Here is a 57,671-nt window from a genome sequence, read left to right as displayed (position 1 = left end):
GATTGTCAGGCGTCAATCCATTCGCTGTTAAAAACGCATCTGGAAACCCTCCAAATGCAACCATTGGAACAATGAATCTAACCAAATTTAAGAGGTACCCTAATAGCAAAATTTTGATTCCGCGAATGGTTATTTTTCCCATGCTTAATTTTCCTGAAAAAACAAAAGAAAGTCCCATGATAATTAAAAACATAGGGGTTCCTCTTTCTAATATTTGTATCAATTCCCCAAGAGGTGTATCATTCCAAGTATCCATGGTAGAATATACTATCATAACATGCACCGGAATCATTAACAATACACTAAAACCTCTTACTAAATCAATAGTGTTTATTCTTTTATTCTTATTATTTGCTTCCATTTTTATTCTTTATGCCAACTAAGTTTCTTTATTACTGATTTTCTTTTTCTGTTAATTTGAGGTAGGTTTTCCTTTAAGTGCCCCATATAGAATATTCCAACACATTTTTCATCAGGTTCTAATTCAATAGCTTTATTTACATAGTCTATCGTAGCTATACCTGTATCCCAATAACTACCGATATTAAGAGCAGTGCAACTCAACCACATATTTTGTACCGCACATGAAATAGCCGCTATTTCCTCCCACTCTGGTAGTTGAACTCTTTTACTGGGTTGAAATATCAATGCCAACAGCGTTGCATTCTTTGGATAGGTTTTAGTTTCTTCAAAACGTTCCTTAGAATATTCTTCTTCAGAATAGATATCTCTATAGTAGTTTGCCATATAAGTCCCTAATTTTTCTCGGTGGCTTCCTTCCAATACAACAAAACGCCAAGGTTGTGTTAATTTATGAGTTGGCGCCCATATACCATTGGTAACTACAGTCTCAATCATTTCTTTAGAGAGCTCTTTTTCTGAAAAATCAAAAGCGTAATGTGTTCTTCTCGTTTTTATGAGTTCACTTAATTCTTCGAGTTTCATAATTACATTTTTTCTAATTGTTCTTCTTGTATAGTATCAGTAATAGCATATTTAGCTATTGGATTTTCCAGTACTCCCTGAAATTTTAAGCTTTCGATAGGGTCTGCCAAATCAAGCATTTGTTTTGTGTTCGATAACTGTAATTTATTCAAGCAACAACGGTCAAATTCTGATATAAATAGGTCATACCGTTCAAATTTTGAGGCTAACTCTGGGTGTTCGTTTTGATATTCATGAATACATGCTGCGACCAATTTCCAGAAATCATTTTCAGAAAAATCGCCGTAGGTTTCTAATATCTGTCCCATAAACCTAAATATACAGTCAAAAACATCCGTAAAAATTGATAAAACTTTCATTTTATCTGACGTTTTCGTGAACAATCGATCGGCGTGCTCAGGTAATTCCATACTTTCATTAAACACAATAACCTCTTCTGTAATATCTTTCATTAGCACATGTACAGGTGTGTTGTTTTCTAATACTAAAATTAGATTTTCACCATGTGGCATAAACACCAATTCATACTGGTAAAAGCAATGAAGTATTGGGCTTAAATATGCATTTAAGTATTTTTTAATCCAGGTTGTTGTATCATATGGCGACGCTTTAATAAATGCTACTAACAACGAACTATCATTTTTATCAATATGAAGTAACGCAGCCATGGTAGCCACCTCTTGGTTCGAGTTTATTTTACTGTATGGGCTTTCTCTCCATAGAGCAGATAACATCTTGTTATGAGGATTGGTTTTCCCTAAAACCTCATAATAATGATTATGATAACCAACGGTAGCTATTTCTCCTAACATGGTAAAACCATTTTCTAATAGGTAGCGATCGTCTTTTAACAAGTCCGTTATCCATTTGGTAATATGCGGTGTACTTTGCATATAGTACGGAGATAAACCTCTAACAAACCCCATATTTAATATCGAAAGTGCTGTTTTGGTGTATAACTTTTTAGGATGGGTTACATTAAACAATGTTCTAATAGATTGTTGGGCGGAAAACTCATCGTCACTTTCTCCTAAAAACACGATATTTTCATTCGCTATATCTGCTGCAAAAACATATACTAACCTATTTTTCCATTGCCAAGGGTGTACTGGCATAAAAATATAGTTAGCTATATCAAGGTTTTTAGCCTTTAATATTTCTTCAAATTCATTCAGCTTATTTTTGCCTAATTCACTTAAAAGGAGGCTTGTATATTCATATCCCTCCACGGCGGTATAGGTAGCATAATCTTTATGGCCTGCAATCCAATAAATAGTGAAAGGATGATCCGTTTCTGGTGCATACTTATTATAGTCATCAATATTAAACCCTATCCTTCCATTGTTGGCTACAAAACATGGATGCCCCTCAGTCATTGCATGTTCAATTTCTTGAAAGCTTGCATTGGCTAATTGCGCTGATGAGAAGTTTTCATTCTCATATTTATACGCTGCACTGATTAAAGTACTTGTAATTTCCTCCAGGTATGTTGCTAAGAACTCATTTGGAATTTGAAGTGTATTCTTAAATTCAGTAATAAATTTTATGGCATCAATATCTTCTTGATGTTCTTTATTGAATTTCTGTAAGCTATTCGATGCAATACACCAATGATCAAGATGAAATTTCTTTGCCTTAAAAGTGTAGCTTACATCTGTATTGTCTGAAATAATGGTATAGGTATTCCAGTTTTCTTGTTGCTCACCTAATAACTTCGGTTGTAGTATAAGCTCATGTGAAAACTCACTTAGAGCTTTTCTAACTAATTGCCTATTTACGTATTTCCAAGTATTAGGTTGTATATATGAGGTCATTTGTTTCATTATGCTTCCTTGAGTTTTTCTAAGGCATTTTTATAATCTTCTCTAGTACAAATAGCTAGCGAAGCAACCTTATGTGATAGGGTAATTTCTTTTTGATAAACAAAACCAGCTTTTCTGTTCAGTACATGAATCTTATCATTGCTAACATCTGGTTCCACCACAATTCTTTCTACGTACGGTAAACTAAAAAAGTAGTCTATAATCGTTGAAAATACATGCCATGTAAATTGAGGGATCCTCTTTTCAGGAGGTGAAACCAAAATATGCATTCCATAGTCATTTAAGGATCCGTTGTAATGTTTAGCTATTTCATCTTCTGAGGCTTTATAGCGCTCCATCAGAAATATTGGTGTATTGTTGAGTATTCCCATATATGTATGATGGTACGGGTTTTTTTCAATTTCATCATACGCTTCATATACTTCCTCTTTAGTTTGCTCTAACATACCCCAATACTTCGCATACGGTTGGCTAACCCAACTATATAGTGTATCTATATCTTTTTCAAGTTGTATTGGTCTTATTTCGATAAGACCTACAGTGAATATCTCTTTACTAAATATTTGCTGTTCAATATGTGCTGTCATTATACTTCTTGGAGTTGATTTTCTAACTTAAAAATGGCTATTGGGTTTTTCAATTCACCAGCAAACTGAAGTAAAGCCACCGGATCATCTAAATCAATCATTTGTTTGTGGTTATTTAACTGTAACCGGTTCAAACAGGATAATTTAAACGTGTCTGCAAAAAGATCGTATTGATTATATTTATCAGAATATTCAGGATAACGGTTTTGATATTCGTGGATATTTTCGGCTACCAACTTCCAGAAATTATGTTCTGAAAAATCAAGATGTTCTTCTAAAATCGGTACTAAATACCTAAAGAATCCATCAAAAATATCAGTGAAAATTGATAATAGTTTTACATCTTCTGGAACAGGAGCATACATACGCTTTAAATGTTCTGGCAATACTACTTCTGGGCTAAGAATAACAGCTTCTTCGGTAATATCTTTCAATAAAGATTTTACGGGTATATGGTTCTCTAAAACTAAAATGATGTTCTCACCATGTGGCATAAACACAAGATCATATTTGTAAAAACAATGAACCAATGGACTCAAATAAGATTTCAAGTAACTTTGTATCCATTGTTCAGGTGTAAGTGTAGAACTTTTGATGAGCTCAGGTAATAAAGCATTTCCGTGATGATCGATATGCAATAATGCTGCCATGGTTAGAGGCTTTTGCCCTTTATTTATAGCCGAATAAGGGCTTTCTCTCCATAAAGAGGCTAGCATTTTATTATAATCATTGTGTGGTCCAAATTCTTCAAAATATGGATTCACATAACTTATGGAACCTATTTCACTTAACATTCGGAAACCTGTTTCTTTAATAAAAGCATCTCCATATAGTAAATTCTCAAGCCAAACAGCCATTTTAGGAGCCGTACCTAAATAATAAAAAGGCAAGCCTCTCATGAACCCCATATTCAAAATAGACAATGCCGATTTTGTGTAGAATTTCTCAGGGTTGGTGTTATTGAAAAGGGTTCTAATGGATTGTTGTGCCAAATATTGGTCAGGACTATATCCTAAGCACAGCAAATCTCCTTTAGCTACTTCAGGAGCGAATAACATCGCTAGTTTATTAAACCATTGCCATGGGTGAATAGGTATGAATAAATAGTCTTCCGGATTGAATCCTTTCGCTACTATAGTATCCTTAAATTTATCTAGTGTTGCCTCATCCAATTCTTGCCTTATCAGTGTTTCATAAGGTAATTTTTCAATGGCCGCATATACTGCTTTTGATTTATGCCCGGCCAACCATAATAACGAAAATGAATTCCCAGCTTCTGGTGCATAAGAACGGTAATCACTACTGTCAAAACCTATACGTCCATTATTCGCTACAAAACCAGGGTGCCCTTCTGTCATCGATTGCTCAATCGTTTGAAAATCTGCATCTGCAAGTTCTTTCGCCGTTGGATTGCCTTTCAACATTTTAAAAGCACTACCGTATAAAGTGCTAATAATTTCTTCAAGATATACTGGCATTTTAGCCGTATCAATTCCTAAGGTTGCTCTGAATTCTTTGATAAATACAATGGCATCTAACGGCTCGGAATCTTCATTTTTATACTTTTTAATACTTGTTTCCTTTATCATTAACTGATCAAGAGCAAGTGGTTTTGCTTCAAATTCATATTTTATATGAATATCATCAGCCATAACCCTATAGTGGTTCCATCCATCTTCCAACGATTCTATTATCACTGGTTTTATTAAGCGTTCATGCGAGAACTCGCATAAGGCTTTCTTCACTAATAAGGTATTCGATTGTTGCCAAACTTCAGGCTGTATATGTTGTATAGACTGTTGTGGAGACACCACATTATCTAATGTATTCATGGCACTACGTTTTGAGGGTGTAAATAATTGTATGTGTTTATTATAAGTTTCTCTATTTAAAAAGGCTAGTTGCGCTGTTTTATGTGGTAATTCAATAACTTTATTTAATGTAAATCCAATCCTTTGGCATAACGCAAACATTTTTTTGTTCCGAATATCAGGCTCTACAACAATTCGTTTAATAGATATATTTGAAAAAATAAAATCCATTATACCACGAAACATATACCACGTAAAATGAGGTGTTTTAGGTTGTTTTGGTGGTGCAACAATAATGTGTATACCGCAATCAGAAGACTGCGCCTCATAATATGCATTGATCATATCCTTTTGAGGCTGATAGCGTTCTAAAACAAAAGCTATCTCATTGTTAAACATCCCTATAAATACATCATAGTGGTCTGGTTTGGTTAGCGAGATATACTCTTTTTCTACCTCTTGTATAGAAGAGTTTTGCATCCCCCAAAAAACGGCATACTCTTGGTTTACCCATTCATGGAGAATTTTACTGTCTTTTTTTACCTCAAATGGACGGATATCTATAGTTCCAAAATTATGATAACCTTTAGAAAACAATATTGGTTTTTCTTCATTCATTTTTAAGAGGCTTTTGATACTTGCTTAGGAAAAATTGACACTTTAAAAATGAAAAAGTAAAGTAGTATGGTTACCGAAAAACCAAATAAGGCAATAATAAAAGGTAAACGTAATCCCCAATTATCTACTATAATCCCTACATTTAAAGAGGCTATTAAAACTCCTAAGTTCTGAAAGAAATGTACTTTGCTATAATCTATAGCATATGATTCAGGAGCACTCATTTCAAATAGTAAAACGTCAAACTTCACTACTCCTTGAAAAATTGCCCATCCGTAAATAATTCGCCCAATGATAACCATAATTTCTGAAGGAATCCCTTGTAAAGTAAGTCCAATTAATCCAATAAATAAGGCTTTAATAATACCTTCATATCCACTTGCTTTTCTTTTATTGTTTATCCATAATGCAATTAAAGCTACAAAGCCTGGGATAGCGTATATGGTTCCAGAAACCAACTTGGAACCATAGTTTGAAACGCTTTCCCAGTACAATGAAAAGAAAGGTCTTATCAAAAAATCACTGAAATATAAAATAAAGGTTAACAGTCCTATTTTGAGGATAAAATTTCGTGATGTTAGGCTACTTTCTTCTGTTTCTTCAGTATTTATCACCACCGTTGTATCATACCTTTTGGTTTTTAGCAAATAGGCACTCATTATCATTTGAACGAAATCTCCGAGCGCCATAATCAAAAAGATAGAGCTAGGATCAATATAATCGACCGTAAATCCACCTAATACGGCTCCTAGTATACCTCCAAGATGAACCACTACCGACAATAAGCCAATAGTTGATGTATGCTCTTCCTTTTTAATAATTTTTAGTATATACGGATACACCAATAAGTAACTTCCTTTAAAAAGCACCATGGTTAGTGATATTATCCAAAAATTAATATAAGAACTAGTCCAGTAACAGTATAAAGCTAAAACTCCTGCAATGGCCTGGGTATAAATTAAAATTTTTAATTCAGCGACTCTTTTGGATATATACGCCCAAAAAGGAAAAGCGATCATAACCATAAAGCAAATAGCCGCAAAATAATACCCAACATTTTTGGGGTTGGTCATTCCGAAACGTATTTCAAAAAACTGCGGATAGAACGGATGTAAGAGATAATCACTGACCACAGCTATAAAGGTCATTACTATTAGAAATGTTTTCAGTTTCATTATAGTTCTAATTTTGTAAACGTTTGAATTTCTTCTTCTTCACGAACCCCAAATTGCTGAAAAGCAATATTTTTCTCAATTGGATAATACGTTCGTCCTAAAATTTCTTGTATTATATACGAATTTCTATAACAAGCCATTCCTAAATCTGGTGTCACAAAGCCATGCGTGTACAGTTCTACATTTTGTACAAAAATTTCGTTGTGATTTTTATCTATACTGTAGTTTCTTTGTACATCATACCTACCTTTAGTATCCCATACTACTCTTTCAGAAATACCTTCTATAAAATCGGGCATTTTATAATGATAACCCGTTGACAAGACCAAGCCTTCAGTATTCTTTTTAAAGTATTTATCTTGTTCTACTTGATGTAGCTCAAGCGTTATCTCATCGTTATCAAGTGACGTATTAGTAAGCGCTGTATTTGTTCTAAGGGATACTTTTAATGGTGTATCTGAATTCAATCTTTTCGTGTATAATAAATCATGAATATCATTGATCAGATCTTGATTTATCCCTTTATACAAGTGTTTTTGATCTCTGATTAATTCATCTCTCTTTTCTGCAGGAAGATTGTAAAAATAATCAACATACTCAGGGGAGGTCATCTCTAACGTAAGTTTAGAATATTCTAATGGAAAGAAACGTGGAGATCTGGTAATCCAATTTAATTCATACCCCTTGGTATCAACCTCCTGTAACAAATCATAAAAAATTTCAGCAGCACTTTGCCCACTTCCTAAAACCGTAATTGATTTTTTGCTTTGTAAGGTTTCTTTATGGTTCAAATAAGAAGAAGAGTGTATGGCTCTTTCTTTTAATTTCTTGGCGCATGAAGGTATATATGGTTGTGTTCCTGTACCTAAAACAATTTTTCGAGCTTTGTATATCTTAGTTTCTCCTGTTTTCGTACTTGTGCTAGTTACCACATAATATTGCCCTTTTTCATCAAAATGAATATCTTTAACTTCTGTATTAAAGAAAATATTTGGTAATTTCTCTATTGCCCATTGACAATACTTATTATATTCATTGCGTAATAATAGAAAGTTTTCTCTAATGTAAAACGAATAAATTCTTCCTTTCTCTTTACTATAATTTAAAAAGCTATACGGATTCGTTGGATCAGCTAGACTTACCAAATCCGCCATAAATGGAATTTGAAGCGTTGTGCTTTCTAGCATCATTCCTGGGTGCCAATCAAACTTCTCTTGTTTATCTAAAAAAACACCATTTAAATCTTTAATTGGAGCTGTTAAACAAGCTAACCCTAAATTAAAAGGCCCCACTCCTATTGCTATAAAATCTGCTATATTTTGTGTCATTTGTTTATGTTTCTGTGTTCACTTTTATATCAACCACTATAATTAAAACCACTTGCACTTTTGTCTTAATCGAGCCAGTCACGTTGTTAATTATTTCTTTTGTACTGTTCTCCTTTTTGTTTGATCATATTTAAAATTTCAAAAAGGTTTTCAGTAGTATTATTAGGGTTTAATAAGGTAAATTTCAAATAAATATCCCCATTGAGTTTGGTACTTGCAACAGATGCTTTTCCTGTCTTGAACAGCGTGTTTTTTATGTATAAATTAATGGTATCATGCATTCTATCATCCGTAATCCCAATAGCTTTATATCTAAAAACAACAGTACTCAATTCAGGCTGATGAGCCACTTCAAAACGATTGTCATTCTTTATTTTATTGTATACGGATACCGCTAAAAAATGTACTTTTTCTAGATAACCCCCTATGGTTTTAGCACCTAACATTTTTACCGTTAACCATACTTTTAAAGCATCAAACCTTCTGGTTGTTTGAATAGATTTTTCTATCAGGTTTGGTCGCTGAGAGTCTTTATCTTCAAAAGGATTTAAATAGTCGGCATAATAAGATATATACTGAAAATGCTGTTTGTTTTTCAACAAATAGGCGCTACAACACACCGGTTGGAAAAGCGTTTTATGAAAATCAATAGTAACAGAATCAACAGACTGCATATCTTCGAAATAGTGTTTATGTGTATCTGCTAATACAAAGCACCCTCCATAAGCTCCATCTGCATGTAACCACATATCATGCTCTTTAGCAATAATTGAAATAGTATCTAGCGGATCAAAACTTCCATAATCAGTAGTTCCTAAAGTCGCCACCACTGCTATTGGTATATTTCCTTCTTGTTTTACTTTTTCAATGGCAAGCACTAATTCGTTAGCATCCATTTTCATTTTAGTATCCGTTTTTACCGGAATCACAGCGTCATAACCCATTCCTAGCAAAGCGGCATTCTTTTTTATACTGAAGTGCGCTTTGTCAGAACAAAATATCCTGAACTTACTTACATCTTCAAACCAACCTTGTTGTTTTAAATTTATGCCGTAGTTTACAAAGGCATAGTTATCCCTAGCCATGAGCAATGCCATAAAATTCGATTGCGTTCCACCACTGGTAAACACGCCATCTGAAGTTGACGACATAGAAAACTCATCACAAATCCAACGTATAACTTCTTGTTCTATAAAAGTAGCTGATGTACTTTGATCCCAAGTTTCCACGGCTGTATTTACTGTCGTTGCAATAGCCTCCGCAGCAATAGCAGGTAAGGCTACAGGGCAATTTAAATGAGCTACATAATTGTGATTGTGAAATCCAATCGCATTTTTTATATACAGATCGTTTAAAAATGCTAAGGATTCTTTAAAACTATAAGGTCTGTCTGCATCTAGTTTAGCATCTTTTTTATGCTTTTCTATTTCCTCTAAGTTATCACCAGTATAAAAGTCCTTTTGCTTAAAAAAATCTTTTAAAACACCATTGATTAATGAGGTATATTCTTCTAATTTTACAAACGACTCATCACTCAATAATTCTTCTTTTAACGATGAGTCAACGAGTACGGGGATTTCGTCTAAAAACATTTATTTTTATTTAGTCTTAATAATTATTAGGCAAAATTAAGAGCAAATAATTTCATAAAATGACGAAATTGTGAAAAAAAAAGACGCGATTAATTCATAACATTTTTATAGGTTTCAATCGCCCTGATTCTAGCAAATTTATGATCTACGATTGGTGTTGGATATGTCAACTCATTTAAGTTAGGAACCCATTTTTGTGTATATAGCAAATTTTTATCGAATTTCTTTAATTGTTCAGTTGGATTAAAAATTCGAAAGTACGGCGCTGCATCACAACCAGTGCTGGCTGCCCATTGCCAATTACCATTATTAGATGATAATTCAAAATCCAATAGTTTTGATGCAAAATACGCCTCTCCCCACCTCCAATCAATTAATAAATGTTTACATAAAAAACCGGATGTTATCATGCGCACTCGATTGTGCATATATCCTGTTTCATTTAGTTCTCGCATACCTGCATCAACGATTGGATAACCAGTTTCACCAAGAGACCATTTCTCAAACTCCTCTCGATTGTTTCTCCATGCTATTCGATCATATTTTGGTTTGAAATTTTCCGTTACTACCCTCGGGAAATGATATAAAATCTGCATAAAAAATTCACGCCAAATTAATTCACTCAGAAAAGTAATATTGGTTTGTAAAGCTAATTTTACGATTTCTCTAATACTGCATATACCGAACCTCAAATATGGGGACAAATTGGAGGTTTTATTGAGTTCAGGATAGTCTCTTACTTTATCGTAATCTGATAAATCATGAATATTAAATGGTTTCACACGTATAGAACTACTTCGAAAACCTAATGCTTCTATACTAGGGAAGTTCAACGTTTGCTTAAAATACGTGCCGAAATATTTTTTACCATCATAATTATTGGTATCTGATATGATATTGAATTTTTGTAACCATTGCTTTTTATAGGGAGTAAATACCGTATAGGGTGTCTTATCTTTTTTTAATATCTCTCCTTCTTCAAAAATGACTTGGTCTTTAAAAAAATAGGTTTTGATACTATTTGATTCTAACAACTGGTTCACCTCTCTATCTCTATGAATAGCATAAGGTTCGTAATCTTTATTAAAAAACACCTTGTCTATATTGAATTCGCTCACTAATTCTTTCCAAACTTCAAGTGGTTTTCCTTTCTTAACTACTAAAGAACTTCCCTCCTTTTTGAGCTTTAAATCAATTTCTTTAAGAGCGTTATATATAAAAGTTATTCTAGCATCATCTCTAGGTAAATTTGCTATAATTTCATCATCAAATATAAAAATTGGCAATACGGAATTTCCCGACTTTAATGCGTGATACAATCCTGTATTATCGTGTAACCTTAAATCTCTTCTAAACCAAAAAACAGTTGTTTTACTTGACATTGAACAATTTTTCTAATGTATTATATCTATATGTAAATATGGTTGTCAATTGTTTTTTTATAAATAATTTTTGAGCAATGGTCCCTACAAATCCAAAAGGGATTTTATACGATATTTTATCTTTCATCAGTGTTTGACCATTTGGTAATTCGTAAAAGCAATGTTCATGGTGCCACATTTTATAAGGGCCGAATCGCTGTTCGTCTATAAAAAACTCTCGATCTTTTATGTGTGTGATTTCAGTAACCCAATTTTGAGTTATTCCTGGTAAAATTCCAACTTTATAAGTTACTATTTGACCTGAATAAGCACTGCTATCTATTTCAGAGGTTATTTGAAACTTCATATGTGACGGTGTTATTCTTTGAAGGTTCCTGGGTGAGCTAAAAAAACTCCATGCTTCTTCTATTGGTACATTTAATTTTTGCGCTGTTCGCAAGGTATATATTCCTGAGTGTGATTTAAATTCAATCATTTATTTTTCGTAATCAATTTTACACCAAATTTTATCAGAGTTCAACTTAAAACTTCCAACGTAATTAAAAGTACATTCTAAAGGACTTAAAAGTGAGAGATAGTTTCCCTTTTCATTCGAATATAAATGATATATTTCACCCACTATGGGTTCGAAATTAAAGCTTGACTTATACACCATTTCGTTGTCTGTAAAATGCTCTATTATCGATTGTAACTCTTCTTTTAACTCATTTAAAGACGCTTCAAAATGTTTGTTTACCTTTAAAATACTTTGCTTTTTCCAACTAACCGTATTTGGTAATTCTATTTTGGGCGCAGATAAATCAGTTGGGTATGATTTAACATGAGCATCATAAGAATTGGTAAGCTCACTAAAAACAATACTATCTGGTTTCTTGTTCAAAATGTTATAAATATTTTGTTATTTTCGAACTACTAGGCCCTGTCATAGAGTAAAAATAATCTATGAAACTTCCTTTCTCATCAACTAGGTATTTTTGAAAATTCCATTTTACCGTTGAATTTGATTTACCATTTAATTCCTTTTTGGTTAGCCATTTATACAAAGGGTGTTGGTTTTTACCTTTTACTTCTATTTTTTCTGTCATTACAAAAGTCACTCCGTAATTTAATTCACAAAATGTTTGTATTTCCATTGCATTACCAGGTTCTTGCATTCCGAATTGATTACACGGAAGACCAATAATCATTAGTTGATCTTTGTGAGCCTCATAAAGCTCTTGTAACCCTTTATATTGACTGGTAAATCCACACTTTGAGGCCACATTAACAAATAAGATTTTTTTGCCTTTATAATTTTCTAAAACAATAGGTTTTCCGTTTATATCATTGATGCTAATACCATAAATAGGCGTTTTAGGTTCTAAAGTTTGTGCTTTCATTGATGAACTAAATAATGACATAATAATAAATAATTTAAATAATTTCATTTTGTGTTAAGTTAGTTTATTGAATTAGAATTTTGTCAATTACTAATTCGAATTTTTCGTTTTTTTTGTTTCCAATTAAAATAGCTACTTCTCGAATAGAGGTATCCGAAAATTTTTCTAAATTTAATCTATACCCTCTAAATGAAGGATACAAATCTTGTAATTGTATTTCAATCTTCTCATTTTTAGTTGTTGTTTTAAATGATTTAACATACCAATAACGTTGGTGTCTTTTTGATTTTATTCTCAATTGATATTCTTTCCCATCTCCTTTCAAATGCAGTACAATTTTTTTATGCTTTTGAGTGATGTCAATATTAACGGGTAATCTCGTCATCGCAAAACCACCATTATTTGCTGTAGAAACGTTTCCTTTAAAAACACCATTTCCGTTTTTATCTAATACCATAGTTGAATTTGAGATCCCCCCCATCACATCATCATTGGTTTGTTTCCATTGTTTAATATCACTTGATTTTGAAAAATCATACACCATAACTTCATTATACCATAGAAATAAAATACTCAAATAAAGAATATACTTCATCGCTTAAATTTTTATACTTACTAAGCCTGAATCCATTGGAAAAACCTGACCAGAAATAGCACTTGATTCATTTGATAATAGATAACTTGCCAAGGAAGCTACTTCATCTGCTTCTAAATACTTTTTTAAAGGATGACGTTCCCGCATGATTTCTTGTTGTTTTTCATTTCTCAATAAACGAGCTGCCAACTTAGTATTGGTAATGGTAGGAGCGATTACGTTAAACCTAATTTTTGTTGCATACTCTGCAGCCAAAGACTTCGCTAAGCCTTCAACCCCTGCTTTACTAACGGCTATACTTGAATGAAAAGGCATTCCTAATTTCGTAGCAACCGTACTAAAAAGCACCACGCTTCCTGAGTTTTCTGCTAAAACCTTTTCGTATTTTTTGATGACTTTAATTGCTCCTAAAACATTTATATTGAAATCATCTAGAAAATCATTTGTCGTTAACCTTGTTAGTGGTTTTAAATTGATACTTCCTGGGCAATATACCAAACCATCTAGACGATGTAATTCAGGTAATTCGTCTTTTAAAACGTCTAATTGATAGTGCTCTACATCAGTATCCTCTATTTCGGACCGGCTTAACACTATTACCTTTTGCGTAGCTTTAAGTTTATGCATAATTGCATTCCCTATACCTTGGCTTCCTCCTACTACTAAAATTGTTTTCATTATACAGAAATTACGTGCTAGTGAGTTAATTATTAAAGCCTTCCTTTTAGTCTCTTTTCTATTTTTTGCTTAATTTCCGTAATCCTTTTCATCATATCCATAAGTGCTTTATCTTTTGATTTTTTATAAATAGTATTTAATGAGAACACTAGTTCTTTAGCTTTTCTTGATGCTAGAATTTTCTCATTTTTTGTTTTGAATTGCTTATGATTCTTCTCAAAATCAATAGCTTCTCTTAATAATTGGAACGTACTCATTTTATATAATTTTGTAATTCAACTATTTTTTCTTTGGTATTAAAAGCTCCTCCATAAAAACAGGTAATTGTTGATGAAGAGTCATCTTTTACTCCTCTAGATGAAACACATAAGTGCTTTGCTTCAATGATAACAGCTACGTCATTCGTTTCAAGTATTTCTTGAAGGTCGATTGCTATTTGATTTGTTAAGCGTTCTTGTACTTGTGGTCTTTGGGCATAATATTGTACTATCCTATTTAACTTCGAAAGTCCTATTACCTTTCCTGAAGAAATATAAGCCACATGAGCCTTACCCATAATTGGCACAAAATGGTGCTCACAGTTTGAGTAAAACTGAATATCTTTTTCTATCAGCATTTGCTTATATTGATATTTATTTTCAAAAAGGGCTATTTTAGGCCTATTCAATGGATTTAATCCAGAAAATATTTCATCAATATACATTTTAGCCACTCTACTAGGGGTTCCTTTTAAAGAATCATCGGTCAAATCTAAGCCCATTACTTCCATGATTCGTGAGAACAGATCGGCTATTCGTTCTTTCTTCTCTGTATCTGAAAGTAAAAACGCATCACTTCTCAAAGGTGTTTCCATTCCAGTAAACAAATGATCATCACCTATTTGATCTGAAGAAAAACCGTTCAGCGAGTTCTTAGTTTCTAATAGGGTATTCAACAAAGTTTCTTGGTGTTTCATAAAGTTTTATTTTTAATTCCAAATGATTTGGAAGTTCTTCTTTTATTACATTATAGATCACAATTGCTATATTTTCAACTGTTGGGTTTACATCCACAAAATAGGCTACATCAATATTTAAATTCTTATGATCAAAAGGCTCTAAAACCTTATTTTTTATAATATTCGATAGTATCTTCGTATCAATCACATATCCTGTTTCTGGATTTACATTTCCTATTACGGTAACTTCCAATTCATAATTATGACCATGATAATTAGGGTTGTTACACTTTCCGAAAATCTCCCTATTTTTCTCATCACTCCAAAGCTTGTTATGCAACCTATGCGCTGCGTTAAAATGTTCTCTTCGTGTTATTGCTAGTTTGTTTGAATTCATTTGTTTCTTTGAAACCTTATCTTGTTTATTTTTATGGCTTTAAAAGCCGTTTTATTTTTTTATTACTATGAGTCCTTCTATTTAAATACACCGTTTATAAGAAATTATAATCTTCACTAGTTTGAGCTTTTAACTTCATCATCTTTTGTATAAAAACCGTATTTACAGAATTGTTTTTAGTTTTTAACATTTGTATAAAGCTACCATCAGAATGTATACTGAAATACATTGAATTAAAAACTACTAGTTTATAATAAGGTATCACCCAAGAAAATCGTTTTAGTTGTTGCGTTAAATGAAGAATAATTCCACGTGGTCTTAATTCTATGTTCGCATAGTTAATATCTGAAACTATATTTAACAAGTCTTTAAAGTTTGTACTTACATTAAAAATGATCATTCTTTTGCTGCCTACGCCACCTAGTTGTATTTTTTTTACGATTGAAAAAGGATCTCCTACCAACGAATTTATTTCTTTGTTTTCCTGTTTATCTGTATATGTGGTATTAAAAACTAACATAATTACTTTATTACATGTTTATTAATAATTCGATAACTCTCTTTTATTACCTGTTCATCGTTTCGCAGTTCCCAGATCATATCAGAAGCTTTTTTTCTAGTTTTTTTTAAGTCTACTATGGGTACTGGGTAATCTTTACCCAATTTAAATTTGTACAGTTTTTGTTCTAATAGTGTTAATTTATAGGGCTCGTGTTTAAAGCTCACTGGAAGATCTTTTAACTCTGGAACCCATTGTGTAATAAACAATGCTCTAGGATCATGTTTTAGACTATTTTTTATGGGGTTATAAATCCGTAATGCATTTATTCCTGTTTCTCCAGCCTGCATTTGCAGTTGAGGAAAATGAATACCCGGTTCAAAATCTAAAAATATTTTAGACAGATGTTTAGATGCTTCTTGCCATGGTTGCCATAAATTATGGGTAAAGAACGAAACTAACATCGCGCGCATTCTAAAGTTCAAATATCCTGTTGTTTGAAGGCATCTCATACATGCATCAATTATCGGTATACCAGTTTTTCCCTCTTTCCATGCTTTCTGATATCTTTCAGAAATATCTTTCTTCAATTTTCGATATCCACTGTTTATACTCTCTTTTTCCATAATACATTCCATTTCAAATTTTTGAATGAAATGTGCTTGCCACCTTAATCTAGCTATAAATGCTTCTATAGCATAAGTATTAGAGGCATTAAGCTTAAATGCTTTAGCAAACTGATATACTTCTCTTACCGATAAATTACCCCATGCCAAATAAGGAGATAATCTGCTGCAACTTTGTCGGGCCTCCATTGGCTTAGATATATATTGTGAATATTTATTATATCTTCCTTTGTGAAAAAACGATTGCAAGTATTTGATCCCAACATTTCTGCCTCCTTTTTGAAAAGAAGAACTCTTTGGTGTTTCTAAGGAATATGTGGTTAGATTCTTCTCTAAATCTTCCAGGTCAACAAAACTTATAAAATTACTAGACGAAATCGATAAAAGATCTAATTGTGGTTGCTTCATATAAAGCTCCCAATCTTCTTTCCAATGTTCTCTATTCTTTCTTCCTCTAAAAATACCATTATTAATGTTTTCAACCCATTCAATAGAATTATTTCTGCAAAAACGCTTAAAAAGCTTATCTCTTTGATACGTTTTTAATAATCCTGTTTCTTGGTGAGAAAAAACACTTACAATCTGCTTTTGAGATAATATATAACTAAAGAAGGGTATTACTTCTGATTTTACTACTAACACTTTTGTATTATACGGCTGTAACTCTTTGTTAATAGCTCCTAACGATTCTTTGATAAAATTCCAATGTCTAAATGAATAATGAGAATCTTCCAGTAAACTTGGTTCAAAAACATATACCAATAGTACTTTGTAATTTGATTCTAACGCATTTAAAATCGCCTCATTATCATGCAAACGAAGGTCTCTTTTAAACCAAACAACTACTATTTTATCTCTTAAACTCATCAACATATAACGATTTACTCAAATATAATTATTTTGTTTAACAATTACAACTAAAAGTTAAACAAAGTTTTATAAGGCGCGAAAAAAGTATATCATAATTCATAATTTACTCATTCTTTTTATTTATGTATAAGTGAATTAAGCATCCCTTGAAAAACAAAAGCATGGAAAGGTAATACACTGTACCAATACAACCTTCCCCAAACACCTTTAGGCCTGAAAACCGCACGTTGATATAGTACACCTTTCATTATTTTAAATTCTAACCATGCTTCTCCTGGTAATTTCATTTCTGCAAATAATAGCAGTCTTTTATTCTTTTTGTCTGCCAATAATACTCTCCAAAAATCTAAGGCATCTCCAGCAACCAACTCAGTTCTATGTCTTCTTCCTCTTCGCAAGCCTACACCACCAAACATTTTATCTATATAGCCTCTTACTTGCCATAACATATTAAATCTGTACCAGCCATTTTCTCCGCCAATTTCCCAAATTTTTTTCATGGTATAGGCTTCATCTTCAATTTTTTTACTTCGAACATCCTTAAAACAACCAAAATGCGGTAAAGAAATATGTTCTGAAAGTGGCGTTTTAAAAACCCCACTAATCATAGCATCTTTCCAGCTTGATATCGTAGAGTTTTGACCTATTTTAATAAAAGCTTTTTCAACCGATTTTTTGTACGAAATAGGCTCTATATGAATAATTTGATTAATATTAGATGGTTTTCCTATAACCTCTACTTTCATACTGTCTACCAATGATGTTGCTAACTTAAAAGAAGTAGAGGTTACGAAAAATAACCAATACGAAGACAGCTTTGGGGTTAAAACAGGAAGTGTTATGATCCATCTTTGTAATCCTCTCACTTCTGCAAACTTCAGAAGCATTTGTTTATAGGTTAGTACTTCTGGTCCATAAATATCAAATGACTTATTATATAAGCTCTTCACAGAAATTGCTTTTACCAAATACATAAGTACATCTCTAATAGCTATGGGTTGTGTTTTCGTATTTAACCATTTTGGTGCAACCATTACCGGCAATTTCTCTACTAAATCTCTTATAATTTCAAAAGAAGCACTTCCACTACCTACAATGATCCCAGCCCTGAAAGTTGTGATTGAATATTCCTTAGATTGCAGCGTTCGTTCCACTTTAAAACGGGATTGTAGATGTTTCGACAACGAGCAATCATTCACGATACCACTTAAATAAATAACTTGTCTGCAGTTTGTTGCTTCTATTAATTTTTTAAAATTAAGCGCACAACGATATTCGAGTTCTTCAAAATTCGAGCTACTAGCAGACATAGAATGAATCAAATAGTAAGCTATATCTATATCATCTGGAAACACGAAGTGTTCAATATTTAAAAAGTCAACCTTAAGAAATTTAATTTCAGGAATTTCCTTTAAGTTTTCTGGGATTCTAGCTAGATCACGAATACAACAAACCAATGTATGGTTTTCTTCCAATAGTTTTGGAATCAATCTCTTTGCAATATATCCGGTTGTACCTGTAATTAATATTTTCATTTCTAATCCTTAATCAAAAACAATTGAATTCATCTTAAAAAAAGCCATCTAGGGTTATTTTTTGGGTCTTTGGTAATTCAATCGATGTTTTTGTTGAGGAACCAAATATGCGTCCAAACCATTTATAGCCGCCGTATTAGCTCTTGACAAATCAACAAAACCATCACTTTCTACAAGATCATCATCAATATAAAGATCTAAAATCTCCCCTAGAATTAATATCGTATTATTGATATTTATACGATGCTCCTCAACAAATTTTAACCCAATTTTAATTGAAGTACCCTTAACAAAAGGAGCATGAAAACAATTTAGATATTCCTCTTCTAAGGTAGTTTGATCAAACTCAGAAATATCTGCGGGGTATTTTGCCGATGTATGATGGGCTTCTTCGATAATATCTTGATGGATATGATTAACTGTAAAATATTTGGTCTCTTTTATATTATCATAGGTATTTCTGGCTACCGTTGTTGGCCTGAGTACAAACCCTAATATCGGTGGTGCAGAACCATAGTGCACTATGGAACTAAAGACCGCCACATTGGCTATACCATCTTTTGATTTGGTTCCGATCAAATTTGCCGATTTATACCCTGATACACTATTAATTAAGTTAATTTTATACAGATGATCCAAATTATCTATATGTGACCTCGTTAAATACACTATGCCTTTTTAAAATTAGTAATCTTGATTTTATTCGCTTTTAAATCATGCATCAAATTGTATAAACCGAAAAAGGTTCTGTTGATGTAAATAAAATGCTTTGAGCCACGATTTCCATTCATTTTTCTTAATTCTGTACTTTTCGCATACTTCTGACCTAAATCTGCTATCTTAGAGAAAAAAACAGTATCTGAAAAATCAAAATACTCATTTTGAAATGGTTGCGTGAAAAGCGACAACAATTCATAAAACAGGTCTTTGAAGAACACTTTTTCTTCTTCGGTGTCATCTTTTCTTAATATTTCTAATTCGTACAATTTTTTTTCGAAAATTATCGGGTCTTCTATATTCTTTTTTTCCGCTAGTTCAAAATACGGAATATAAAAACTATCAGGGACTTCTTTCATACATCCAAAATCAATAACAATTAACTCATTCTCCTTTGAAATCAGAAAATTACCTGGATGTGGATCTGCATGTACTTTTTTTAACACATGCATCTGATACATATAGAAATCCCATAGTGCCTGACCTATTTGATTCAAATGCTCTTGTGTATTTTCTTGCTTCGTATATTCTGAAAGATGAATACCTTCCATCCAGTCCATTGTTAAGATTTTCTCAGAAGAAAACTCAGGATAATAAGACGGGAATTTAAGGTTCTGTATATCTTTACATTTACTAACCATTTCTTCACTTTGCTCCAGCTCTAAAACATAATTAGTTTCTTCTATGAGCTTGTTTTCAACTTCCTTAAAATACGCATCAGAACCTTCTCCTTTTATATTAAACATTTTCAGCGCAATGGGTTTTACCATGGCTAAATCAGAAGATATACTTTCAGCAACTCCAGGGTATTGAATTTTTACGGCAAATTTTTTATCATCCTTTGAAGCCCTATGAACCTGACCTATACTGGCTGCATTTAACGACTTAGCACTAAAGGTGTCAAACACCTCTTCTGGCAGTTTTTTAAAATACTTTTTGAATGTTTTTACCACCAAAGGAGGTGATAAAGGAGGTACGGAAAACTGTGATAGCGAAAACTTTTCAACATAAGCACTTGGTAATATGTTTTTTTCCATACTAAGCATTTGCGCAACTTTTAATGCAGAACCTTTTAACGTCTTTAAACCATCATAAATATCTGCAGCATTGGCTTCATTAAGGTTTTCTATGGCCTCCTCCTCGGACTTCACTATTTTCTCTCCATAAAACCTTGCATAATTCACTCCTACTTTTATTCCAGTAGTAATGAGTTTAGACGCTCTTTGTATTTTGGAGGTAGGAATACTATCTATACTTTTCATACCGAAGCCATTTTTTCTTTCCACAAAAACTTAGCTAAATCAAACGCACTTTTAACCGGAGTAATATCTCTTAAATCAAAACTGGCTTTGACAGACTTTTCAATAAAAACATCTGTTTTTTCAAAATTCACTGATTCATCTTCTAGCCAAAACTGTATTCCAAATAATAAGTGAGCCCAATATGCCTCAAGAATGCTTTTATCTCTCAATTTATTGATGTTTTGATTTTTAAAATCAATGGAGTCCGTTAAAATTTCCTGCGAAATAAACTCCTGAAACTCTTCTCTTAAATTTGCAAGTAATTTTAACGATTTAAGTTTGTTCTTTGTACCCTCTAGTTTCATATGTACATACGACCTATTAGCCGTTAACAATTCAAAAAACGTATAATAGAAACTAAGTAACTTATCTTTTGGTCCGTATTTTTTATAGGTATCGCTTACCAATAATAACTCTAAAGTTTTAGAACAAAACATTCCAAAAATTTTCTTTTCTAGAAATTCAAAACTGGCAAAGTGTGCATAAAATTCACTTTCTTCAAAATTATGCCTATTCGCAAATGCATAAACGGAAGACGGTGCATTATCTAATAGAACTTCATTCATGTAAAATTCTATTAATTTGTCTGAGGTAATTTTTTTATTTTGAGTCATAATTCCATTTTCTAATTATTAAAAAAGATATAAGCGTTTAAACTTGTTGCTATTGTCATCCAGATTAAATACGGCACAATACAGAAAGTATAGCCTTTTAACAATTTCAAAAATTTAAACGTAAAATAACCGATTAACATCCATAAGGATATTATAACAACAAGTCCTAATAGTACTTGATGTTTATTGAAAAACACATAGTTCCATGATACATTAAGTACCCATTGGAATATAAATAAAGACACAATTTGAAGATCTAAAAACCTAAATTTATAGCTCAATCTGGTCATGTACACTGAAAAAAAAAGCATAATAGTTGTCCACGCGACACCAAACATCCAATTAGGAGGACTCCAGGGTGCTTTCTGCAACTCCATATACCATAATGTTCTCGGTCCGTTTTGCATGAGTAAAACACCAATATAGAGTGCTAAAAAATTAGCAAATAAAAACAACATAAATCGAAAATATGCTTTACTAAAAACACTCATAGTTGTTTGTTTTTAAAAAAGTTAAACAATAATTGGACTGAAAACAAGAGATTAAATGCATAAAAAAAATCTTCAAATGGTATCGTAAATATTCTGAATCCAAGATTTTCTTCATTGTTATACCAAACCACAGGTTCAGAAATAAAACTACCCGTCAAAATTCCATTAATCACAAAGAAAGGTATTAAAATCACCAAAAAGCTTGGAAAATACTCTTGTAATGTTGTTAGTCGTTTTTTCATCGAAACAAACAGGAGTATTATAAAAAAAATAAAATTAACTGTCGTGTACCATTTCCCTAAATTCACAACTAATAACACCATTGCCAAGATTAATAGTATGTTTCCGATAACCTGGGTTGCCTTTTTGGTTAATTTAAAATTTGGTATATAAAATTTTAATACTTCATGTGTAAAAAGACAAGCATAAGGGATACAAAAAAAGAACAGCCACTCCTCTATCGGCATCTTTAGTAAGGTTATAGATAAATGATAGGTTTCATTAAACCCCCAAATACCACCTGCCGTAAAAAGGGCATCCCATATCAAAAAAGGAATCGCGACAAATAAGATACTCAATAAAACAAGCCTCACATGCTGTATAAAGTGAAATCTCTTTTCAAAGATACTATACAGTAAAGGAATACTTAAGCTACCTAAGTTTAATATGAGATAAAGATAGTTGCTCATTTCCATGTTACTTTTTTAAAATACTTAAAAGGAACAAACAGCATTCCAAAACATTCACCCTCATGTTTACCTAAATGTTTATGATGTATTTTATGCGCTTTACGCAATCCTCTTAAATACCTATTCTTTGTGTTTTTAAACCAATTAAACCTTCTGTGAATTAACACATCGTGAATTAAAAAATAGGCGATCCCGTATAAAAGAATCCCTAAACCTATAAAAAACAGGTAATTTAACTCTGGTCGAATTCCAAAATAAAATAATAACATACTCGGCACCGCGAAGACGACAAAAAATGCATCATTTTTTTCAAATACATGTGGGTAACCTGGTTGATGATGATCTTCGTGCAAAAACCACCCGAAACCATGCATTACATATTTATGTGTGCACCAAGTTACTCCTTCCATTATTAAGAATGTGGCGAATGTTACCAGCATATATATAATCATAATGTCTTATTATTGGTTACATACTCTAACTAATTAGCAGTATGTATTGAATTACGTTACTAACTTTATCGTAACAAATTTAATTTATACCTAGCATACCCCCTCATTAATAAGCTAATCTTCAAGCTGTTTGAAATTCTCACACGGGAAAGCATAATCTCTGAAGACGGCACTGATTTTAATTTTTTCAATAACCTTCTGTAGTATCTATAGGCAATATACACTCCTAATTTAGCTTCAACTGGTAATTTTAAAACCCCGTTTGCGTAAGCATAATCAAAATCCTCTTCTATTTCTTTAATAATCTTTTCTTTCGATTTCGCGTCCAACTCTTTTAAATTGACATTCGGAAAATACGAGCGATTTAATAACTCTATATCGTCTTTTAAGTCTCGTAAAAAATTCACCTTTTGAAAAGCAGATCCCAATCTCTTTGCAGCGTCTTGTAATTCTTTATATTTTGCGTCGTCACCTTTTACAAAAACACGCAAACACATTAAACCAACTACATCGGCAGAACCATAAATATACTCTTCATATTCCTTTTGTGTTGTGTATTCCGTTTTGTATAAATCAGCCTTCATACTTTTTAAAAATGACTGAACAAGTGCATCTTCAATATTATACTTTTCTACAGTCTTTATGAACGAGTTTAAGACAGGATTAAGACTAATCCCCTGCTCTTTACCCAAATAATAATTTTTTTCAAATTGAAGCAGCAAGGTTTCCTTATCATACTCATGGAAAGTATCCACTATTTCATCTGCCAATCTTACAAAACCATAAATATTATAAATAGCTTCACGAATTTCAGGGGCCAACATTTTCGTTGCCAACGAAAATGAAGTACTATATTTTTGAGTAACTAATTTACTACAGTTGTAAGAAACTTGATCATATAACCTCTTCATTATTTATATGTTTTGTGAATTAATTGTGAAACTACATTTCCCGAAATTAAAGACGGTGGCACACCCGGTCCTGGAACCGTTAATTGTCCTGTGAAATACAAATTGTTTACTTTTTTACTTTTGAGTTTAGGTCGTAAAAATGCGGTTTGCGTTAATATATTTGCCAGCCCATATGCATTTCCTTTGTAAGAATTATAATCTTCAATGAAGTCATTTACGCAATAACTCTCTTTAAAAAGAATACTGTCTTTCACCTCTTGACCAGTCAACCTCTCTAACCTCTCTATAATTATGTTAAAATACTTCTCACGAAGTTCGGGCGTATCTTCGATTCCGGGTGCCAAAGGAATTAAAAACGTTCCGGCTTCTTTACCTTGAGGCGCGAATGAAGTATCTGTTATCGAAGGAAAGCTAGCATAAAACAATGGTTCTTTAGGCCAGCTAGGATCATCATAAATAGTTTTGGCATGCGTATCGAAATCTGTATCAAAAAACAATGTATGATGACGCACGTTCTTTAGTTTTTTATCGAACCCTACATAGAACAGCAAGGATGAAGGTGCAAATGTTTTTTTATCCCAATATTTTTCTGAGTACCCCCTTAACGACAAGGGTAACAAACTTTCAGTATGATGATAATCAGCGCCACTTAGTACCAAGTTTGCCTTTTCAACTTTACCATTAATTTCTAATCCAGCAATATTATCATCATTATCAACGATGATACGTGATACTGGGCTATTTGTTTTGAACTCTACCCCTAATTCCTTTGCTAAACGGACCATTCCCTCAACCACTTTATACATACCACCCACCGGATGCCATGTTCCAAGAGAGAAATCGGCATAATTCATAAAATTGTAAAATGACGGGGTGTTACTTGGTTTTGCTCCTAAAAACAAAACAGGAAATTCTAATATCTGGATTAATTTTTCATTTTTTATCTTCTTTCTCACCTGTTTTCTTATGGTCGAAAAAAACTGATTGCATCGAATAATTGTTTTATAAGAAATCAATTCAAGTGGAGATACACCTGGTTTATACACCATGTTTCTAACTGCAATTTCATAATTTTCTTCAGCAGATTTCATGAATTGTATTAAATGTTTAGCGCTTCCTTTTTCTTCTTCTTCAAAGACATTGCAAATAGCACTAAAATTATCAGGAATTGTAATACTATCATTTTCCCCAAAATAGACTTGGTAGGCAGGTGATAATTTCTCCAATCTATAATAATCAGAGGGTTTCTTTCCGAAATCTGAGAAAAATTTCTCAAAAACATCTGGCATCCAGTACCAAGTAGGCCCAATATCAAATGTGAAACCATTATTCACATAACGTCTCGCACGACCTCCTAATGTACTATTTTTCTCATAAATTACTACTTTAAAGCCTAACTTAGCCATATAACAAGCAGCAGAAATTGAAGAAAACCCAGAACCTATAATAAATATTTTGTGTTTTTGTTTAAGCATATCCACACAAAGTTAAACAAAATAAATTGAGTTACATAAATTTTTCTTACAATTTTATTAAAATTAATACTTAATTTTAAATTTTTTAAAGGATTATCCTCAGATTTCTTTTAACAATTTCAGTAATGACGGATATACCTTAATATTAGAATCAAATTGTTTTAGATTTAACGAAGAGGGTTTATTTCCTAGAGCAATAAACTCATGTTTGGTACCGCTTAACATGCGGTTAATTTCCTCGAAATACCCTTGTATCTTATCATTGTCAGGCTTTACTGTCATAGAGCAAACAAATCTAACAAATGGCTTATTCTCAATAAAATACCATATATTATCTAAAGGTAAACTTTGGCCCAAATAGACAGAAAAACACCCCCTTAATGCTAACTCATAATTTAAATACAATAATCCTATTTCATGAATTTCCCCATCTGGAAGAAACAGTACATAAGTAACGTCATTGTTCGTTACACTACATTCCAGGTTTTCCGTATTAAGTTGTATTTTTTGTATGATTAAATTGGAAACAAAATGTTCATGTGCAGGCAATAAGGTATCTGTTTGCCAGAGCACCCCTATATATTCAAAAAAAGGAATAAATACATCTCTAAAAACCTCTCTAAAATTCTTTCTATTTACCAGTTTATTATAGGTGCTATTAAACAGTATTTTATCAAACTGAAACATCGCTATTTTCAATGCATTCGTTGCCTCATCGTTTACAGCTAATTTTAACGACAACTCTCTTACGAGAATTTTCAACTTGTCGTCTGTCATCTCTGCAATTTTTGATATTTTGTAGTTATGTTTATTTAGCAGTGCTATATTCAAAAGCTTTTGCATACTCTCCGATGAATAATAACGAATATTCGAGTCGGTTCTTTTAGGTTGCAATAAATCGTATCGCTTTTCCCATATCCTAATGGTATGCGCTTTGATCCCTGATATATTTTCGAGATCTTTTATCGTGAATACTGTTTTTATTTTGTTCAATATATTTTAAATATAATTAAACAAATATACGCTATTTATTTTAAATTGACTCTAAAAGTTACATTAGGTGTGAAACCCAGAGACACAACGTCTATAGGTCGTATAACATTTTCATTATTCTCCACAGCAATTGTATACTCTCTGCTCAATATATTTGGTTTGTTATATATATTGAAAAATGAGAGACCAATGTTAGCCTTCAAATCTTTCTTTTTTCCCAAATTAAATCTGTAACTGGATGAGAAATCTAGTTTGTGATAATGTGGTAAACGCCGCCCGTTCAACGCTCCGTAAACAATAGTTTGATCATTACTATTTACATGACTTGCTGCTGTATAAGGCGTGCCGCTTCTAAATAACCAATTTAAAGAAAAGCTAAAATTACCCAACCTTAAATTGTGAGCCCATAAAAAGTTATTTGTAACATCAAAACTGCTTGGAAAATGAATTCCGTCATTTAACCCTTCAAAAGAATAACTAACACTACTGTAGCTATAATTTACCCAAGTATTATAGTTCTCTATTGATTTTTTAAAAAAAACATCAACACCTTTCACATCTGCATGTCCTTTAAAATAATCACTAACGCTACCTATTGTTCCTCTTGTTAAAGAGGTTATTCCGTTAGATTTTTTGTTATAATAATCTATATCAAAAAGGATTCCTTTAGCTTTATAAATAATTCCCAAACTATATTGCTGATTACTTAACACAGGTATTTCTTTATTGTCTCTTAGCAACCAAATTTGTCGTTCTAACCCAAAATCTTGCGTATGATTCTCTATTACTTGCCCGATATTTTGATGTTTAAGTTCAATCGATGATTTTAACGAAATATTTGGTATTATTTTTTTCTGAATATATACTCGCGGCTCCATATACCCGCTTTTAGACAAAGAAAAATAATTCGCCCTTACCCCCAAATTAATGATCGTTTTATTGCTATTACTATATCCATAGTTGAAAAATAACGCATGCGTATTGTTATTTTTTAAATCTTCTACTCTCGCATCAGTATCAAAACCACTGTCTCGGACAACTATACTATAATCAACTCCGCTATTAACAAATTCATATCCAGATAACAAGACAGTGTTTTTTCCAATTGTATTTTTAATAGTAGTTTTATAGCCTACTTCATGAATAGTATTTCGTTTTTCCTTTTCTTGTTCCAGATTGAAAATAGGAATGAAGCTTCCTTTATAATCATACATGAGGTCATAATTTGAGGAATAAAAACTCGATCTTAAAATACTAGTATCATTCCATTTGTGTTCCCATTTGATTCCATATCCATTACTTTTAATTTGCAAATCATCTTTTGTTGAATAATCATCGGAATCTTTCGTAAAGAAATCATAGCTTAGGTCGTTTCTAACAAACAAATAACTAAACGTTAGCATATCCGTAGGCGACAAGACACAACTAACCTTAGCGTTGATGTCTGAAAAGTTAAAGACATGGGTTTCATCAAATAAATCAAGCTGAAAATTTTCTTTCATTCCTAAAAATGTATTTTGATAAACTTTTTTAGAAAACCTATTAAATGTTGATGTCATAAAATAATCTGTAAATGATCTTCGCCAAGACATTGATACGCCAAATTTATTCGATAACGGAGCGTTAAAGAAAATATTAAAATCAGTCATATTCACTGCTATGCCTCCTTCAAGATTTTCAGGTATATCACGCTTGGTAACAATATCAATAATTCCTGAAGTGTGATTACCATATTCCGGACTGGCTCCTCCTTTAAAAATTTTCACTTTATCAATAACATAAGGATTAAAGGCAGAAATCATTCCAAAAAAATGAGATGTATTGTACATTTTAATTCCATCAAACAATATTAAGTTTTGCTCAGGTGCACCACCTCTAATATACACATCTGTAGCAGTTTCATCTGGACTACTAATTCCTGGAAGCAACTGTATGCTTTGAAGTACGTCAGATTCCATTAACCCAGCAACCCCCTCAAGTTTTTGAGGTGACATGACAATAGAACCATCAGGTTCATCATGTATCGCTTCCACAATATTATCAGGAATCAACACTTCTTGCAACACCGTATTTATCTTTTTCAAATAAACTTTTGGTCGCTTTTTACGTAAATTATCAGTTATATTTAGCGTTTTAGATTCATAACCAACAAATGAAATTATAAGACTATCACTTTTATTAAGATGCTCTAACTTAAAAAAACCATCATGCCCTGTGCTTACTCCAGAATTTCTCCCATGTAGAAAAACATTGGCTCCCTCTATGGCTTTCTTAGAATGTAAATCATATACATAACCAGATATATACACATACTTGCTAATTTTCTCAGAAATAATAATATATCTATTTTCTACTATTTTAAAGCTCAGATTGAACTTATCAGATAATTTATGAAGAATATCAGCTAAACTAGTATCAATAATTTTTGTTCGAACATATTTTTCTTTTATAAGTTCGTCACTATAAGAGAATTTAATATCGTGCATCAACTCTAACTCACTCAAAAATTCACTCAGTAATTTTCGTTGTTGGCCAAGCATCTCATTTGTGAAGAGAAACAACGAAAACAGTAATAAAACATAACAAAGTTTATATTTCATTCATTTATTTATTGCTTAACTAAGGTAACTGTTTTTTTATCAATAAAGACAACTCCTATTTTCATAGGGTCAAAAACAGTTTTTAGAGCAACATTTAAATTACTATGTGTGTAGCTACCTGTAAACTTTTGATTCAAGTCTACGTCGTTTACTTTTATGTTTACATTATATTGATTTTCAATTGATAAAACAACGTGTTTTAAAGGAATACTTTTAAAACATGTTTCTCCCTTTTTCCAGCTTGGTTCTTCGTGAGAAGTATCCCATTTCTCTATGGGACCACCTTTGAATTTCCGAACAACTTTTCCTTTAGTTAAAATACTGGTACTTCCACAAGAAGTTACTTTGACTTCACCCTCAAAACAATGTACTTCAATATAATCCTTATTAGATTTCACATTAAATTGAGTACCCAACACCTCCACTTCTCCTATGGCTGTATTCACCTTAAAGGTTCTTCCTTTCGTTACTTTAAAATACGCTTCTCCATACAAACTAAGTTCCCTTGTTTTACCCCATGCTTTTTTATCGTAACTAATTGTAGATTTTGAGTTTATACTAACCTCGGAACCATCAGGTAACTCCATCACTACTTGCTCCCCATAGCCAGTCGTATACTCTATGCTCGTATTAAAAAAATATTGTATTCCTAATAATAACAACAGAGAAGCCGCTGCTGCATAAACCCAATTCATTTTAATCAATCTCCTTTTATGTTCCTTTGTATTGGAACTAATTTTTCTCTTTAGAGAATTAAAAGCTTTTCCTTTGTCAAAAGAAGGTTGTTGAAATCCAGCAGAAACCTCCATTATTTTTTCATATGTAGCATAGTCGGGTGATTTTTTAAAATCCTCCAACTCATTATCCGTTAACTCTTTGTTTAGCCATCGAGCCAAGTAAATTTCATCTATTTTTTTATTCATTGCCTTCTATTCTAAGTATATAACAAATAAACCACATCGAACCCTACTTAAATATGATTGCCTATTTTATCCCTTAAGCTTTTTAATGCAACGGACATTCTTTTTTCCACTGCTTTAACGGATAAACCAAGCATTTCTGCGATTTCTTTATACTTTTTTTTATCGATTCTATTTAATAGAAAAACCTCTCTTTGCTTTTCTGGTAAATCACCAATTGCTTTTTTTAACTTATCTAAAAATTCTTTTTCTTCAATAATAAACTCAGGGGTTTCGTTTGTATACCCTTTTTTATTTTCAGATGAGTGTTTTAAAACAATTTTTTTATGAGCAACATGATTTAAAAACATATTATTGGCTACTGTAAATAGAAAAGATTTTGATTTTTCTAGAAATACTTTAGCGCAGTTTTCCCATAATTTAATAAAAGATTCTTGAACAAAATCTTCAGCTAAATCCTTATCTCCACATTTATAATACATGAAATTATACAAAGATTTCGACTGTTCTTCATAAATATTTTCAAATACTTTTGGCTGACAAATATTTTTTTTGCTTTCCATTGTAACAAACATAACATTTTTTTAAAATTTAACAATGCTTTTACAACTTAAAACTAACTATTTTTTAATAATTACTTTAACTTGTTGCTTTGCTGTTTCTTTAAAATTGTCATTGCCACAATTTCGTTTTACCCTATCCAAATTTAATAAATTTTTAATTAACTTTTACAATATTATTTTAGATAGTTGATTCATTACTTCTCAATTATTGTAAATTTGCATAATGCAAAAAACTTTCAATACGTCTAAATTAGAGTTTATCGCTTTAATGGCTTCATTAATGTCACTGGTAGCTCTATCTATTGATGCCCTTCTTCCTGCTTTAGAGCAAATAGGCTATTCTATTAATTTAAAAGAAACAAATGATAATCAATTATTGGTTACTATGATCTTTCTAGGCTTAGGGTTTGGACAATTAATAGCAGGCCCCATATCTGATAGTTTTGGAAGGAAACCTGTTATTTATTTCGGCTTTATTCTATTCGTTTTTGCTAGTTTTATATGTATTTATGCAAAGAATATCGAAATAATGGTTTTAGGACGAATATTACAAGGAGTTGGTCTTTCTGCTCCTAGAACGATTAGTATCGCGATGGTACGGGATTCTTTTAGCGGTAATTATATGGCCAAAATAATGTCGTTTATTGTTGTGATTTTTATTCTTGTTCCTGTAATAGCACCATCTATTGGTAAAATAATGCTAGATAACTATGGTTGGAAATCTATATTTTACAGCCAATTGATTTTTGGCTTAGGCGTAATGATATGGTTATGGAAAAGGCAACCAGAAACTTTAAAAGAAGAATATAAAACCAAATTTTCATTGGATTTATTTATGAATGGCTACAAAGAGTTTATGAAACAAAAACAAGCCGTGGTTTTAACCTTTGTTTCTGGCCTCATCACTGGTTCTTTTATGGTGTATCTCAGTGCTTCTCAACATATTTTTCAAGTACAATATAATTTAACGGAAGAGTTTCCTTTTATTTTTGCTGGTTTAGCTATTTCTGTTGGGTTTGCCACCTTTTTAAATGGCACTTTGGTGATGAAATATGGGATGTTCAAATTAATTTACTTTTTTACCTATATATTCATTTTTACTTCATTAATATATCTAGTTCTTTTTTTAGGAAAAAATAACCCTAGTATAGAAATCATCATTCTTTTTTTTGCTATACAGTTTTTTTCTATTGGCTTTTTATTCGGTAACATAAGAGCCCTAGCAATGCAACCCATAGGCCATATTGCTGGTATTGGAGCTGCCATCAATGGTTTTGTATCAACTGTTATGGCTGTACCTATCGCCACATTTATAGGGAAATTTGTAAAAACAACGGTTTCTCCTTTATTCCTTGGGTTTTTAATTTGTGGTATTTTAGCACTTATTTTATTAAAATACGTCAAAAAACACATTAATGAACAGCCCTTTTAACTGTTAAACAAAATAATTTTGAAAATAGAAATTCTTTTTGAAGATCAATACATAGTTTGTGTTTCTAAACCCAATAATATAGTTGTACATCATGCCCACCATTCGCGAAATGTTGCCAACGAAAAATCTTTATTGCAATTATTACATGATCAATTGGGCGAAAAGCTATACCCTATTCATAGGCTTGATAGAAAGACGTCTGGAATTATTTTATTAGCAAAAGAGACAAGATATGTGTCGAAATTTCAATTGCTATTTAATGAGAACTTAATCCAAAAAACATATTACGGTATTGTAAGAGGGCATGCTCCAGAAAACAAAGTGATTGACACACCTGTAAAGGGCAGAGATTCAAATGTATACAAAGACGCTGAAACCTACCTTGAAACCATTAAAACAATAATTTTAGACATCCCTGTTAAACCATATAATACTTCACGCTATAGTCTTGTTAAATTATTACCTAAAACTGGTAGATTACATCAATTACGTATTCATACAAATAAAATAAGCCATCCTTTAATTGGCGATCCTAAATATGGGGATAAAAATCATAATACCATGTTTATTGATAATTTTGGTTGTGATAATTTATTTTTACATGCTTTTTCATTAGATTTTAAACATCCTTTCTCTAACGAAGAGCTAACTCTTCAATCACCATTTCCTAAAAACTGGATTTTATTATTTGATAAATTTGACTGGGAATTGTATTAGTTTACCCTTTCTATTCTTCTAAAAATACTAAAGTAATACCGATTCTTTGGTAAATGGTATTACACAACCATTTCCTCGTATTCATTGCTTATGGATGAGCTATAGATGGGCATTTACCATAAAAACTACGGTAGGTAAATTAATAATTAAAACAGTATAATTTGTGTTAAATCAACAAAAAAGTCAATATAATTCTACTAAATATCTCGATATTACTATTAATTTAACATTTCCCCTCTTCTTGTTGTAAAATTAACAATTAGCTTTTATTAACAGTAATTAACAGTATAAGAAATATTGGGCTATATCTTTACACCTCCTCCCCACTAGTTATTTAACTTTTCATTAAAACAACTAATAAAATGAAAAATCTAAAACGCATATCATTATTACTATTTGCATCGGTCCTATTTTTTACCAGTTGCAATGAAAATGACAACAACCCTATTCAAAACTCAGAAGTGAAGCTAAATAATGGGGTTACTCACCATGGATGCATGTATACTGATCATGGATATATAGATGAAGTTTGGGGGCCTTACGCGTACATAAGCAATACCATTGTAAATGAATCAGAAACTAACTTTATACGTTATCAAAACTATAAAATAGCATGGTTGTTCAACATTAGCCCAATACCACTGTATTTTGCTAAAGGTCCTGGTACATTTAACGCCGTATCTTATTATGACGGATATATTATTTTTGGTGAAGAAGTTTACCAGTACTGTTTAGAGTTTGGAAGAATAGCTGCTGTAATGATGCAAGCCCATGAAGTAGCTCATCAATTGCAATACAGATATAATTTACCTTCTAGAACAGAAAATACCGTAAGATCAAGTGAATTGGAAGCTGATGGTTTTGCAGGATATTATATCCGAAGACCTAATGGTTATAATGCTAACTGGCCGCAAGCTTCTACTGCTTATAATTTTTCTGGAACCATTGGAGATTACAACTATGACAATCAAAATCATCATGGAACACCAGCTCAGCGCCGTTCTGCTTTTCGTTTAGGATATTTATTAGGTGCCTATAACCTCTCTATTCATGATTTTGATTATAATTTTTTCTATTTCTATGACTACTATGTTTTATCAGGAAATTTACGTAAAAATCTAACGAAACCCAAAGATATACGATCTGACATTTATGAATCAATTCTGACAAAGGTTGATGAGCTTCGTAAAATCAGTATAGGAGAAATTTCTAAAGAAGAATTCGAAAAACTATAAATTAATCTTTAAAATATTGAAAAGTTAATAACGAATAAGTTGTCTAAACTAAATAGTTTAGACAACTTTTTTTCTACACTATACCAATGCTATTACCTCACATATAGCTTTGATCTTGTTTTATCCTTACACAATTTTCGGTTGAGCGTCCTTATACTATAGTAATAAATACTACAAAACCTTCTTTTATTGATGTCTTATAGCCCATCTTTTTATTGCAATAAATCATGCTCAATCGGTCTTAAGAATCAACCTTAAACACTGATAATCAGGGTTTTTTAACACTAGTTAACACTAGTTAACAGTAATTAACAGTAAGCTAAAAGTTAAACAATACATTTACCAGCACAACTGTTAATTAACTTTAACTAAAACAATTAAAAGAATGAGAAATGTAAAACATTTACTATTAATATTTATGGCAACTGTATTTTTTACTAGCTGTAGCGAAAAAGATACGACTGCTACTGAAAACTTCGATTTTCAGCTTAAACTAGACGAAACAACACAAAATTATTGTTTCCCTCCAGATAACCCATATGCCAGTCGAGGATGGACTAGCGATGATGAATTTAGTCTTACTATTATAAATCAAGAAGAAACTGATTTCATACGAGCTCAACATGAAAAGATATCAAAACTATTTACAATTGAAGCAGTACCATTGTATTTTGTCTTAGGTGAAGATACAGATAATGCCATTTCCTATAATTACAGCTATTATGATGATGAGTTTAAGGGGTATTATGAAGGGTGGATTGGTTATGGAGAAGAGTTCTACCGCCATGGTCTAAAATATGGAAGGATAGGTGCTACGACCATTTTAGCCCATGAGGTAGCTCATCAGTTTCAATTTAGATTTGATTACCCATCTGTAACTGAAGACACTGTAAGAGCTATTGAGCTAGAAGCAGATGGTCTTGCGGGTTACTATTTTGGTCATAAAAAGGGGTTTGCAGCACCATGGAAAACAGCTATTAAAGGCTATAAATGTCTTGAGTCAATTGGAGATTATAACTATAGCCAACCTGATCATCATGGAACTCCAAATCAACGACGTGCTGCCTTTCGTTTAGGATATGTATTGGGTAAAACTTTAGCTATAAAGGCAGAATTATTTGACGATTATTTTTTCTTTTTATATAAAGAATCCGTTTTAGATGCTAAACTCCCAGATAATGCAAAGTCTAGTAATATTGATATCCCCGCTGATGTTCGCAACTCTATGTTGTCAACTATTGATGAGATTCGTAAAATAAGTACCGGAGAAATCTCTTTGGAAGAACTTGAGAAACTATAAATAAAAAGCACAAACAACTAATAATTATAAAAATAAAAACTTTAATTAACAGACAAAGGGATGCAATTTGCATCCCTTTTATTTTTTACACTAATGATTTAGCTATATTTCTTTAAATATAGCATGCATTAAACGTTTCTTGTCGTTAATACTTTCTTCTAAAGAGATCATGGTCTCGGTTCTATTAACCCCATGAATATCATCTATCCTGTAAATAATATCTTTGGCGTCATTAGTACTCTTCGCTCTCACTTTACAAAAAATATTATATTTACCAGCAGTAACATAAGCGACCGTTACATTAGGAATCAATCTTAAATTATCTAAAACATGTTGAGTCATTGATGTTTTCTCTAAAAAAACCCCAACATGAGCTATAAAAGAATATCCCATCTTTTCATAATTTAAGGTCAATGTAGAACCTTCAATTATACCTTCATCTTCCATTTTTTTTACACGAACGTGTATGGTTCCTGCTGATACCAATAACTTCTTTGCGATATCAGTAAAAGGAGTTCGCGCATTCTCTATTAAAATGTCTAAGATTTGATGATCTATTTCATCCAGTACAAATTTTTTCATTTTGTTATTATTCAAGTAATATTGCTAAAATATGATTTTTTTTCAATTTTTATATCCTTTTATTGAAGAAAAAACAAAGATCAATCATTTACTATAAATTCTTCATGAGATAAATATGATGACAAATCTCCTTCATTTTCTTTAATTAAAGTAAATGCAAATTTATTACTTTCAATCTTTTCTACATACTGATAAGCGATATCTTTTTCATTATTTTTTGATCGGTAAATCACATCATAGAAGTTCTTGATATTGTTGGGGATAGAGAAATATTCTTTGTATTCACTAAAGTCATTAGTTGTAGAAATATGAAAAATACCTTGACATAATGCATAAAAATTGAATTTTCTCACAATTTCTCTCTTGTAATCATTAGGGAAATGTCCTGCTTCTATTAAAACTGTATTATACCCTAGTTTTTGAAAATTGTCTCCGGTAGCTGTAGGATAAAACTCGTCTGTATACCGACCAATATGATTAGGGATAATAGTTTGCAGTAATTTGTTCATTGCCACAATGACATTCATTGTTTGTTTACGTCCTTTAGTAATTTTCCTAGACTCCTCTTCTGACGGAGCTAAAAAGGAAATTGTTGCTGGGTTTTCAGTTCCTTCTACACCAAATATTGTTCTCTGATCATGAAGGTTAAAACAGAACTCAGGACGAACCTCTTCCAAAATATCTCGTAATAACTTACTTTCTTTTGCCTTAAGGTTTACCGCATCTCTATTCAGATCAACTCCTTTAGAGTTCACACGAGTATAAGCCATAGCTCCATCTGGATTTAACATTGGTATAATATGAATCTCTGTATTCGAAAGAATCGTTTTTACCATGTTGTTTGAAGGGTAGTTCTTAACAAGGTTTACGAAATCAAAAACAGCTTTTGTTCCAGTACTTTCGTTACCATGCATTTGACTCCATATCAATATCTTCCTTGTACCTTTACCGAACTTAAGTTTATAAATTGCTACTTGCTGTTCAGAAGAACCAATAAGTCTAGACTCTATAAAATCAGGTAAATTATGATATAAATCTTTAATATCATCAAAAGTGATCCACCTACCCTCTAATTTATCTTCTTTTATTTTAGCATATTCATTTACTAAAAAGTCTATATCAAGTAATCTCATAATTTATTTAAAAACTAAACCACTCAGCAACTAATTCTTTCTCGATGGCTTTGACTGAATTATGAACATAATCATTCTTAATTGGATCATAATGATAATCATGAGCCCATTGTTCTATATTGTCTCCTAAAGATTTTAAAGCATTACAAATATATGCGACTTCCTCATTCGTTATAGTTGGGTGAATGGATAAACGTACCCATCCTGGTTTATCAGTACTACATCCTTCCAAAATTTGATCTTTAATTTGATGAGAAGTATTTTGATCAACATTTAATAAAAAATGACCATACGTACCTGCACAAGAGCAACCTCCCCTTGTTTGAAGCCCAAAACGATCATTTAATAACTTTACTACCAAGTTAAAGTGATACTTTTCAAAATAAAACGAAAAAATACTCAATCTGGCTTTATGTTTAGGAGCCAAGATTTTTAATCCATCAATACTTTCTAAAGACTCAAAAATGACAGGATTAATTTCATCCTCTCGTTTTTTCATGTATACTGTGCCCATTTGATCTTTTAGCTGCATTGATAGAGCAATCCGAATAGTTTGCAAAAATGCTGGGGTACCGCCATCTTCTCTTGTTTCAACATCATCAAAATAATCATGTTCTCCCCATGGGTTTGTATACGTAACTGTTCCACCTCCTGGATTATCAGGAATTGTGTTTTTATATAATTTTTTATTGAATAATAATACTCCTGAGCTCCCAGGACCTCCTAAAAACTTATGTGGTGAAAAGAAAATAGCATCTAAATATTCATCTTCTTTTTCTGGATGCATATTAATATCTACATAGGGTGCTGAACAGGCGAAATCAACAAAACATAAACCATTATATTTATGAATGAGAGCAGCCACTTTATGATATTCTGTTTTAATCCCTGTAACATTTGATCCTGCGATCACGGAAGCTATTTTTATAGGCCTATCCTTATATTTTTTTATAGCTTCTTCAAACTTATCTAAACAAACTAACCCTTCCTCATTACATGAAACAACTTCAACATCTGCTATGGTTTCATACCATGAAGTTTGATTTGAATGATGCTCCATATGACTTACAAATACAATCGGGCGTTTCTCATCTGGAATACGGGTGAACTCTTTTAAGTTTTCAGAAACCTTTAAGCCCAATATTCGTTGAAATTTGTTAATAACTCCGGTCATTCCAGAACCTTCTGTTATTAAAATATCATCATCACTCGCATTCACATGCTCTTTTATGATTTTTCTAGCTTTATTGTAAGCTAAAGTCATAGCGGCTCCAGAAGTAGAAGTTTCTGTATGGGTATTAGCAACAAAGGGTCCAAATTCATTTAATAATTTCTCTTCAATTGGTCGGTACATTCTTCCACTGGCCGTCCAATCTGTATACACCAATTTCATAACACCATATGGTGATTTAAATGTTTGATCTATACCAACAATATTATTTCTAAACTTCTCAAAATATGCTTCTAAACTCATAATTAAAATCTAAATTCTACGAATACTTACATAAGTAATTCATTGATTAAAAAACTACTGCGATCACACGTATAAACACTGTATGCCATTAATTATTTATGCTTTTTAAGCTATAATTTCTTCTATTTCTTTGATACATCTTTCTGCAAGAATATCAGCCTTTTCTTGTGATGTTGACTCCGTATAAATTCTAATAATTGGCTCCGTATTAGATTTACGCAAATGAACCCACTCATCAGCAAAGTCTATCTTAACTCCATCAACTGTGTTCACCACTTCTTCATGATACTTTGAGGCCATTTGATCCAAAATACTATCTACATCAATCTTTGGAGTCAATTGTATTTTGTTTTTACTCATAAAATAGCTTGGATAGCTATCCCTTAGTTCTTTACATGATATTTTTTTCTTCGCTAAAAGCGATAAAAACAATGCGACACCAACCAATGAATCACGACCATAGTGAGACTCTGGATAAATAATACCTCCGTTACCTTCTCCTCCAATAACGGTATTTGTTTCTTTCATTTTTTTTACAACATTCACCTCACCTACTGCACTTGCGGTATAAGAACCTCCATGTTTTTCGGTCACATCTCTTAGGGCTCTTGAAGATGACAGGTTTGACACTGTATTTCCTCCTCCATTTTTTCCCAACACGTAATCAGCACACGCTACCAAGGTATATTCTTCTCCAAACATTGAACCATCTTCAGCAATTAAAGCCAAACGGTCAACGTCTGGATCAACCACAATACCTAAATCAGCTTTCTTTTTAACCACCAAGTTTGAAATATCCGTTAAATTCTCTTTTAAGGGTTCTGGGTTATGAGGGAAGTTTCCATTAGGGTCACAGTACAATTCAATACATTTAACCCCTAATTCTTTTAATAGCATTGGTATGGCGATTCCTCCTGTAGAGTTCACCCCATCAACAACAACTTTAAATTTTGCTTTTTTTATTGCTTTTTTATCAACTAAATCAAGTTTTAAAACCTGTTTAATGTGTTTTTTAATATAATTTTTTTTCTTTTTATAGCTTCCTAAATCATCTACTTCTGCAAAATTCAATGAATTACTTTCCGCTAATTTTAATACTTCCGCTCCATCTTCTCCATCAATAAATTCTCCCTTCTCATTTAGTAATTTTAGAGCATTCCATTCTTTAGGGTTATGAGAAGCTGTTAAGATAATTCCTCCATCCGCTTTTTCCATAGTCACTGCTACTTCTACTGTAGGTGTTGTTGACAACCCAAGGTCTAAAACATCTAATCCTAATCCAACCAACGTATTAGCAACTAAGCTATTCATCATTTTTCCAGAAATACGGGCATCTCTACCTATAACTATTGTGATTTTCTCTTTGTCTTTATTCCTGTTTTTAATAAATGTTCCATATGCAGCAGCAAATTTAACAGCATCAATAGGTGTTAAATTGTCTCCAATGCTTCCACCAATAGTTCCTCTAATTCCAGAGATCGATTTTATTAACGTCATCTTAAATTTTATTAGATAACAAATATAGTAGTATTTAATAAATTAAGGTCTTTCATTATGATCTTTAAGTGTAACTTTTGTTACAATAATCACCTAAAAAAAGTCATCTAATAGATCTTAAATGACTTTTTTTCTTTAAAAATTACGTAATCTAATTTCTTTTTTTATAAATCATTTTTCTATGCGTTTCTCCATTTTGCAAAACAGCTCTGATCAGGTTATATCCTTCTGGCAATTTATTCACTAATTCAAGCTCTGTTATCTCTTTATCATCAAATTCTTTTATCGAATAACTATTGCCAAGTATCTTTCCAAAACTAACGATTATACCTTCCTTAAAAACAATAGAAGTCGGGATATTACATTTTAGCGCTGTTGTCTTTGATACTTGTACTATTTTAATAGCCGTATTATATGGGTGCTCGTTAGGAATTTCATCCACGGAATAACTTTTTTTAACAATATCTGTATCGTCGCAATCTACAAACTGATAATCAAATCCTTTTTGAAATTTTATTTCAGTATCTGTATCATAATGCACCGATTCGCCCACTTCTTGGGTATATTCACCTGACAAAGGTTCGTACAAACTTTCAACAGTGGTTGCTACGTTTGCATAAACGGATACTATTTTTTGTTGTATTATATCGCGCATCCTTTCTCCTTGTCCAGCAGTAAAAACAGCATTTTCTAATGATCTGCAAGGCAATACATAGGAACTCATGAAATTGTTAGCGGGAACCATAGATATTCCTGTTACACAAGGGCTATCATTAATTTGACCTATATATGTCGAACAGTCTGAGCTAATTTCTGACTCATCATATTCACGTGAATATGAAGTATCATCTACCAAGTCATTTTTCGCAGCTAAATCACAATTTGAGCTATTCCAATTTTTATAGGTGTGATGTAATAAAAAATTGTGTGCTATTTCATGAGGTAAAGTAGAGGTTAGCAAATACTTACTATCTATTACACTATTTATACCTGGTTTATTTGCGATTCCAGCAATCCCTCTAGGGTCGTATTGACTATATCGTATTGCAGATGGTAAAAACACATTAAAAGAATCTTCTTTATACTTATGTATACTTTTCGTATACTCTACAAGTTCGTCAAAGGTTCTAGTACCACCAAAATACACTACCGACCTCCATGTACTATTTATTTCTCCGTAACCATTGTACTTAAAAAAGATTTTAAATTGATTGAATGTTCTATTTAAAATTGCCACTGCATCTAATAAATCATCTTCATCTATCGGTACGCTGCGTTCTCCATTATTTTCATTAATTACATGAAAATATATATTGAATACGTAGTTTGTTTCCGTATCTCGATGATAAACAGTATTACGCTGATTGTTTTCAATTTGAGTTTGTACGGTTTCAACACAGGATAGCGCTGGAATTTGATTGCTCCCTATGTATTTTTCTACTTCATTTAATTTTAATGATTTTTTTTGTAATAAGTTCAAGATTTCATTTTGGGCGACACTAGTATTGCAATAAAATAAAAGTATTGCAATGAATAGCAGGGGGGCTGTCTGTTTCATTTCAAAACAAGTTTAAGAATAATGATAAATTAGGGGACCATCTTTATCAGAATATTTTATAAAAACATTCTCATAAAAAATATTTTCAAAAGCTTAACACTTTATTTTACAAATCATTAACTGTTAAATCAATGATTACGAATTCGCGCCAAACATAACGATTATTTACTGAAACACAAAATTTTAACTTATATTTTCATTAAACCACCTGTAGACTTAAATATAATACAGAAAAATGCTCTTTACTTTGAAGAAAATTCAAAAAAACTTTTACTATAATCTGTCATAACTAGTTATCTCACTTTGGTTGACTAAAGTCTTATGTGAAAACTGTTACTTAAAATTTCATTATTTTCTCCTTAATTTTATCATGGAGATCACGGGAATATCAATTTTGGCGAGAGTCAAGTCTCATTGTTATTAACATTCGTTATCCTCTTTTTGTTCTATCTTGATTTATCTTTAAATTTAATATATTACAAACTTGGAATAATTATGCAGATTAAATCTATTTCATGAAGATAGTTCCTCTGCTACTAATTATGATAAATAATTACGAAAGATTTTTATTTTATGTAGAAAAAAAAAATATGTGTAGTCGTAAAAGTTGCCGTCAAAGATTAATAAATAATTATTTTTATTGTACGAAGATTTAATCACCTATACCCTATCTAAAAGCGATTTTCTATATGATTTACCAATTGGTAATTTGGTGTTGTTTTGCAACATTACTTGATTGCCGTCAATCAACTTTAACGTATTAAAATTAATAACATATGATTTATGTATACGTAAAAAGTAATCAGGCAATTTTTTTAAAAATTCTGCTAATGTATGTGGTGTCAACGTCATTGTATCAGTAAAAATTTTCACATAGTTGCGGTAAGCTTCAATATATTGAATGTCATTAAAATTAATTTTTATGATTTTTTTATCACTTTTCACAAATATGGATGTTGTAGTTTCTTCCTTATCGACTATTATGTTTTCATTTTTTGAAAATAATTTTTGCTCTACTATAATGACTGCTTGCAAAAAACGTTCTATCGAAAATGGTTTTAATAAATAGTCTGTTACAAATAATTCAAAGCCTTTTACTGCATACTCTGGGTAAGCAGTAGTAATAATCGCATTGGGTTTTTGTTGCACTATTTTTAATAGACCCAATTTCTAAAGACTTGCTGTTAATTTTGAATAATAAAACGATAAAAACTTTAAAAGTATTGATATAGAAATTTTAAAAATAAACACAGGAAGTTATTTATATTTACTTAAAGAGGCCATTATGATCTTTAAAATAACTCTTGAAGGGAATAAAATGTATTTGATAACTGAATCTCAAGGTATAAAAAGTGAACTTAAACAAAAAAAGGAAAATTCAGTTTATGACACTACTGTTGGAGCCGTGTTAACTAAAACAGAAGGAAATGAAGATAGTCTTCAATTTTCCCAGAACGGTTTTACAACTACCATTAACAAAGTTTCCTCAGAAAACTAAATAACTACAATTATCCAATTAAAAATTCAAAACCTATTAAACAAGAATTGTGCAATAGAAAATCTATGATACAAATTAAGGATAAGGTGAGTACAATACTGATCGTTTATAATTCTCCACTATAATTACATCCATCTGAATTTTCAAAAAACGCCGTAAAGTATGTATGCTTTACGGCCTCTTTTATGTATAAATGCCTTTGTAAAATGATTAAAAGAATTTAGTTATTTCGATGTTCTACCAGAAAACGTTTTTCTTTAGATCCTTCTATTATAGGTTTAATTATAGGAACAAGTGTGTCTTTACGACCTTCCCATGCTAATTTTGGTTCATAATGTAGAAAATCGTGTTTCTGGGCTTGTAATTGCTTATAAGCCTCTAGATCATTAGTGCCTATCATTTTAGCCACTGCCTCAGTTACAGTAGCTAGACTTTCACCAAATTCTGCTAATTGTGATTTTTTAAGTCCAGCAAATTCACAATATAGGTTTCCTCCATAGATTTCTTCTACTTCTAAAGCTATTTTATGATGTATAGTAAGGATGGTTTCCCAAACGTTAGCGTTTAACGCTGATAAATTTTCACTTAAGTAATTTCTTTCTTTAGTACGATAATCTTCTACAACATCAACTAACCAACCTTTAAACCATAAACTCCAAAGGTCTTTAAGAGATGAATGATATTCTTCCCACTTGTTATCATATTTTTTCCCCTTTATCTTATCAGGGTTTTGCACCCTTCTATTCGGGTTCATGGTACTAGTAGTATTTTCTTTTTCAGCTAATTTTTGCAAATCAAGTTGAGATTCTTCACTTAATCCACCCAAAGTTCCGGTAATGATCTTTTGGATTACAATCACAGACAGCTTCATTACATCATCTTTAGGAGTACAGCTATTCTTAGTACATAAAGCTCCAAGGTTTTTAAGTGGGATACTGATAGAATCAACTAATTCTTCATAGTAAGCTTGTTCTAATCCTTGGTTATTCCTTAAATTCTCCAAAATAAGCTGGATATAATTTAATCCTAGCTTATTTTTATTTCCTGTAGCAACATCCATTGCCGTATGCATAACACTAAGCCAACACCAGTTGTTAAGCCATAATTCAGCTTTATCATAGGTCAATATTTTACGTTTACCATCCGTTGTAACTTTTATTTCAGATGTAGCAAGATATTTCATTCGTTGCTGAGCTCTGTTATACTTCGTGTTAAGTACGTATTCACCGTATTCTCGAGCTGTCATTGGGTGAGACATCTGTGTACTATACCCTGTAGGATAATCCTTCATACTGGCTACAAGTATGGTGTTTTTAAACAACGTAGGAGCATTAATATTAATACCTTCTTGATACTTAGCCGCTCCTATATTGATCCCATCATCAATGTTTTCCAAGTTTAATTGTTTATACATTTCCCCCATGTCTGGATCATTTATCTTGTACAACCAACTCGTTTCTTCTTTTGTTATTTCCTGATACATACCGATAAGCGTTTTAATAAGTATCTCACCCTTCCAATATCGATCATACCAAGCTAAAAGTGTTATTGGTTTTGCAACAGTTTCTTTGAGAAACTCCGCAAATTGTAGTCTAAATTGTTTTGCTTGTTCCGATGTTTTAAATAGTATTGGTGGTGTTACCAATTCCAATACATTACCAGAATCAGTTTCCAATTTAAGAGGAATAGGTCCACCTTTAGAATCTGGAATTATTTCTAGTCCTACCATAGGTATTTGCGCTACTTCTACATGCGTATACCCAAGGAAACTGCTGTCGTGTGTGCAAAATTCTATTTCAAATCCGTAACTTTCCATTTTTATATAATTTTGAATTATGATTAATTAACATTATTAGTTTATAATGCTTTCTTCAAGTAAAATAATGGTGACTTTGTGCAGTATTTAATGGAAATGAAATAAGTGGTTACATAAATGTTATGAGTGGTAAAATAGATGTTACATAGTTTTACTTAAGCGTAGTTATGTAAAGAAAATTTAGCTAATACCATTTTCTTGTACAGTAAATTCAAACAATAACTGGTATAATTTAATGTGGATAATAGTACAAGTTACCCGCTAATTTGGTTGTTAAAAATACGATCTAAAAAGTAGCTTTCCCCATCTTTTCAACGTGTTAAATGGAAAATAATGTTTTCTCGAAGGAAATCGAGAGGTTGTTGTTAGCAGGAACCATCCATGATAATAACGTCTTGAGTGTACTCCAACTGTCATCATTAATGTGGGTTTGACTAATTTTTTAGATCTAAAAACGTTAGGTTATCTTAATAAAAACCTTAGCAGAGTTTGCTATAGAAGAAAATACCGTTATATATACTCTTGAATATTTTAACCCGATTATACATTAGAACTTCATAATGAGAGTTAACAACACCATAAAACAAGTGCTTTATCATTTTCAGCATAGCATTGCTATGGTTAACATGGAAAAGTAAACGGAATGTTTGATTTTGTAGCGTTTTCAGTTTGGAAATATATTTTAAATCGATATTTATGAGGTCACTCGTATTTGCAGGTATAATACGATTTATAAATAAATATTTCGCATATCTATTATTTCTTTTGCAGCTATTTTTGCGTTATAAAACTTAACCATAGCTTGGCTATGCTAAAGTTTTATGCCTTAAACTAACTTAAAATAATTCAATACCTTAATACGAAATATTTATCTGTAAATCGTATAATACTTCTTTCATAAACAACTATTTGAAATGTTTAAATATATTCACAAAAAAGTAAGATGACCTCTTGGCTATCTTACTTTCATTAATTGTATACGTTTTGTTTATTTATATTGCTTTACCACTTCAAAATGATCATCTTTCAGTCGCCAAACACCGTCCTTCTCTTTTACCCATTCTTCTTTTGTAATTATACCTTCACCAACATTCATACTCCAATTTGATGATACATGAACTACGGTTGAGCTAACCTCTTTAACCAATGTATTTCTATATACTAAAAAACTTGCACCAGAAGCAACGAAAGGTCTCCAAAATTCATCAATTTCTTTGTGTCCTTTAAATGTTCCAAATGGTTTAGCATTCATAACAGCATCATTTGTATATGCATTTACACAGTAATCTACATTTCCTTTATTAAAGTTTTTAATCCAGTTATTACTTGCTTTTATTACTTCTTTTTCTGCGGTTGTTTGCTCTATTTTTTTAGGATTTTTAAACATTTTACCATGGCCAGGAACAATCCAATCTACTTGTTTTACCCATTCTGCTCTGTTTTTATCTAACGTTTCTTGGTCTTGTGCTATAGAGCCTTTTTCTGGACCAAACTGCTCATTCGACCACATATGTGTCAATAAATAACTACCTTCTTTTGTTTCAACCAACAGGCTGGCATCTTCATGAGTATGTCCAGGTGTTTTAATCACAAGTACACCTTCACTAATTTCATATTTATCTGGATGATCATTCCAATTATCATTTTTATAAGTTGCCCAAAAGTCTACAATAATTGCATTAGGAAACACCCCTACTTTTGCATTGTGGTCTGGATGATGATGACTAATGAAAATATGAGTTACATCTTCTCTATTCACTCCTAAGTTTTTAAGGGTATGAATGATAGTATCCCAATCACCTTCAGCTGTCATTCCGGGGTCTGTAATCATAATCATGTCCTTTGTTCTAATAAGCGATATCGTACTTGCTACTTTTCTTGCTCCATCTGGTTTTGCTCCTGGTAAAAAAGTTTTTCCTTCAATAGGTTTCACATAACCAGTATATAGCACATCTATAGTTGGAAGGCCTTTATGTATATATGGATTATCTTCTTTATGTGCATGTGTGTCCGAATTATGTTTGTTTTTTTCTTGTGAATTACATCCAACGATAAAAAACGATGTGAATATTAAGATTGATAATTTTTTTAAAATCATGACATATTATTTTAATGTTGTATGTAAAATTATACACAAGTAGCATTAAGTTTCTGTATCAAAAGATACAAGTCATTAATATTATCTAATAATCCGAATTTGTTTTTGTCCTAATTGTAGTAGATTTTCTTTTTCAAGTTGTTTAAGTAATCGAGAAATAACAACTCTTGTGGTACCAAACTCGCTCGCTAATCTTTGATGAGACATACCAATAGTATCATGATTTTGCTCATTAGCCTCTGCCCTAATATACATTAAGATACGTTTTTTTAGGTTATTAAAGGCCAATTCTGAAAAGTTAGTCATTAGTATGTTATAACTTTCGGAAAAGGTGTTTATCGTAAAATTATGCCATGATTTGTATTTAAAAGACCAATCTTTTACAAAACGTACTGGAATATTTAAAATTGTAGTTTCTTCTTCTACGATTGCTTTTACAGTACTTTTACAATCTTGAAAACATGCAGACAAAGAAAGTGTACAGGTTTCAAAACCATTTAAATAATATATCAGTATTTGTCGATCATCTTTTTCTTGAAATACTCTGACTTTTCCTTTTAAAACAATTTTTAATACTTTTATATATTCATTTTTTTTAATTAAAATATCGCCTTTTTTATGATCAGAAATATATGCATCATTGATAATGGCATTTTTTAATTCCTCTTCAGTTATCTTTATTCTATTAAAAAAAATTTCAAGCATTTATTTTTTTGTTTTACAATCACTTTACTAAGTATCACTAATCGCTAAATTATAAAATTATGTGAAATAAATGATGCATTGCCAATGTAATATTACATTTGGTACCGATGATTATTTGAAACCTGTCAATAAGTGAAAGGAAACTAAGAGGTAATTCCAAATTCCAATCAGTATAAAACACAATCTTAGTTGCAAAGATATGGTGTCATTATGTTTTTCCGGAGTGACTAGCTGATTTTTAAAAAGATTAAAGTAAAATTATCTGGATCTCAGGTTTTCAGTAAAATCATCAATAACAATAAGATCTCGAATGAACACGACCTGAGAATACGAAAGTGTATTTGCTAATTTATTATGTCTATAAACCTTTGAAAACACCGACTAAATGCGGTAATAATTGTAGTTAAATATTCATGGTTACTCTATTATATTTACTTTCAATATACATTTAAATACTATCCAAAGTTTTCCAGCCCAGAATATGATATTGGTCGATAATTTTATCATATTTAAGTCTAATTCCAATATTCTTATCATCGGATTTTAGTATCAGAATTACATCTGCTTGATCATTTCCAAATGGACTTTCAAAATCACCTTCTTTAATCTGTACCTCCAATTTGGTAGTGTTTTTTTGTAATTCAGTTATTTGTTTGCCTAAACCTTTTCCGATAATTACAATATCCGAAATCTGTTTATCAACCGTTGTAGAAAATTCAAATTGAGTAAGTTTATTCCCTATTTTAACGATCCTTTCAATATCTATTTCATTTTGTTGACAGGATATCAGAAATAATAACATAAAAAAATTAAACAATCGATTCATTTATAAATAGTTATATCGTTTGCGAATTAAAACTGCCGTAATAAAACGTTATTATGCATTTTGACCAATATTGGTGCGTCATTTTTATTTTTTATGGAGTATTGTATTTATTTATTGTTTTCGATACTTTTTAGTATTCCGCTAATTGGGGTTATTTGTACTGAATTACTCTCTTTTACTAAATAAAAAATATAGCTGCTATTTGTTCCAACGATTTCAACGTTAGCATTGTCACCATTAATGAATTTCAATTGGTCGTTATACTTAATTTCTCCATTTTCTATTTTTTTTGATAATCTAACGCCTTTTCCAATTCCAGTACCCACATAGAACCCAAATAAACCAATCGAAATCATAAACATGAAGGTACCTAAAAGACTGGACTCTATTTGTTTCACTGTTAAATCGGTCTCTAGTTTAAATGATTTTTTAAACCAATTGGTGTCTTTCTTTTTTACTAGAAATTTAGGTAACATAAAAACAATAAAGAGTATTACTAAGAAAACCCCTATACTTAATATACTGGAGGTTATATGAGAAATCGGGCTAATTAGTACATCTAATATATTAGAGTAATTTAAAATATCAATTCCGATTTGGTTATAATAAAGGGTTTCGTTTAAAATACCCATTACGATCAAATAAATATAACCCACAGATAGAATTCCTTGGGTTTCTTGTAATGATTTAGTATTATTCATTCATTTTTCTTTTTAAAATTTCCATTTTGCAGTACTGCTAATACCACATACCAACTCTAAATATTCCTTGTTTAGTACAATACATAGAGATATTTAATTGCTGTACTATACATCAAATTCGATATACGTTCACGTCATTGCTCTAGACATTGGGTTTAATCTCTTTTGTTTAATAATTGTTCAAAAAATTTTAATTTATCTATAGCTAGTAGTGTAAAATAGGCTGCTAAGGTCAAGAAAAAGAAGGAAGCCATAAGTCGTAAATAAATTTTAACCGTCCATTCTAATGCCACCTTTACTCATTGCATCACTCCTATTTTAATCTCTTTGCCTTCTAGAAGGGAAAACTTCACGGTACAAAATTCATTTTCATCATCAAAATCACCAAGACTTACTCCAAGTCCTTGAAGTTGATGTTCAATTTCAAGAATTCTGTTTTCCAATCCCATATATTCTTCTATTTTACCACCTTTTGATTTTAATTGGATTAAGGAAGTTCTTATTTTCTCTAATGACTGCTTTTTAGCATTGAGTTCTTTGTATTCGTTGGTTTTATCTTTTTTTGTTATTTGTTTCGCCTGTACCCTTCCTATCGTTATTAACTGATTGTATAGCGCTTCAAAATTTTCAGGGGGTACACCAATTACTAAATTCAATTTTCGATAACCTTTATTACCGCTTTTTTGTTCAAACTGAATTAGAGCATCCAACTTTTTAATTGTTGTTCTTGAAGACTTCTCTTCTTCTTCAAAATTTGACGATTTCGTTTTAATCTCTGCAATTTTTTCATACTTCTGGTCAATTTTTACTGCAGATTGATTGGCCGTACTTGATTTTACCTCATATCTTTTGGTAGCATAATTTTTCTTTGAGTTAGAAAGGTTATCAAAAAACCGGGTTTGATGGGTTGTATTATCGAAGGTTTTAGTATAACCATATATTAACCTGAAAATGAATAAAATGGCAAATAAAATTAGTAGCCAAAAAATTATTTTTTTGAATCTATTCTTAAATGTTTGTTTCATGTTTTTATTTTCATTTCGCTTGTTCACAACAGAAATCTGTGCAAAAATTCCCTTTTCACAACTAGTGCATATAGGGTTTAATATCATTGTAAATTAAAATTACCATAATACCCCTTTTTATTTTACGTCCATTTTAAATCACAAAAGGTATAAATATACGTGATTTTATGCAATTTAAAATTGGGTCTATTCATAAATAATGTACTAATATAATATCAAAACTTGTTACCTCGTTTTCGTGAAAATATCTCTACCGACAAGACTACTTATAATTTAGTTTAACAGTGTTATTTTTTATTTATGTTATTTTCAAATATTATTTCATAATGTTCAACCGTAGGGAATGGATCATAATAATCATGTAATAATTCCTTCCATTTCAGATTTTCTAAAGCCTATTTCATGACTTTCTAAATTTTCCCAATCGACTAACAAGATATATTGATTTTCATATTCAAGACATTTACGTAGTGTATGTTCTATATATCCTTCAATTGAACTAATATACTTACTTGCTAAAGCAAAGTCTTGTTCGAATTTATCCTGTAAACCTTGTTTTACATTTAGCACTGCTACTTCAAGTATCATATTTCTTGAAGTATTGAATTTCCTTTTGATTTATCTCCTGAAGTCCATTGCCAAGTTTCATACAATCGTACTTTTCCATTCTTCATAATTTCAGGTTTAGAAAAACAAATCCCGGTCATTAATTCTCCTTTTGAATTAATTTGGTGATAGCGCATTTCAATTTGCCCACTTTTATCTACTAATCCAATTAAATGGCCTATTTGAATGTGTCCTCCACTGTATGTCGAGCTAATAATATTTCCTTTCTGTTTATATTCGAATAGGATTTCATCTGAGATTTCTCCATTTTCAGAAATGGAAATTGGTCTAAATTTTTTATTGTTATAATTCATTATACTTTGTATTATAGCGAATAGTTTATATAACCATTTTTACGATTTAAATAGGTCTAATCCGTATTAGTTACTCTTTGAAAAGACTAATAAAACTAGACAGTTCATTTATAAATCGTTTTTAATTTTTAAAATCAGACTTCTTTACCACAGTTGTATTTGCCCAAACATCTCCAATTCTTTGATTTTTATCCGAGTTTTTAATAGTAATAATGCCAACTAGACCAAAGAAAAACATGTCAATAGGATCAGCTAAATGTCTTTTAAAGGATTGACTAAAAGACAATTTACCACCATTATCAAGCAAGGAAACAGGTTTTAACCTAACCAATGAATTTCCAGGAGTAGCCCCAAACCATTGTTCAAACCCAATAGTCATTATTCCCCAAAACATCACTGGTACTAGCGCAGATAATCCATTTACTGCATAACTACCATCATTGTTAGGCTCTCCGAATAGGTATACATAGCTAAAGAAAAAAGCGAAAATGATTGTATAATCAACAATTCCAGCTACAATTCTATCCCCTAAATAAGATTGAGTTGCAATTTCCTTTACGTTATTCATGATTCTTTTTCAAATGTTTATGGGTATCGTATAAACCCCGTTTTACTAGGGTTTCTTATTTATTAGGTGTTGTTCGTTTGATAAAATTATTTAATTTTCCATTAATAACTACTTGAATTTTATTCTTCATATATGGAGTCCACCCCATTAAATATCCACTCAGCCCCATTGCTTGTCTCGACCATTTCCAAAAATCAAACGTATCAATATGTTCAATTATTTTACCATCTTTAAATTTAAAATTGGCTTTAATTTTGTTTACTACCTCTCTTTTTTTGGGTCCAAACACATATGCTGCTTCCCAATTGGCAATACCCTGATCATCAAATTCTTTTATATTATTGAAACTGATTTTTGTTTTCTCTGTTCGTATGGAGAGTAACATTTCCCACATTTTAAATGCTCTAATTCCGTGTAGTTTCCCAAAAACTGGATCCATGAAAGTAATATCCTCATGATAACAACTAATCATATCTTCAAAATTACCCTTAGCAAATGCTGTATAAAATTTATGTATTAGTTCCTCGTTATTCATATTCTTTAGTTCTTAATTTTACAGATGATATCATTGTCAGTTATGGGTTTAAAGTTACTTAATTTTCAGATTAAAAACTGACTAACGCTAGTTAGTCAAATACGCCATAATTGCGGTTATAAGTGTTGAACTAAGCTCTGTACTTCAGAGGCTTTTTTCAACAAGCTAAAAATACTTAAATTTATCAATCAAAATTAAATATCATGTGTAAAAAAGAAAAACTTTATAAAAAATGTTTTGCTAACGATACTTAAGAAAATCCACCAAAAAATAGATAGGCATTAATCTATGGGGTTTACTAGAAAAAACATAAGTGTTCATCATGGACTATAGCGGTAGCCCTATTTTTAAGAAATTAAATGTATTCATTACTCACACTATTGAAACCCCATTTCCTCTCTTACTGTAAGCTTATCAGTTACTTATATGTATGAATTTGGTCTATCGGTATACTATATTTTTAGTAAGTGTAATCTATTTTATCAAAGACAAAATTTCTTTAAACTCTTTCCGTTTTGAGTGTTTCATGAGTTCATATAAACACATTTCTATATTAGTTATGTTAATCCCTTTATTTGTGAACTTATGCAGGGCAATATCTATGCTTTCTTTTTTTCTAGCTGATATACAATCTGCTACAACTTCAACGTGATAATTATTCCTCTGTAAGCCTAAAACCGTTTGATAAACACATATATGAGCCTCTATTCCACATACTAACCAGTTTCGTTTATTTAGTTTGATAATTTCATTTTCCATTTTTTCCTCATGCAATGCATTAAAAAAGTATTTATGAATTGGTTCTTGTGTACTTAATAATTCTGACAATTCAGGAACGGTTTTCCCTAGTCCTTCTGGGTACTGTTCAAGCCAAACAATAGGAATCTTAAGAGTTTGACATCCTTTAATTAATTTTTCAATATTAGTGATCAATTTTTCGCTATCAAAAACCATTCTTGCTAGTTTTCCTTGTACATCAACTAAAATTAATCCTGTGTCTTTAATATTCATCATATTCATAAATTTTTAGAATAAAGCTCAACCAACGAGCTAGGTGTCTTTTTTATCGATATTGTAATAATTAAAAATCAGTAGCAGTATGGCGGAGCGATTCACTCCATTAGTATTGGCATGTATATTGGTTCTTTTATGATTTTACAAATAAACTATCTGCTCTAGTTTCATATTCAACAGCTGTTAAATTGAAAAGCTCTATGTAAGCATTTTTCGGATTCTCATGTTTAGTAGTAATAAAATGCTCTATGCCGTTAATAGTTTTCTTATTAATTCCAAGTTTAGGATAGACTGATCTCAAGCAATCATAAGGGGATTGAGTCAAAGAATCGTTACTGATTTTAGCAAGTTCACGATTTAGGTCAAATATATCATTCAATTCTCCGTCTTGCTCTGTTGCTTTACAAATAGCGAAAACAAGAATAGTACCCGCGCTATAATTTAACTGTGAAAATCCATTGGTATGGGGCGTTTCTAAACTTATTTCCTTCAATTCCTTAATACTTTCTACGAGGTATTCATTCAGATAGTCATTAAAATCTTTTTCAGATAGCATTCCGAGACGCTTCAAACCGACAAGACTAATTATTTCAGCATCTCCTTCGTTTATCCATCTCATATTATCTAATCCAAGTAAAGACGGCCGTATAAAGGGTTGAGGAGCATAATATACCATTTTGTCATAAGTCTTAGCAATAATAGTGACGTCTTTGAAGGAGCTTCTAACTTCTTTTTCTAACCACGAATATCCTGACTCATCTTTAACAAAATAAAATCCTTTAGGCATACTCCAAAAAGAATCATGATAGCCTTTAGTCTCTGGCCCTGTCATGATTCCAATTACGGGTTGGTCAAATTGATAATCAATTTGCCAAGAAGTTTTATCGGTATGGGTAATTGATATATTACCTTTTACCATACCAAAACCATTAAAGGTATTCACAGCAAAATATGCAAGGAATACTAAAACTCGAACAATAAAAATTGTTTTTATACTTTTCATTTTAATATGTTATTTATGAATGCTAAACTTTAGTAGTAAGATTAGTCGCGTTAGTACTGATTTGGATAAACAACATAAAACTGAATAGGATGGTTGTTTTATTTTTTCATAGTTAAAACAACCTTAGTAATTAATACCATTTACAAATTAAAATGATCTTGGTAAAACGCTTCTTTTTCCTTTCTTCTTCGTTAGAAAAAGAAACCATTAGCTAAGGCTTTATTACTTTAAATAAAGAAAAAATCAACATTTGATTTTACCCTAACTTCAAATCATATAACGGTATATTTATGCAATGGATGGCCACAGGTTCTACTTGTAACAAACACGCAGTTTTCACCATTAAACATTCATGTCTAATAAGTATTAATTTACTACAATTCAAAAACTTAACTAATCAAAGATAGCCAAATATAATTATTTGCTTTGTTATGATATGTTAAAATTCATCAACATATTGGTGGCATTATCATAGTCTATCTTCTTTCATACAAATAATCAGTTTTTTGCATCCCTCCTACTAGTTATACGATTTATAAATAAATATTTCGCATATCTGTTATTTCTTTTGTAGCTATTTTTGCGTTATAAAACTTAACCATAGCTTGGCTATGCTAAAGTTTTATGCCTTAAACTAACTTAAAATAATTCAATACCTTTTTACGAAATATGTATCTATAAATCGTATTAATGGTTATCAAAACAAGACTGAGAAGACACAGTTAACGAAGTGTATTTATACGGTTGTAATTGTGCCCAATGTAAATCTGTACAAAAATTCCATTCTTTTCATAATTATTGCATCTAGGATTTAAGTGATTTTATGCAATTAAAAAATGATTTGTATCAATTTGTGTGTTTTTTGCACCCAAAATAAAAAGATCTTCAAAATGCTAATAGCACACAAAAGGAAGGTGTCTAATTTTAAAAACCACAATGAATTCCATTAAAAAAAGCCGTTATAAACAACTATAAACAAAAGAATTACATCATATGTATCGCTATAGATCAATCAGTCAATAAAGCATATAGCAATGGTTTATCAGCAGGTTATATTCTTAGTTATGAGCCCTTTTTCTTCTTTTACACCTCAGATTCATGCTTTTGGATACAAATATTAAACGCTTATGATCTTTTTTCCAAATTCACCTCATTAGTTCTATAATTTTAAATTGTTAAATATTATGAATAATAAAATATAAAAACTTATGGTACAATAAGATTTTTTTTCGAAATCAAAACAACATATTTGATTGAGTAGCTACTATCAGGTTTTGATTTCAAAGGAGCTAGCTGAAAATCCTATTTAGAGTAAGCAAAAAAAATAATTTAATTATGGGAATAAAATTAGATATTGTTGCTGGATATAATCAAGCAACTTCAAGTGTAAATGCAAGTGGTTATGTACAGCATGTTATAACAGATGAGGAGAAGACTACTTTTAATATTGGAGATAAAGAACTTAAAGACAGTGTAAACGATTACTTTGGAAAATCTCCGAATGATGCTTATTTACATAGCGATACACCATGGGGAGATCTATATAAGAAATATAGTTGGCCTCAAGTACAGACTGTATTGGTTGTTGAAAGTGCAAAAATAATAGGAATATCTTCTGAGCCAGTAATTGTTAAGACTCAAGAGTTTAAAAATAATAGTTCTATTAAGGGAAGCTTTAAAGTAGACATTACAGAGTCTGTGAACAATACTGTTTCGTCAAATTGGAGCAATACAAAAAAGATATCTGTTGGGCAAAAGTTTAAATATGATGTTTCATTTTTAGGCGCCGGAGGAGGCGGAGAAACATCTTTATCATATGAAGAGTCATGGGGAACTGGAGGTTCTGAAGCAAAATCTTTTACTGTTGGATCTTCATCTGGAGTTACTGTAGAATTGGATCCAGGTGAAGCCGTAACAGCTAAATTAATGGCCAGTAGAGGAACAATGAAAGTACGTATCAAGTATAAGGCATATTTAATCGGTTCAACTGCAGTTAATTACAACCCTACTTATAAAGGTCATCATTTTTGGAGGTTAGGAATTGATGCCGTTATGAGAGCAGGAAAAAAAAGTAACTTATTAGAAACTACAGAGGATATAGAAATTGGATATTACTCAAATTCAAGTGTTGAATTGGTAAATGCCAAAAGCGGTAAGTTAAAAATGTCAAGATCTATGGCAGATGTCCCAGCAATTTAATTAACTAACGTTATTTAAAAGGGAGAGACACAATAGGTATACCTATTGTGTCTATTTTTTAATACATAATTTGAAACTTCTGCTTCTTTACCTTTATAGTGCTCCACTCTAAACAGCCTAATACAATACATTTACGATGGTGATACGACTAAAAGCTTGTTTATACTTCGATAAACTTGTTAGGTTTACTCTCACTAACTCAAAGATCAATATCAATATAGAAAACATCAGATTCTTCGTAATAAGATTGTACGTGTTTATCATGTACATGCAACGTAACTTCAAATTGCATCATGTAAAAAACTAACATACATGTTTTTAGATAACATTACGACATTTTAAAAATCACTAAACGTAGCCAACTTCATTGCTTTTTAACTAACGGTATTACTAGGTTTATTTTACTTTCTAAAGTGCATTCAAAATGGACTACTTTACTTTTGTAGGTATCGGCAACTACTTGAAGTGAGTATATACCAACATCTAAGTCTATTCATTTGAATTCTCCTTTGTCATTACTTAGCTGAGCGATATCTGTAGATGAGTCCTTGTTTTTGTTTAGCATAACTGCTGCTTCAGCAATTGGAGTTTTTGTGAATTTGTCAATAATTTTTCCAGTAATTATATTCATAATGGTAAGATATAAAAAGATCTGTAGTAAATTGTAAAGAGTATTTTAAAACTACAACAAACTTGACCCTGATTTTTAGTTTATAAACTAATATAATATACTTCATTATAGGTAACGCAGATTGTCTGAAAGGTTATGAATAACGTTATCTATATTTTCAATGACATCTTTTTAGACAATCTGCGTTTTGTTACATACAAAATATTCTATTTATACTTGTTTTTCCAGTTCTTAAGGTTTTTAAACACCGCAGACGTTATTCTAGTTGCTGAATTTCCGAGAGAAGAACCATTGGTATGAATTCCAACAGCATAACGTTTTCCATTTTTATATTTCCAAACAGGAGAACCACTTTGTCCACCGGCAGAATCAATATTATAGATCAATGTTCTTGGAGTAACCAACTTAATTCGTCTACAATGCCACCATTGTGTTCCACTAGGCTTATCACCAGGGTATCCAGATAAATTCACCTTTAATCCTAATAGGCTAAAAAAGTTATAATTAGCATAACCAAAATACCCTACTGTGTTTCCTAATTTATTATTTTTAGGTAAAATTATAGCACCATAATCATTGATCCTCTTTTTGCTTTTTGTCCATCCTTTTACTGAATGAAAATGGCTAGACGTAGAGGAACCATAAGGCTTACTAGTGCCATTTCGACCAGGAATTACTTCTATACTTTTTGCCCATCCGCC

At 31.4% G+C, this 57,671-nt stretch carries 58 protein-coding genes (2 of these 58 running past the window's edge); 6 read left to right on the top strand and 52 right to left on the bottom strand.

Annotation, left to right across the window (positions count from 1 at the left end; all coding sequences use genetic code 11):
* From AC2TDS_RS01510 to AC2TDS_RS01355, 32 genes are all read right to left on the bottom strand, one after another.
* A protein-coding gene (locus AC2TDS_RS01510; RefSeq protein ID WP_484737365.1) for a heparan-alpha-glucosaminide N-acetyltransferase domain-containing protein crosses the window boundary here: on the bottom strand, positions 1–361 show its beginning. It extends 752 nt beyond the left edge of the window; the window shows 361 of its 1,113 coding nt (coding positions 1–361); it begins with the start codon at positions 359–361; the stop codon falls past the left edge of the window.
* A gap of 2 nt (positions 362–363) precedes the next feature.
* Positions 364–945 (bottom strand): nitroreductase family protein, encoded by a 582-nt coding sequence (locus AC2TDS_RS01505; protein ID WP_484737364.1) that lies wholly within the window; start codon positions 943–945, stop codon positions 364–366.
* A 2-nt stretch (positions 946–947) separates the two neighbouring features.
* Complete coding sequence (locus tag AC2TDS_RS01500; RefSeq protein WP_484737363.1) at positions 948–2,768, bottom strand: IucA/IucC family protein; 1,821 nt, start codon at positions 2,766–2,768, stop codon at positions 948–950.
* The gene (locus tag AC2TDS_RS01495; protein ID WP_484737362.1) at positions 2,768–3,355 is read right to left on the bottom strand and encodes a GNAT family N-acetyltransferase; all 588 of its coding nucleotides are present in this window, start codon (positions 3,353–3,355) and stop codon (positions 2,768–2,770) included. The genes AC2TDS_RS01500 and AC2TDS_RS01495 overlap by 1 nt, the downstream gene beginning before the upstream one ends.
* Positions 3,355–5,784, bottom strand: coding sequence for a GNAT family N-acetyltransferase (locus AC2TDS_RS01490; RefSeq protein WP_484737361.1), 2,430 nt, complete (start codon positions 5,782–5,784; stop codon positions 3,355–3,357). Before AC2TDS_RS01490 ends, AC2TDS_RS01495 begins: the two co-directional genes overlap by 1 nt.
* A 2-nt stretch (positions 5,785–5,786) precedes the next feature.
* Positions 5,787–6,959: an MFS transporter gene (locus AC2TDS_RS01485; RefSeq protein WP_484737360.1), complete on the bottom strand. Its 1,173-nt coding sequence runs from the start codon at positions 6,957–6,959 to the stop codon at positions 5,787–5,789.
* Positions 6,959–8,287 carry a lysine N(6)-hydroxylase/L-ornithine N(5)-oxygenase family protein gene (locus AC2TDS_RS01480; RefSeq protein ID WP_484737359.1) on the bottom strand — a complete coding sequence of 443 codons (1,329 nt, stop codon included), beginning with the start codon at positions 8,285–8,287 and terminating at the stop codon, positions 6,959–6,961. Before AC2TDS_RS01480 ends, AC2TDS_RS01485 begins: the two co-directional genes overlap by 1 nt.
* An 86-nt stretch (positions 8,288–8,373) precedes the next feature.
* Entirely contained in the window at positions 8,374–9,879 is a 1,506-nt protein-coding gene (locus AC2TDS_RS01475; RefSeq protein WP_484737358.1) for a pyridoxal phosphate-dependent decarboxylase family protein, read from the bottom strand.
* 89 nt (positions 9,880–9,968) lie between these two features.
* Entirely contained in the window at positions 9,969–11,261 is a 1,293-nt protein-coding gene (locus AC2TDS_RS01470) for a cryptochrome/photolyase family protein (protein ID WP_484737357.1), read from the bottom strand.
* Positions 11,251–11,736, bottom strand: a complete 486-nt coding sequence (locus AC2TDS_RS01465; protein ID WP_484737356.1) for an SRPBCC family protein — start codon at positions 11,734–11,736, stop codon at positions 11,251–11,253. Before AC2TDS_RS01465 ends, AC2TDS_RS01470 begins: the two co-directional genes overlap by 11 nt.
* Positions 11,737–12,141, bottom strand: coding sequence for a DUF2452 domain-containing protein (locus AC2TDS_RS01460; RefSeq protein WP_484737355.1), 405 nt, complete (start codon positions 12,139–12,141; stop codon positions 11,737–11,739).
* 4 nt (positions 12,142–12,145) lie between these two features.
* Positions 12,146–12,688, bottom strand: a complete 543-nt coding sequence (locus AC2TDS_RS01455; protein WP_484737354.1) for a glutathione peroxidase — start codon at positions 12,686–12,688, stop codon at positions 12,146–12,148.
* Positions 12,689–12,704: 16 nt separating this feature from the next.
* On the bottom strand, positions 12,705–13,235 hold the full coding sequence (locus tag AC2TDS_RS01450; protein ID WP_484737353.1) for a CIA30 family protein: 531 nt from the start codon (positions 13,233–13,235) through the stop codon (positions 12,705–12,707).
* Positions 13,236–13,238: 3 nt separating this feature from the next.
* A complete protein-coding gene (locus AC2TDS_RS01445) occupies positions 13,239–13,913 on the bottom strand; it encodes an SDR family NAD(P)-dependent oxidoreductase (protein ID WP_484737352.1) in 675 nt (224 codons plus the stop codon).
* A 32-nt stretch (positions 13,914–13,945) separates the two neighbouring features.
* Positions 13,946–14,170, bottom strand: coding sequence for a hypothetical protein (locus tag AC2TDS_RS01440; protein ID WP_484737351.1), 225 nt, complete (start codon positions 14,168–14,170; stop codon positions 13,946–13,948).
* Positions 14,167–14,868, bottom strand: a complete 702-nt coding sequence (gene folE / locus AC2TDS_RS01435; RefSeq protein WP_484737350.1) for a GTP cyclohydrolase I FolE — start codon at positions 14,866–14,868, stop codon at positions 14,167–14,169. Before folE ends, AC2TDS_RS01440 begins: the two co-directional genes overlap by 4 nt.
* The gene (locus tag AC2TDS_RS01430) at positions 14,825–15,247 is read right to left on the bottom strand and encodes a 6-pyruvoyl trahydropterin synthase family protein (RefSeq protein ID WP_484737349.1); all 423 of its coding nucleotides are present in this window, start codon (positions 15,245–15,247) and stop codon (positions 14,825–14,827) included. Before AC2TDS_RS01430 ends, folE begins: the two co-directional genes overlap by 44 nt.
* A gap of 94 nt (positions 15,248–15,341) precedes the next feature.
* Entirely contained in the window at positions 15,342–15,767 is a 426-nt protein-coding gene (locus AC2TDS_RS01425) for a hypothetical protein (RefSeq protein ID WP_484737348.1), read from the bottom strand.
* Between the two features lie 2 nt (positions 15,768–15,769).
* Positions 15,770–17,239 (bottom strand): cryptochrome/deoxyribodipyrimidine photo-lyase family protein, encoded by a 1,470-nt coding sequence (locus AC2TDS_RS01420; protein WP_484737347.1) that lies wholly within the window; start codon positions 17,237–17,239, stop codon positions 15,770–15,772.
* Between the two features lie 119 nt (positions 17,240–17,358).
* The gene (locus AC2TDS_RS01415; protein WP_484737346.1) at positions 17,359–18,777 is read right to left on the bottom strand and encodes an SDR family oxidoreductase; all 1,419 of its coding nucleotides are present in this window, start codon (positions 18,775–18,777) and stop codon (positions 17,359–17,361) included.
* A gap of 54 nt (positions 18,778–18,831) precedes the next feature.
* Positions 18,832–19,449 carry a flavin reductase family protein gene (locus AC2TDS_RS01410; protein ID WP_484738908.1) on the bottom strand — a complete coding sequence of 206 codons (618 nt, stop codon included), beginning with the start codon at positions 19,447–19,449 and terminating at the stop codon, positions 18,832–18,834.
* Positions 19,446–20,756, bottom strand: a complete 1,311-nt coding sequence (locus AC2TDS_RS01405) for an ABC1 kinase family protein (RefSeq protein WP_484737345.1) — start codon at positions 20,754–20,756, stop codon at positions 19,446–19,448. The genes AC2TDS_RS01410 and AC2TDS_RS01405 overlap by 4 nt, the downstream gene beginning before the upstream one ends.
* Complete coding sequence (locus tag AC2TDS_RS01400; protein ID WP_484737344.1) at positions 20,753–21,409, bottom strand: TetR family transcriptional regulator C-terminal domain-containing protein; 657 nt, start codon at positions 21,407–21,409, stop codon at positions 20,753–20,755. The genes AC2TDS_RS01405 and AC2TDS_RS01400 overlap by 4 nt, the downstream gene beginning before the upstream one ends.
* Before the next feature lie 11 nt (positions 21,410–21,420).
* Positions 21,421–21,900, bottom strand: coding sequence for a TspO/MBR family protein (locus tag AC2TDS_RS01395; RefSeq protein ID WP_484737343.1), 480 nt, complete (start codon positions 21,898–21,900; stop codon positions 21,421–21,423).
* Positions 21,897–22,589 (bottom strand): lycopene cyclase domain-containing protein, encoded by a 693-nt coding sequence (locus AC2TDS_RS01390; protein ID WP_484737342.1) that lies wholly within the window; start codon positions 22,587–22,589, stop codon positions 21,897–21,899. Before AC2TDS_RS01390 ends, AC2TDS_RS01395 begins: the two co-directional genes overlap by 4 nt.
* A complete protein-coding gene (locus AC2TDS_RS01385; protein ID WP_484737341.1) occupies positions 22,586–22,999 on the bottom strand; it encodes a sterol desaturase family protein in 414 nt (137 codons plus the stop codon). Before AC2TDS_RS01385 ends, AC2TDS_RS01390 begins: the two co-directional genes overlap by 4 nt.
* A gap of 107 nt (positions 23,000–23,106) precedes the next feature.
* A complete protein-coding gene (locus AC2TDS_RS01380) occupies positions 23,107–23,952 on the bottom strand; it encodes a phytoene/squalene synthase family protein (protein ID WP_484737340.1) in 846 nt (281 codons plus the stop codon).
* Positions 23,952–25,427 (bottom strand): bifunctional phytoene desaturase/3,4-desaturase, encoded by a 1,476-nt coding sequence (crtID, locus tag AC2TDS_RS01375; protein ID WP_484737339.1) that lies wholly within the window; start codon positions 25,425–25,427, stop codon positions 23,952–23,954. The genes AC2TDS_RS01380 and crtID overlap by 1 nt, the downstream gene beginning before the upstream one ends.
* A gap of 99 nt (positions 25,428–25,526) precedes the next feature.
* Entirely contained in the window at positions 25,527–26,420 is an 894-nt protein-coding gene (locus tag AC2TDS_RS01370) for a MerR family transcriptional regulator (protein ID WP_484737338.1), read from the bottom strand.
* 35 nt (positions 26,421–26,455) lie between these two features.
* Positions 26,456–29,020 (bottom strand): TonB-dependent receptor, encoded by a 2,565-nt coding sequence (locus AC2TDS_RS01365; RefSeq protein ID WP_484737337.1) that lies wholly within the window; start codon positions 29,018–29,020, stop codon positions 26,456–26,458.
* Between the two features lie 8 nt (positions 29,021–29,028).
* The gene (locus tag AC2TDS_RS01360) at positions 29,029–29,943 is read right to left on the bottom strand and encodes a FecR family protein (RefSeq protein ID WP_484737336.1); all 915 of its coding nucleotides are present in this window, start codon (positions 29,941–29,943) and stop codon (positions 29,029–29,031) included.
* 47 nt (positions 29,944–29,990) lie between these two features.
* Positions 29,991–30,503: an RNA polymerase sigma factor gene (locus AC2TDS_RS01355; protein WP_484737335.1), complete on the bottom strand. Its 513-nt coding sequence runs from the start codon at positions 30,501–30,503 to the stop codon at positions 29,991–29,993.
* A gap of 223 nt (positions 30,504–30,726) precedes the next feature.
* On the opposite strand from AC2TDS_RS01355, the gene AC2TDS_RS01350 reads away from it, so the two are divergent.
* The 4 genes from AC2TDS_RS01350 (at position 30,727) to AC2TDS_RS01335 (ending at position 35,187) form a co-directional block, all read left to right on the top strand.
* Positions 30,727–31,935 carry a multidrug effflux MFS transporter gene (locus tag AC2TDS_RS01350; RefSeq protein WP_484737334.1) on the top strand — a complete coding sequence of 403 codons (1,209 nt, stop codon included), beginning with the start codon at positions 30,727–30,729 and terminating at the stop codon, positions 31,933–31,935.
* A gap of 18 nt (positions 31,936–31,953) precedes the next feature.
* A complete protein-coding gene (locus tag AC2TDS_RS01345; RefSeq protein WP_484737333.1) occupies positions 31,954–32,652 on the top strand; it encodes a pseudouridine synthase in 699 nt (232 codons plus the stop codon).
* 362 nt (positions 32,653–33,014) lie between these two features.
* Positions 33,015–33,887: a metalloprotease gene (locus AC2TDS_RS01340; RefSeq protein WP_484737332.1), complete on the top strand. Its 873-nt coding sequence runs from the start codon at positions 33,015–33,017 to the stop codon at positions 33,885–33,887.
* 385 nt (positions 33,888–34,272) lie between these two features.
* The gene (locus tag AC2TDS_RS01335) at positions 34,273–35,187 is read left to right on the top strand and encodes a neutral zinc metallopeptidase (protein WP_484737331.1); all 915 of its coding nucleotides are present in this window, start codon (positions 34,273–34,275) and stop codon (positions 35,185–35,187) included.
* A 102-nt stretch (positions 35,188–35,289) separates the two neighbouring features.
* Here the strand turns inward: AC2TDS_RS01335 and AC2TDS_RS01330 are convergent, their stop codons facing one another.
* The 6 genes from AC2TDS_RS01330 to AC2TDS_RS01305 form a co-directional block, all read right to left on the bottom strand.
* The gene (locus AC2TDS_RS01330; protein ID WP_484737330.1) at positions 35,290–35,769 is read right to left on the bottom strand and encodes an Lrp/AsnC family transcriptional regulator; all 480 of its coding nucleotides are present in this window, start codon (positions 35,767–35,769) and stop codon (positions 35,290–35,292) included.
* An 80-nt stretch (positions 35,770–35,849) separates the two neighbouring features.
* A complete protein-coding gene (locus AC2TDS_RS01325) occupies positions 35,850–36,902 on the bottom strand; it encodes a M14 family zinc carboxypeptidase (protein WP_484737329.1) in 1,053 nt (350 codons plus the stop codon).
* A gap of 7 nt (positions 36,903–36,909) precedes the next feature.
* Positions 36,910–38,376, bottom strand: a complete 1,467-nt coding sequence (locus AC2TDS_RS01320; RefSeq protein ID WP_484737328.1) for an aminotransferase class V-fold PLP-dependent enzyme — start codon at positions 38,374–38,376, stop codon at positions 36,910–36,912.
* Between the two features lie 105 nt (positions 38,377–38,481).
* Positions 38,482–39,873: a phosphoglucosamine mutase gene (gene glmM / locus AC2TDS_RS01315; protein WP_484737327.1), complete on the bottom strand. Its 1,392-nt coding sequence runs from the start codon at positions 39,871–39,873 to the stop codon at positions 38,482–38,484.
* A gap of 151 nt (positions 39,874–40,024) precedes the next feature.
* Positions 40,025–41,431 carry a zinc metalloprotease gene (locus AC2TDS_RS01310; RefSeq protein WP_484737326.1) on the bottom strand — a complete coding sequence of 469 codons (1,407 nt, stop codon included), beginning with the start codon at positions 41,429–41,431 and terminating at the stop codon, positions 40,025–40,027.
* A gap of 660 nt (positions 41,432–42,091) precedes the next feature.
* On the bottom strand, positions 42,092–42,580 hold the full coding sequence (locus tag AC2TDS_RS01305) for a LytR/AlgR family response regulator transcription factor (RefSeq protein ID WP_484737325.1): 489 nt from the start codon (positions 42,578–42,580) through the stop codon (positions 42,092–42,094).
* Positions 42,581–42,716: 136 nt separating this feature from the next.
* Here AC2TDS_RS01305 and AC2TDS_RS01300 point away from each other — a divergent pair, with 136 nt between their 5' ends.
* Positions 42,717–42,929 (top strand): hypothetical protein, encoded by a 213-nt coding sequence (locus tag AC2TDS_RS01300; RefSeq protein WP_484737324.1) that lies wholly within the window; start codon positions 42,717–42,719, stop codon positions 42,927–42,929.
* Positions 42,930–43,149: 220 nt separating this feature from the next.
* Here AC2TDS_RS01300 and AC2TDS_RS01295 read toward each other — a convergent pair whose 3' ends face one another.
* From AC2TDS_RS01295 to AC2TDS_RS01240, 12 genes are all read right to left on the bottom strand, one after another.
* Positions 43,150–44,745 (bottom strand): hypothetical protein, encoded by a 1,596-nt coding sequence (locus AC2TDS_RS01295; protein WP_484737323.1) that lies wholly within the window; start codon positions 44,743–44,745, stop codon positions 43,150–43,152.
* A gap of 988 nt (positions 44,746–45,733) precedes the next feature.
* A complete protein-coding gene (locus tag AC2TDS_RS01290; RefSeq protein ID WP_484737322.1) occupies positions 45,734–46,843 on the bottom strand; it encodes an MBL fold metallo-hydrolase in 1,110 nt (369 codons plus the stop codon).
* An 81-nt stretch (positions 46,844–46,924) separates the two neighbouring features.
* On the bottom strand, positions 46,925–47,548 hold the full coding sequence (locus AC2TDS_RS01285; RefSeq protein ID WP_484737321.1) for a Crp/Fnr family transcriptional regulator: 624 nt from the start codon (positions 47,546–47,548) through the stop codon (positions 46,925–46,927).
* A gap of 448 nt (positions 47,549–47,996) precedes the next feature.
* Positions 47,997–48,374, bottom strand: a complete 378-nt coding sequence (locus tag AC2TDS_RS01280) for a hypothetical protein (RefSeq protein ID WP_484737320.1) — start codon at positions 48,372–48,374, stop codon at positions 47,997–47,999.
* Between the two features lie 107 nt (positions 48,375–48,481).
* Positions 48,482–49,075 carry a hypothetical protein gene (locus AC2TDS_RS01275; protein ID WP_484737319.1) on the bottom strand — a complete coding sequence of 198 codons (594 nt, stop codon included), beginning with the start codon at positions 49,073–49,075 and terminating at the stop codon, positions 48,482–48,484.
* Between the two features lie 299 nt (positions 49,076–49,374).
* Positions 49,375–50,100: a DUF4349 domain-containing protein gene (locus AC2TDS_RS01270; protein ID WP_484737318.1), complete on the bottom strand. Its 726-nt coding sequence runs from the start codon at positions 50,098–50,100 to the stop codon at positions 49,375–49,377.
* 357 nt (positions 50,101–50,457) lie between these two features.
* The gene (locus AC2TDS_RS01265; protein WP_484737317.1) at positions 50,458–50,688 is read right to left on the bottom strand and encodes an antibiotic biosynthesis monooxygenase family protein; all 231 of its coding nucleotides are present in this window, start codon (positions 50,686–50,688) and stop codon (positions 50,458–50,460) included.
* Positions 50,685–51,020: an avidin-fold protein gene (locus AC2TDS_RS01260; protein ID WP_484737316.1), complete on the bottom strand. Its 336-nt coding sequence runs from the start codon at positions 51,018–51,020 to the stop codon at positions 50,685–50,687. Before AC2TDS_RS01260 ends, AC2TDS_RS01265 begins: the two co-directional genes overlap by 4 nt.
* 121 nt (positions 51,021–51,141) lie before the next feature.
* Positions 51,142–51,588: an RDD family protein gene (locus AC2TDS_RS01255; RefSeq protein WP_484737315.1), complete on the bottom strand. Its 447-nt coding sequence runs from the start codon at positions 51,586–51,588 to the stop codon at positions 51,142–51,144.
* A 55-nt stretch (positions 51,589–51,643) separates the two neighbouring features.
* A complete protein-coding gene (locus AC2TDS_RS01250) occupies positions 51,644–52,123 on the bottom strand; it encodes a nuclear transport factor 2 family protein (protein WP_484737314.1) in 480 nt (159 codons plus the stop codon).
* 474 nt (positions 52,124–52,597) lie between these two features.
* Positions 52,598–53,137, bottom strand: a complete 540-nt coding sequence (locus tag AC2TDS_RS01245) for a hydrolase (protein ID WP_484737313.1) — start codon at positions 53,135–53,137, stop codon at positions 52,598–52,600.
* A gap of 133 nt (positions 53,138–53,270) precedes the next feature.
* On the bottom strand, positions 53,271–54,140 hold the full coding sequence (locus tag AC2TDS_RS01240) for a hypothetical protein (RefSeq protein WP_484737312.1): 870 nt from the start codon (positions 54,138–54,140) through the stop codon (positions 53,271–53,273).
* 1,335 nt (positions 54,141–55,475) lie between these two features.
* Here AC2TDS_RS01240 and AC2TDS_RS01235 point away from each other — a divergent pair.
* Positions 55,476–56,339, top strand: coding sequence for an ETX/MTX2 family pore-forming toxin (locus tag AC2TDS_RS01235; RefSeq protein WP_484737311.1), 864 nt, complete (start codon positions 55,476–55,478; stop codon positions 56,337–56,339).
* 493 nt (positions 56,340–56,832) lie between these two features.
* On the opposite strand, the gene AC2TDS_RS01230 is transcribed toward AC2TDS_RS01235, so the two are convergent.
* Together AC2TDS_RS01230 and AC2TDS_RS01225 are read right to left on the bottom strand one after the other, a co-directional pair.
* Positions 56,833–56,970, bottom strand: a complete 138-nt coding sequence (locus tag AC2TDS_RS01230) for a hypothetical protein (RefSeq protein ID WP_484737310.1) — start codon at positions 56,968–56,970, stop codon at positions 56,833–56,835.
* Positions 56,971–57,176: 206 nt separating this feature from the next.
* A protein-coding gene (locus AC2TDS_RS01225; RefSeq protein WP_484737309.1) for a trypsin-like serine peptidase crosses the window boundary here: on the bottom strand, positions 57,177–57,671 show its end. The gene runs 603 nt beyond the window's last position; only the last 495 of its 1,098 coding nucleotides appear in the window; its start codon lies off the right edge, out of view — the gene reads right to left on this strand; the stop codon is at positions 57,177–57,179.

The sequence above is a fragment of the Tenacibaculum profundicola genome, assembly GCF_057220795.1.
This window is presented reverse-complemented; position numbering and strand designations above follow the sequence as displayed.

Coding starts and splice junctions, on each gene's coding strand:
- AC2TDS_RS01505 (WP_484737364.1), bottom strand. CDS start 945: ATGAAACTCGAAGAATTAAGTGAACTCATAAAAACGAGAAGAACACAT.
- AC2TDS_RS01500 (WP_484737363.1), bottom strand. CDS start 2,768: ATGAAACAAATGACCTCATATATACAACCTAATACTTGGAAATACGTA.
- AC2TDS_RS01495 (WP_484737362.1), bottom strand. CDS start 3,355: ATGACAGCACATATTGAACAGCAAATATTTAGTAAAGAGATATTCACT.
- AC2TDS_RS01490 (WP_484737361.1), bottom strand. CDS start 5,784: ATGAATGAAGAAAAACCAATATTGTTTTCTAAAGGTTATCATAATTTT.
- AC2TDS_RS01485 (WP_484737360.1), bottom strand. CDS start 6,959: ATGAAACTGAAAACATTTCTAATAGTAATGACCTTTATAGCTGTGGTC.
- AC2TDS_RS01480 (WP_484737359.1), bottom strand. CDS start 8,287: ATGACACAAAATATAGCAGATTTTATAGCAATAGGAGTGGGGCCTTTT.
- AC2TDS_RS01475 (WP_484737358.1), bottom strand. CDS start 9,879: ATGTTTTTAGACGAAATCCCCGTACTCGTTGACTCATCGTTAAAAGAA.
- AC2TDS_RS01470 (WP_484737357.1), bottom strand. CDS start 11,261: ATGTCAAGTAAAACAACTGTTTTTTGGTTTAGAAGAGATTTAAGGTTA.
- AC2TDS_RS01465 (WP_484737356.1), bottom strand. CDS start 11,736: ATGATTGAATTTAAATCACACTCAGGAATATATACCTTGCGAACAGCG.
- AC2TDS_RS01455 (WP_484737354.1), bottom strand. CDS start 12,688: ATGAAATTATTTAAATTATTTATTATTATGTCATTATTTAGTTCATCA.
- AC2TDS_RS01450 (WP_484737353.1), bottom strand. CDS start 13,235: ATGAAGTATATTCTTTATTTGAGTATTTTATTTCTATGGTATAATGAA.
- AC2TDS_RS01445 (WP_484737352.1), bottom strand. CDS start 13,913: ATGAAAACAATTTTAGTAGTAGGAGGAAGCCAAGGTATAGGGAATGCA.
- AC2TDS_RS01440 (WP_484737351.1), bottom strand. CDS start 14,170: ATGAGTACGTTCCAATTATTAAGAGAAGCTATTGATTTTGAGAAGAAT.
- folE (WP_484737350.1), bottom strand. CDS start 14,868: ATGAAACACCAAGAAACTTTGTTGAATACCCTATTAGAAACTAAGAAC.
- AC2TDS_RS01430 (WP_484737349.1), bottom strand. CDS start 15,247: ATGAATTCAAACAAACTAGCAATAACACGAAGAGAACATTTTAACGCA.
- AC2TDS_RS01425 (WP_484737348.1), bottom strand. CDS start 15,767: ATGTTAGTTTTTAATACCACATATACAGATAAACAGGAAAACAAAGAA.
- AC2TDS_RS01420 (WP_484737347.1), bottom strand. CDS start 17,239: ATGAGTTTAAGAGATAAAATAGTAGTTGTTTGGTTTAAAAGAGACCTT.
- AC2TDS_RS01415 (WP_484737346.1), bottom strand. CDS start 18,777: ATGAAAATATTAATTACAGGTACAACCGGATATATTGCAAAGAGATTG.
- AC2TDS_RS01405 (WP_484737345.1), bottom strand. CDS start 20,756: ATGAAAAGTATAGATAGTATTCCTACCTCCAAAATACAAAGAGCGTCT.
- AC2TDS_RS01400 (WP_484737344.1), bottom strand. CDS start 21,409: ATGACTCAAAATAAAAAAATTACCTCAGACAAATTAATAGAATTTTAC.
- AC2TDS_RS01395 (WP_484737343.1), bottom strand. CDS start 21,900: ATGAGTGTTTTTAGTAAAGCATATTTTCGATTTATGTTGTTTTTATTT.
- AC2TDS_RS01390 (WP_484737342.1), bottom strand. CDS start 22,589: ATGAGCAACTATCTTTATCTCATATTAAACTTAGGTAGCTTAAGTATT.
- AC2TDS_RS01385 (WP_484737341.1), bottom strand. CDS start 22,999: ATGGAAGGAGTAACTTGGTGCACACATAAATATGTAATGCATGGTTTC.
- AC2TDS_RS01380 (WP_484737340.1), bottom strand. CDS start 23,952: ATGAAGAGGTTATATGATCAAGTTTCTTACAACTGTAGTAAATTAGTT.
- crtID (WP_484737339.1), bottom strand. CDS start 25,427: ATGCTTAAACAAAAACACAAAATATTTATTATAGGTTCTGGGTTTTCT.
- AC2TDS_RS01365 (WP_484737337.1), bottom strand. CDS start 29,020: ATGAAATATAAACTTTGTTATGTTTTATTACTGTTTTCGTTGTTTCTC.
- AC2TDS_RS01360 (WP_484737336.1), bottom strand. CDS start 29,943: ATGAATAAAAAAATAGATGAAATTTACTTGGCTCGATGGCTAAACAAA.
- AC2TDS_RS01355 (WP_484737335.1), bottom strand. CDS start 30,503: ATGGAAAGCAAAAAAAATATTTGTCAGCCAAAAGTATTTGAAAATATT.
- AC2TDS_RS01350 (WP_484737334.1), top strand. CDS start 30,727: ATGCAAAAAACTTTCAATACGTCTAAATTAGAGTTTATCGCTTTAATG.
- AC2TDS_RS01340 (WP_484737332.1), top strand. CDS start 33,015: ATGAAAAATCTAAAACGCATATCATTATTACTATTTGCATCGGTCCTA.
- AC2TDS_RS01335 (WP_484737331.1), top strand. CDS start 34,273: ATGAGAAATGTAAAACATTTACTATTAATATTTATGGCAACTGTATTT.
- AC2TDS_RS01330 (WP_484737330.1), bottom strand. CDS start 35,769: ATGAAAAAATTTGTACTGGATGAAATAGATCATCAAATCTTAGACATT.
- AC2TDS_RS01325 (WP_484737329.1), bottom strand. CDS start 36,902: ATGAGATTACTTGATATAGACTTTTTAGTAAATGAATATGCTAAAATA.
- AC2TDS_RS01320 (WP_484737328.1), bottom strand. CDS start 38,376: ATGAGTTTAGAAGCATATTTTGAGAAGTTTAGAAATAATATTGTTGGT.
- glmM (WP_484737327.1), bottom strand. CDS start 39,873: ATGACGTTAATAAAATCGATCTCTGGAATTAGAGGAACTATTGGTGGA.
- AC2TDS_RS01310 (WP_484737326.1), bottom strand. CDS start 41,431: ATGAAACAGACAGCCCCCCTGCTATTCATTGCAATACTTTTATTTTAT.
- AC2TDS_RS01300 (WP_484737324.1), top strand. CDS start 42,717: ATGATCTTTAAAATAACTCTTGAAGGGAATAAAATGTATTTGATAACT.
- AC2TDS_RS01295 (WP_484737323.1), bottom strand. CDS start 44,745: ATGGAAAGTTACGGATTTGAAATAGAATTTTGCACACACGACAGCAGT.
- AC2TDS_RS01290 (WP_484737322.1), bottom strand. CDS start 46,843: ATGATTTTAAAAAAATTATCAATCTTAATATTCACATCGTTTTTTATC.
- AC2TDS_RS01285 (WP_484737321.1), bottom strand. CDS start 47,548: ATGCTTGAAATTTTTTTTAATAGAATAAAGATAACTGAAGAGGAATTA.
- AC2TDS_RS01280 (WP_484737320.1), bottom strand. CDS start 48,374: ATGAATCGATTGTTTAATTTTTTTATGTTATTATTTCTGATATCCTGT.
- AC2TDS_RS01275 (WP_484737319.1), bottom strand. CDS start 49,075: ATGAATAATACTAAATCATTACAAGAAACCCAAGGAATTCTATCTGTG.
- AC2TDS_RS01270 (WP_484737318.1), bottom strand. CDS start 50,100: ATGAAACAAACATTTAAGAATAGATTCAAAAAAATAATTTTTTGGCTA.
- AC2TDS_RS01265 (WP_484737317.1), bottom strand. CDS start 50,688: ATGATACTTGAAGTAGCAGTGCTAAATGTAAAACAAGGTTTACAGGAT.
- AC2TDS_RS01260 (WP_484737316.1), bottom strand. CDS start 51,020: ATGAATTATAACAATAAAAAATTTAGACCAATTTCCATTTCTGAAAAT.
- AC2TDS_RS01255 (WP_484737315.1), bottom strand. CDS start 51,588: ATGAATAACGTAAAGGAAATTGCAACTCAATCTTATTTAGGGGATAGA.
- AC2TDS_RS01250 (WP_484737314.1), bottom strand. CDS start 52,123: ATGAATAACGAGGAACTAATACATAAATTTTATACAGCATTTGCTAAG.
- AC2TDS_RS01245 (WP_484737313.1), bottom strand. CDS start 53,137: ATGATGAATATTAAAGACACAGGATTAATTTTAGTTGATGTACAAGGA.
- AC2TDS_RS01240 (WP_484737312.1), bottom strand. CDS start 54,140: ATGAAAAGTATAAAAACAATTTTTATTGTTCGAGTTTTAGTATTCCTT.
- AC2TDS_RS01235 (WP_484737311.1), top strand. CDS start 55,476: ATGGGAATAAAATTAGATATTGTTGCTGGATATAATCAAGCAACTTCA.
- AC2TDS_RS01230 (WP_484737310.1), bottom strand. CDS start 56,970: ATGAATATAATTACTGGAAAAATTATTGACAAATTCACAAAAACTCCA.